Origin of the sequence: Planctomicrobium aquicomposti, from assembly GCF_051466325.1 — a bacterium.
GTDB lineage: Bacteria > Planctomycetota > Planctomycetia > Planctomycetales > Planctomycetaceae > Planctomicrobium.
Map to the genome: position 1 here is coordinate 4,125,391 of NZ_CP195792.1, position 57,671 is coordinate 4,183,061.

Consider the following 57,671-nt stretch of genomic DNA (forward strand, 5'->3'; position numbering starts at 1 on the left):
GCGATCAGCCAGATCGCGGCTGAGCACCAGTTCCATATTGCCGGTCCCCTTGAACTCCTGGAAGATCGCATCGTCCATGCGGCTGCCGGTATCGATCAGTGCGGTGGCACAGACCGTCAACGAGCCACCCTCATCGAAACGACGGGCCGTTCCGAACATCTTGCGGGGAATATCCATCGCCCGCACATCCAGACCGCCGGTCTGGATCTTGGAATCCCGGCCGCCACGGACCCACTTGTTGAAGGCCCGGGCAGTCCGGGTGATGCTGTCCATCAGGATGAAACAGTCTTTTCCGGACTCGGCGAGCCGCTTACCCCGTTCGAAGATCAGCTGACTGATCCGGACGTGGCTCTCCACATCGAGGTCCATGGACGAAGCGATCACTTCGCCTTTGATCGTGCGGCGCATCTCCGTCACTTCTTCCGGACGTTCATCGATCAGCAGCACGATCAGATGGATTTCCGGATGATTTTCACTGACGGAATTGGCGATATCCTGAAGCAGCATCGTCTTCCCGGTCCGGGGAGGAGCGACGATGAGCGCCCGCTGTCCCTTGCCGATCGGCGTCAGCAGGTCCATGACCCGCATCGTGATCGGGCGCGGTCCGGTTTCGAGCTTGATCTGCTCGAACGGATTGATGGCAGTCAGCGTGTCGAAGTGCTTCAGCTTTTCGTAATCTTCGACGCTTCCTCCATCGATCGAGTCGATGGTGAGCAGCCGCGGGCCCTGTCCACGGGTCCCGGGACCGATCTCGCCCCGAATTTTGATCCCTTCGCGGAGCTGATGCTTTTCGACAAAGGAACTGGAGACGAAGGCGTCCGTTTCGCGAGCGCCGTAATCGTTATCAGCCGACCGCAGGAAGCCGTATCCCTTGGGATGCAGTTCCAGCACCCCTTCGATGTGGCCGCTGGTGGCCACAGGAGCAGCCGGAGCGGCATTTTGTTCGAACTTGGACATCCGCCGGCCCCGGTTATTGCCGGAGTTCTGCCCCTGGGCGTTGCCGTGTCCTCCGCGGCGGTTCCCCTGCTGCGGCTGTTCGCGACGACGTCCCTGATTGTTTCCCTGATTGCGATGCTGTCCGTAGCCCTGCTGATTCTGGTTGCGGGAGTTCTGGAACTCGCCCTGTCCCCCCTGCGGATTTCCACCTTCGTTCCGACGGCCGCGACGGCGACGACGACGACGTGGACGCTGTTCGCCCCCTTCGGAGGGACCATCAGCCGAGTCACCCTGTCCTTCTGAGGAGCGATCATCACTCCCTGCAGAACTGGACGCCCCTTCGGCATCATCGAAATCGTCATCGAAATCAACTTCGTCGATATCGATCACCCGTTCCTGAGCGACGGGCGGCTCGACGAACTTTTCGACTTCGACTTCCGGCGCCGGTGCACGTTCAGCGCGGGGAGCCCGTTCACTGCGAGCGCGGCTCGTCCGTGCGGGGCGTTCCCGTGCCGGAGGAGGAGGGCTGGCAGTTTCTTCTTCCACGATACCCGCACCGAAGTCGAGGTCGTCGGCAGCAGCTTCCGTTGCCGGGATGGATTGATCTACTTCGGCCGGGAGTGTTTCTTTCTTGCGAGGCTTGCGGGTCGAGGGACGGCGCGCGCTCGATGAAGAAGAAGAGCCTTTCGGAGCCATACAGAAACCTGATTACTGAAACAGAGGGTTAAGAAAGATCCGGTCCTACGGATTACGGGCTCGGCAGAGGCACCAAATAACACGAGAGAATTCGGTGTGAGCTCCTGTCGCGATTTATTGCTGCAAAAGGCGGACCCAAGTCAGCCGCAACAGCCCGTAAATAGTGTTGGAGAACACGACGCGTCACGCCGCTCGAGTGCTGCGACTCTTCTTCTCGCGCACGCTGCCGGACGCAGCGGGCACCGAAAACCAGTTCACAACATTCCGGGACCATTCAAATGGCCCCGCGTGCTCTCCCTGTCCCTGCTGGAGAATTGCATTCACAACCGAGTCAAGATCCAGCGGTCGAGAAAAATTCATCCAACAGCGGGCTCGCTCACCCTCAGGGTGACCGAACGTCAACCAGTTGATTGCGAACGGACGAAGTTGCAGGAACATCGACAGGTTCGCAAAGCAAACACTGCATCATCAGAATCGCGTCAGTTTCGGACTGAAATGAACGCGATCCTGGTTCATTCGTTCTGCGTCACTCAGATTCCACAGCGGGAACCACCAGCGGTCGTGTCGACCGAAACCGGTGGACACTTCCAGCACCGGCGCAATCGTCGGCTACGGAAATGCCTGGCAACGCGTGATTTGCATCGAAACCCGGAGCGCCAACTCATCAAAGAAGGTTGGCCCGGGCCATCCTCACCGAGGGTGACCTTTGAAAAACCCCCGCAGCTCATCCCTCCTGCAACCACGGCCCCCAGGACCGTCAACACAGGAAAACACTCACCGCAGGAAATCTCTCACCACAGGGACGCTTTTGGCGACAGCCATTCAACCGGATTACCAGCCTCCTGCATGAAACTCCCGACCTGGGAGCCTATCCGCGATTGAGACCAGCGCACCTTGAAGGCGAAGTCAAAAAGTTACTCGCTGGTTAACCAGCTGTGAACCCAGAACCTTTCGCCATGTGAAAGACGCTTCGGTTTCCAAACGTCGCTTTGCCAAAACGCTGTTTTTCGTGAAACCTGAAGCAATGGTCGTCACTGAAGCAATGTCTTCAGGAATGTTAGCTCACGATTCATTGGTGTCAATCGTGACTGAACTCTACTATCGGCGATTCCATGCAATAAAGTCAATACGCTTTTTCATTTGAGCTGACCGAATCGATTCCGTTGCAGCCCTCATTTTCAGGAGTTCCATTCTCTTCGCTCGCAATTCTGCAGCAAGAACGTACAGCCTCAAAAGTTCACACCGGGCGACAATCCTCTGTCGCGAGACATCCCACGCACTGCGACGACATCTCCTCAGCTCAGTCTTTGGTCCACTCATCACCTCCAGGACTGTCGGCTTCACCCGAGGTCTGCTGAATGCCGGCATGCCCCGCCCGCTCAGAATTCCCTTCTCCCTTCTCCTCAGCCACTTGCTGCCGAGGCATCAGCACACCGGGCTGCCGAAAGATCGCCTCCCGCCGGTACGATGCAATCGTGCCATTGATCCCTTCACGTTTTTCCAGCTTCGCCTGAGCATTCAGAGCTTCCCCCGCGAAACGGGTTTGACCCGCGTAGATCGTCCCCCGCTGGATGGGACCGATCCCCAGCACCCAGAGATCTTTCGCTGTCGACCGGGCAACCGAGATTCCCGACTGCCAGACCGGCTCGCGGGACACCCGCTCGTACGCAAAGACGCCAATCTTGGCTGCCGCCGTTTGGTCGTTTCGCCGGGAGAGTGCCAACTCCGGCATCCCCTGAATGGCGGGGGTCCCAGAGACCGCAGACGCTGCCGCAGCCGCAGCACTCAGCGAGGAAGCGGGAATCCCCACCACGACATCATGGTTGTCGGAGCCCAGCGTCCCGACCCGCCCCTCAAGGATATAGTCCGCCATGTCGGCCTTCTCCTGCAGCAGCACCCCGGCCCCCAGCATCTGCTGACGCAACGAGCTGATGACGTAGTCGGGAGTGACGAACCCCGTCCCCTTGTACCCCTGCATGTACTTCGTGTCGAAGTAGACCAATTGCCCTCGCATCGGCGTGAAATCGATCTTCGCGACGGCGGCGTCCACGGCGTCAGATGAGAGCAATTGCTCTGTCGCGGTGTTCTGTCTTGTCGTTCCGCAACCGGTCAACGATCCGACAAGTGCCGACAGGCCCACGCACAGCAGCGGGAACGCCGATTTGCGATACCAGATTCGAGCAGATTGAGAAGTGGGGAATAACATGTTCAATCGGACGGATTGACCAGTAACGGGAGGGGAGACGAGCGGCAATCGGGGAGGGAACGAGGAAGGGGCCGAATCGTACCCCAACCCCGGAAGGAGACCAAGAGCGATTCTGTCCTCTTCCAGATTGGGATCCGCCCCTGCGTCCCCTCCGAGCCACCCCGATCTGCCCTGCAGACACCGCTGCCCCCGGACTCAACGTCTTCAAAACGACCGAGTTTCGCAGACGAGCCTCCTCCCCTTTGTTACATCAGCAGATCTCAATTTGACAACGGTACCAACCGCCGCTTAGCGTGCGAGAATCGAGAAATCTGTGAATTTTGCACGGGATGGAAGCAGGAGAGGCCGCATGATCGCTGGCGACCGATTGAATTCAGACAGGTTCACGCTGATTTTCGGCGCGGTTCTGTCCAGTCTTTTCTTCTCGATGCAAAGCGTTTCTGCCGCCGATAGCCAGACCGCATCGCTGATCCCCCCTGCCCCGGATGCCGGAACGTTACCAGCCGCAGCACCTCAATCTCAGGTGCTCCCAATTCCGGTGATCTCCCCTCCGCAGGCAGTGGAATTCGCCAACTGGACGGTCGTGATTCAGCCGAACCAGCCAGCGGCCGCAGCCCCCCGGTCGTACGAAAGCATCTATCGCTCGATTCCGTATCGGCGGCTGGAATACCTCGCCAACCCGAGCTATCGCCACGATGCCACGATGGAAATCCTGTTCGGACAACTCCGACCGACCGTGATCAACCGGACCGATGAGCCGCATCGGATTACGAATCCCGTCCCGCCGCTGACGCAGCCCTATCCGATCTCGAAGGGGGAACTCTGGAGTCTGCCCTGGGCCTATTACACACCCTGGTTCAGCCAATGGCCCACCCCCTGACGCAGGGGCTTTCGCGGGGGACGCCCCTGCGAATCGGGAAGCCGACTGACCCCGGAACGTGAAAACGAAAAATCCCGCTGCCTGGAGCGGGATTTCACGATCAATACTGTCAGTACAGGCGCGAACGCAAGGGCTTACGGCACACCTGCGTAGTCGGCCGCTTCCGCTTCCTGAGCCGCCCGATAGTCGTCCAGAGCCCGTTGGGTATTCGGCAACAGGAATTCTGGTCCCGCCGGGAAGAACTGCACATCGTCCCGCAGGTAATATCCGGACGGCAAGGTCATTCCGGCCATCTGGGTCTGACACCCGGTCATCCCGGCCATCGCCAAGAAACCTCCGGCCAGCAGGGCGAGCGGGGTTTTGCGGATTAATTTGACGTTCATGTCAATGCTCGTGGGCTGAAGTCAGGCGATGCACAAGACGGGTCTGTTTTCCGCCACCGGAGACATCGCCCCGGCAACGGACACTGTTTTCGCTGCTATCTGGTTATCGGCACGTACTTCCAGTCGCTTCAGCAAAATCAGAAAATCCCGCAGAACCGGCAGCTTTCCACGACTCGTGATTGAATGTCTTGGTATCAGGAAGCACGCACCGGCAGAAAATGCCTCTTGTGGGGGATTTCGGCTCTCGGATATGGTCCCCGCGATCGCCATCCCCTCGGGAAACTCCCATGCGCACTGCCATCTCTCTCGCTGTGAATGCCGGCTGCTTTCTGCTTCTGGTGGCACCGCTCGCCGCACAAACCCAGAAGACGGTTCCACAGCGTCCGCTCTACCCCCTCACATTGGGCTCGGAATGGACCTATCAGGCGGGCGAAGTCGAGCTGATCGAAAAAGTCGGGGGCTTTGATGAGATCAACGGGGAATGGTGTGCCCGGATTGAAGTTCGCATGAACGGCAAGCTGATCGCCTCCGAACACATTGTTGTCCGAAAGGATGGGGTCTACCGCACGGCGATCATGGGAGACGCGGTCGTTCCACCCCTCTGCTTTCTGAAACTCCCTCCCCAACTCGGGGAGACCTGGGAAGTGAAGTCCACACTCAAGGAAGAGCCGATCAGCGGCCGGTTCACGATTGAACGGGAAACCGTCCAGACCCCCAGCGGCAGCGAACAGGTCGCCATCTGCAGCCGCGGAAGCGACTTTCAGGTGCAGGGACAACCATTGAACTTCACCTACTATTTTGTCCCGGGAATCGGAAAGGTCCGGCAGATCGTGTCAGCGGGGGACAAGAAAACGACTCTGGAACTCAAGAGCTATCGCATCGCTCCTGCCGCGACCCCGGCGACCAATCTCCCTCCCAAGTAGTGCAAAACGACACGCCCCAAACTGCGTAATCGTCTCAGCGGCGACCGATTTCTGGTTGCCGAGGCAGCAGGGCTGCGGGTACCATCTTTTTGAGATTTGCCCGATTCCTTTTCGACGAGCAGGTGTTTCAAGACTCGTGAACGGGACCTCTCATGAGTGGCAGATTGACCTCCGTCGACGTGATCATCAATCGGATCCTGGTTGTCGAAAGCAGCCGGGAGGAAGCCGATTTTCTTCGCAGTTATCTGCAACAGCACCGGTTTGACGTTGAAATCGCACGCGATGCGGGGCAGGCCCGCGCCGCGTTTTCCATGCACCAGCCCGACTTTGTCATTCTCGAAGCCATTCTGCCGAATGACGTTTCCGGATTCGAAGTCTGCGAACGCATGAAGCGCGAGAACGACGGCGTTCCAGTCCTGATGCTGACCGTCATCGACATGGACGACGCTCGCTCACTGGCCCGCCGGGTCGGGGCGGACGCCTACATGACAAAGCCCTATGACCCGGACGAACTGCTCGACCAGATTCGTGCCGTCGCGGAAAACGTCTGGGCACGAAAACATCTCGGCGACGAATCCGCCGCCGGGGACAAAGTCCGGTTTCATTGCGTGGGATGCGGCAAGCATCTCAAGGCCAAAGCCTCACATCGCGGGCGAACCCTGAACTGCCCCCGCTGTGGGAAAAACGTAGTGGTTCCTGCACACGACTGATTCGACATCGACCTCTGACCGGGACGCCCCGGAAAGTGTCACGCCCCCACAGGAACCTCAGATGGAAATTGAGGGCCGAGATGACAGCTCCCCTGATTCTCGAAATCACTTCCGGCAAATTCAAAGGCCGGCGAGTGAAACTGACTGACCCGGAAATGATCATCGGTCGTGGCGAAGAAGCCCGAATCCGGATCGCCTCTTCCGAAGTCAGCCGGGAACATTGCGTGCTTCTTCCGCGCACCAATGCCGTACTCGTCCGCGATCTCGAAAGCCGCAACGGCACCTTCATCGATGGACGCCCCTTGCGTCGCGAAACACTGCTCCTCCCCGGAGGGCAACTCACGGTCGGCCCCCTCACCTTCACCCTGCTGGGGGAACGCAGCGAGCCCAAAACCCCGCGCACCGATGTCAACGTACTCGGCAAAGCAGCAGTCACCGAACCGCTTTCCGATGACGCCATTGCCAGCTGGCTGACGGATGAACTCCCCGCCAATCCGACCTCGGACACGGCTGTCCTCTCCGGCTCCCGTTCGACGGGAGATTCCGGAGTCGGAAAACCGGCGGGAGCCGCCCGTGAGGTCCCTCCCCCACCGGCTGCACTCGTGGCGGCACGCCGTCGGGAGTTCCGGACCGTCGAGGAAGAGGCCAAAGACATCATCCGGCGTCACTACGAGATGGTCGCCAGCGAAAACGCCGCACTCGCGACCGAATCCAACGCCCCCTCCTGATTGTCATGCGACTCAAGGAATAAAGCGGTCGCGGGTCTGTGGCGGAAGAGGAAGCCGAGCCGATAGACTCCCGGCATGCGTATCATTGCCGGAAAATATCGTCGTCGACTGCTGCTCACCAATCCGGGGCTCGTCACCCGTCCCATGACAGACCGGGCCAAGGAATCGCTGTTTGAAAACATCGAAAAGCGGATGGTCGGGAAACGGATTGCCGACATCTTTTCCGGCACCGGAACAATGGGGTTCGAAGCACTGTCCCGCGGCGCGGAGTGCATCACCTTCATCGAAAAAGATCGCGTCGCCATCGAACTGCTGCGGAAGAATGTCGAGACCCTGAACGCCAGTGAGACCACACTGGTCTGGCCGGCCGATGTGCTCCGCTGTTCATTTCGTCCCAAGGGGGGACAGGCCGACCGGTTCTCCCCGTTCGGACTGATTTTCTTCGACCCCCCGTATCAGATGGTCTCGTCGATCAAGACGGGGTCTCCCCTGTGGCTGGCACTCCGCAGACTGGCACGGGCAGATGTCTCCTCCGATGATGCGACGCTGGTGTTCCGGGTCCCCGATCGAGCGGAATTCGATCTCCCCGAGGAATGGGGAATTGACTGGACGCTGGAGATCTCCAACATGGAGATTCATGTCTGCACCCGGCGGGCTGCCGCTCCCCAGGCCGAGCTGCCCTCTCTCCCCGAGCAGGATGCCTGAGCGCCCGGAGGTCCTGAGGGAGACCTCACCCCGGGCCCCCGCTGCGCATTAAAAAACCCGTTCCGCAAGGTGACGGGAACGGGCGTGGGAACCTTCCGGGGAGATCGACTCGCCCCCCACCGGGCTGATAGCTGGATTCCATCAGAGGAAAGGCTGCCGGACAGGGATGGCGAAGTGCAATCCGCTCGAGACCAGAACAGGTCGCGAAGTCGTGATCAGGCGGGCCACTCGTGGCCACAGGCATTGCAGCTGAATCCGACCAGAGTCCCGGTGCCGGGAATCATCTTCCCGTTGCGACCGAGCACTCCGTTGCGGAGTTCAATCGGCTCAACAGTCACCCGGTTGCAGATTGCGCAGCTGCGATTCTGATGTTCGATCCGGGCTCGCTCAGCGTGGAACGGAATAATGTCGCGGGAACGAGGAGCAGCGAATTGTGAGAAGGAAAGAATTCGTGGTTCGTCGACTTCGACTTCAGCCAAGAGTGCAAGCTGGCTCATCCTTGAGTCCCTCCCGTTTGCAGATTCAGTATTCAGACAGGCCGCATTCATTGCGACGGCGACGGGGAACTTAACCCCGAAAAAAGGTTCGATCAACAGACCATTCGTACAGTTCTGCCGGTCGCCCCCCATTGCTCCGCTAGATCTTGTGCTTTCCATCCGACGGGCGCACACCATCTGGACATTTCATCGGCAAAATTTGCCGAAAAATTTGGTGAAAATCGCTTCGCAGTCCCCAACGGCCGCCGGAACCCCGGCCCGTGACCCATCCCCTCTCCGACTCCACGTCTCAGCGACGGGACCTCCTCCGGTCGCTTCCCGATTCCGGAGCGGTTCAATATCTTCTGAACAGACCTCCACCAGCACGCAGCTGTCGTGGATTCAGCACGTAACCAGTCTAGACGTCGCTGTGCGGAGACTCCCTTGAGCACCTCGCTCCTGAAGACCTGTCGCATCAGCGCTGCGGCAGTCCCCTCCTCGTGAAATACCATACCATCATCATCGGTGCCGGCATGTCCGGCCTGGCTGCGGGAATCCGGCTCGCCTACTACGACCAGCCAGTCTGCATTCTGGAACGTCATACCACCATTGGTGGCCTGAATTCCTTCTACCGGCTGCGAGGACGCAACTACGACGTCGGGCTGCACGCGGTGACGAATTACGCACCTCCGGGAACCCGCTCCGGCCCACTGGCCAAGCTGCTGAAGCAACTCCGTCTGCGCTGGGACGATTTTGACCTCTCGCCGCAGAACGGATCGTCGGTCGCCTTCCCGGGACGGCAAATCAACTTCACGAACGACTACGCCGCATTTCTCGACGATGTCTGCCGCGAGTTTCCCCATCAGGCCGATTCCTTTCGACGTCTGGTCCGCACGGTGGAAGAGTTTGACGAGCTGAATCTCAACCAGACGCCGGTTTCCGCCCGGAGCGTGCTGGAGTCGATGCTCAGCGATCCGGTGTTGATCGACATGCTCTTCTGCCCGCTGATGTTCTATGGCTCTGCGATTCCGCATGACATGAACTTCAACCAGTTCGTGATCATGTTCAAGAGTATCTTTCAGCAGGGGCTGGGCCGCCCCTATGACGGTGTCCGACAACTGCTGAAGACCTTGACCCGGCACTTCAAAGCGCTGGGAGGCGAACTGAAGCTCCGTCACGGGGTGCAAGAGATTCTGACCCACGGCGACCGGGCCGTCGGTGTGGTCCTCGACAACGGAGAGGTGATCGAGGCGGAGAACGTGCTCTCTTCGGCCGGTGTGGCAGAGACCTATCGGCTCTGCGGACATCCGTTGGTCACCGCCCCGGTTGAGCCGGGGGCAGTCTCGTTCAACGAAGCGATCTTTGTACTCAAAAAGCAACCCCGCGAACTCGGCCACAATCAGACGATCGTCTTCTACAACAATGCGGACCGGTTTCACTACGAGCCGCCGCGCGAGCCGATCGACCTGCGCAGCGGCATCATCTGTTCACCGAATAACTTTCAGTACGCCGATGGTCAGCAGCTGGAAGAGGGGTTCATCCGCATCACGGCCCTTGCCAACCCCGATTACTGGATGAATCTCCCCGACGAGAAATATTATGAGGAGAAACAGCTCTGGGCCGATCGGATGATCGAGTCCGCGTTGACTCATCTGCCTGACTTCCGGTCCGAGATCATCGATACCGACATCTTTACCCCCCGGACCATCAAGAGGTTTACCGGACATGTGAACGGAGCCGTGTATGGGGCTCCGGTGAAAGTGCTGAACGGCTCGACGCCGATCCGGCATCTGTACCTGTGCGGCACCGATCAGGGGTTTCTGGGAATCATCGGCTCGCTGCTCTCAGGGATTACGATGGCCAACAACCATCTCCTGCGGGAGACGGGGCCGGTCGGCTGAGCAGGATGAGACCCGACGTCACAACCGCGATGAATGCCCCCGCTCCTTCCATTTATGGTCGGCTGTTCTGGCTCGCCTTTCTGGCGAACGTGCTGCTGACCACGGGCAACTCGATCACATTTCGCTTTGCCGAGTTCGTGACGTTTCTGGGGGGCAACGAAGCGGCCGCCGGCGAAATTGTCAGCACCGCGCTCATGGTCTCCTTTGCCTGGCGGATGTACCTCGGACAGACCATCGACCGGCTTGGAGTCCGTCGGATCTGGATCTACAGCTACCTCGCCTATCTCACCGGTTGCGTGCTGCTGATGACGACCTGGAAGCTCGGCCTGCAGGTTTATGCCGGCCGCAGCTGCTTCGCCGTCGGCATTGCGGGGATGTTCGCTGCGTCGATGTCGCACATTCTGACGCTGGCTCCCCCGGAACGACGGACAGAGATCATTTCGACCTTCGGCACCAGCGGATACCTCGGCATGACCTGCGGTTCCTATCTGGGGGACCTTGTTTTCCGCTCACTGCCGAACAGCCCGCAATTGTTCGTGGTGCTGTTTGGCGTGACGCTGGCTGTCGGAACCTTGCACACACTGCTGGCGGTCTTCATGACCTGGCATGACATTCCCGTGCCGCAGGAGTCCTCGCCGGGTCTGCATCGGGTGCTGCTGCGATACTGGCCGCCGCTGGTCATCTTTGTGGCGATGATGCTCGGTGTCACATTCGCCGTGACAATGATCTTCCTGACCCGTTTCGCCACGGAACGGGGACTCGGGGGGGTCCGCTCGTTCTTTACCGCCTATGCTGTCGCCGCTTTCACACTCCGGCTGGCAGCCCGCAAATGGAGCCGCACCACCGGTCGCCACAAGCTGATTGTCTGGGGACTCGGATCACAGGCAATCGGCTTCGCCGCGTTGACACTGGTCCACAAGGAATGGCAGCTGGTCTTTCCCGCCCTCTGCTGCGGCATTGGCCATGCACTGATCTTCGCCTCGGCGGTCTCGCTGGGTGCGGGTGCGTTTCCCGAACAGTTTCGCGGTGCCGGAACGACCGCCACGCTGGCGGCGATTGATGGGGGAATGATCCTCTCTGCGCCGTTGCTGGGCTGGATCATTGACGACTATGGATTTACCGCAATGCTCGGCACGGTGGCAGTGCTGGCGGGCAGTGCGGCGGTTTTTTACACGCTCGCCACACTTCGGGTGGTCGATTCCGAGATCATCGACACACACGGCCCGTCCAACCCCGCCTGATCCACGCCTACCAGAGCCAGCCCCGCTTCTTCGGTTCCGGCTTGGCGGCCACCGGAACAAACTCCGGATTGGAATGCAGGATCTTCATTTCCGGGAGCAGGACACAGCTCAGGCTGCCGCCGTCGCCGCCGGTGGTATCGATCAGCAGTCGCCGGTCCCCGAACATCACCTGCGGGACCTTCACATGTCCGGAAACAACCGTTGCCGGGCAATCACTCGGCGGAAGTTCGAACGGCAATGATTTGGAACAAAGCCACTGCGGCCGGTTCAGGGTGTAGTCCCGGGTACGAAGAATCTCCCGCTGCATACTGAACGGGGAATTCGGATCGAGGCCCGCATGCACGAAGAAGTATTCCGGATGCTCGACACTCCAGGGGAGGTCGGCGAGCAAGTCCTGGTGCGATTGCGGCATCTGCTCTCGCAGGGCGTTCAGGTCACCAAATTCATTGATGCCATAAGACCGGAATGTCGACTGGCTGCCGTAGTGGTCCAGCCAGCGCTGATCCCAGTCGGAATAGGCGGGTGTCGGAAGCAGCCCCAGCGCCGCGGCCATCGCCATCTCATGATTGCCGGAGACGACGGTCGTCCGCGGATGATGGACCAGCAGGTCCGTCACAATGTCGAGAGCTCCCTTCGGATCGGGGCCACGGTCGACCAGATCGCCAATGAACACGATCCAGCGCCGCTGATAATCAGGGAGAGCCTGCAGTTGCTCCAGAATCCGTCCGAGGTGTTCGACCTGGCCGTGAACATCACCAATCACAGCCACCGGGCCCGAGATGCTTCTCTCCAATTGCACTGACACGTCTCCTCCTGAAATCAACCTGCGCGATCAGCCTGCCCATCATACGCGGATTTTCCAACCTGCGAAAAGGGCATTTGCGGGATGCCCGACGCCGCCCGGCAACCCGCCCCCCGTCTACCGCCTGATTAGAGAATGAACTTGCTCAGATCGTCCGTCTGAACCGCGCTGGCGAGTCGACGCTGCACGTAGTCACTGTCGATGGCAACTCGCTGTCCCTTCAGATCGGAAGCTTCAAAGCTGATCTCCTCGAGCAGCCGCTCCAGCACCGTGTGCAGCCTGCGGGCACCGATGTTCTGCGTCGACTGATTCAGCTTCCAGGCAATATCGGCGACCGCTTCCAGCCCGCTGGGTTGAAACTCGACATGCACCCCTTCGGTCTCCAGCAGCGCGATATACTGCTGCGTTAACGAACTCGTCGGCTCCGTCAGGATGCGCAGATAATCCTCGCGCGACAGATCATGCAGTTCCACCCGAATCGGAAACCTTCCCTGAAATTCCGGCATCAGGTCGGCCGGCCGGACCCGGTGAAAGGCCCCGGCTGCAATAAACAGAATGTGCTCGGTTTTCACGTTCCCGTACCGGGTCTGCACGGTCGTCCCTTCGACGATCGGCAGCAGGTCCCGCTGGACACCCTGTCGGCTGACGTCTGCACTGCGGCCTTCGGATTCACCGGTGATCTTGTCGATTTCGTCGATGAACACGATCCCACTCTGCTCGGCAAGACGAATCGCTTCCTCGTTGACGGCATCGCGGTCCGTCAGCGCATCGACTTCCTGATCGAGCAGCACGCTGCGGGCTTCTTTGACCGTCAATTTTCTTTGCTGATGCTGCTTGGGGAGGATCTTTTCGAACATGTTCTGCAGGCCGGGATCCATCTGATCGAGCCCCATGTTCGAGAACATCGAGACCGGCTGCTGCTTCAACTCGACCCGCAGTTCCACTTCGCGATCTTCGAGTTCACCAGCGGCCAGCTTCTCGCGGAACTTTTCCCGGGTCCGCTGGTGACGGGCTTCCGCCTCCGTGTCTTCCGGTTTTCCCCAGTTCCGTTCCAGAGGAACCAGCAGATCGATCAGACGGTCATCGACCCCTTTGAGGGCCCGGGGAAGAACCTCGTGCCGTTTCTGCCCCTTCACCAGCTGGATGGCCGCTTCCACCAGATCACGAATGATGCTTTCGACGTCACGGCCGTGGTAACCGACCTCGGTGTACTTGGTCGCCTCCACTTTGACGAACGGAGCGCCGGTCAGATTGGCCAGCCGCCGTGTGATTTCGGTTTTCCCGACACCAGTCGGCCCGATCATGATGATGTTCTTGGGGGTCACTTCGCGACGCAGTTCTTCGGGCAGCTGTTTCCAGCGCCAGCGGTTCCGCAGCGCGATCGCTACAGCCCGCTTGGCATCTTTCTGGCCGACGATATGGGCGTCGAGGCGATCGACAACCTGCTTGGGGGTCAGCTCCTGCACGGCAATTCCTCAATGATGTGATTTTCGTTGGTATAGATGTCGATGTCCGCCGCGATGTGAAGAGCGGCCGATACAATTTCTTTCGACGACATCGACGTGTGCCGGACGAGGGCTTTGGCGGCAGCCATGGCAAACGAGCCCCCCGAGCCGATCCCGATGATTCCATCGGTCGGCTTGATGACATCTCCCTGCCCCGTCAACAGCAAGGTGTGCTCGGCGGAGACGACGATCATCATCGACTCCAGTCGTCGCAGCGCCCGGTCGGTTCGCCAGTCCCGCGCGAGCTCCGTGCAGGCCCGGGGAATATTCCCAGGGAAATCTTTCGCCTTGGTCTCGAACCGCTCCATGAGAGCGAAGGCATCCGCAGTTGAGCCGGCAAACCCGACAAGAACTTCCCCGTTCAGCAGCTTGCGGATCTTCTGCGTGTCCTGCTTGAGGATCGTCTGCCCGTGGGTCACCTGACCATCCCCTCCGATGGCTACCGTGTTCCCCTGCCTGACAGACAGGATTGTGGTGGAATGGGTCTGCACGCGTCGGCTCATCAACGACCATCCTGTCAGTTCTGTTCAGCCGGTCCCCCTGAAGGGGAGGAACGACCTGATTTCAATCCGGTCCAATACGGTGATTCGATTCCGGGGTGGGAAGACATCGCGACCCGCCCGGATCCATTTTAGAGCGTATTCCCAAAACAGGTAGCCGTTGCCTAACACCGAATCGACAGCATCTGGACCGGATCGCTGTCACAAGCCGTACGAAAACCGGGGCTTCTGCCCGCAGAGCACGATTTCATCGTCTCCTCCCCAAACCGGCGCAGGATTTCTATTGCCCCATTTTCCGGTTCAGACGTAAAACCCGCTGTGGTGCAACAATCCGCGCCCTGATTCATCACGGAAATTGAATATCAGGCCCTCCCGGGAGGCCCCTTGCCAGTCAGGCTTCCAGAATCATGCTGACACTTCATTCCCAGTCCGATGCTCTGTTGCCCGTCACCCACGGTCGGATTGCCGACTTCGCGGACGACCCGGTCTCCTGCATGCGGCAACTGTGGCAGACACATGGCGATGTGGCTGCGCTGGAGGAAGAAGGACAACGGCTGCACTTCGTGTTCGGCCCGCAGTACGTCAAACAGGTGCTCAGCGACTCGGCCCGCTTTTATTCGCAGTTCTTCGCCATTCGCGGCCCGCGCAAGTCGGCCCAGCGGCGAGTCACCTGCGGACTGTTGAGCATGAATGCCGACGAGCACAAGCAGCATCGCCGCATTGTGGCGGGGCCCTTCCAGAAGAAAGCGATCGGAGCCTATCACGACACCGTCGTGCAGGTCGCCCGTGAAGCGACCGCGGACTGGGCGGCCGGACAGACCCGCGATCTGGCCGCCGACATGACTCATTACATGCTGCGACTGACCAGCAGCATCCTGTTCGGCATCGATCTGCCGGAACTCGCCTACAAAGTCGGGGAACTGACCGAACGCTGGGTCGCCCTGAACCACCGTGTCGGCCCCGCCGCGTTTTCTTCCGATCCGGCGTTGGCTGCCCTGTACGATGAACTGCTCGACGCTGCGGCCGAACTGGAACTTGCTGTCAAGGAAATGATCGACGTCCGGCGCAGCGGCAAACTGGGGATGGATGTTCTCTCGCTCCTGATCCGCGCCCACGAGAGTGAAGCCGGTGTCACCGATGAACAGCTGATCGGTCACATCGTCCTGCTGTTCGGAGCGGCCCATCTCACCTCGGCCCATACGCTGACCTGGACATTGTTCCTACTCGCGCAGCATCCGGAAATCATGCAGCAGGTCTATGCCGAACTGAACGAAACACTGCAGGGGGCTCCCCCGACTCCGGAAAGCATCGAGCAGATGCCCTATCTGGAAAAGGTGCTCAAGGAGAGCATGCGGGTGATGCCGGCCTCCTGTTACTCGCAGCGGATCACCTCGGAATCCGTCCAGTTGGGACCGTTTCAGCTGAACCGCGGCGCAGCCATTATCTTCAGCCAGTTCATCACGCATCAGCGTCCGGACCTGTATCCCGATCCACTGTCATTCCGCCCGGAACGCTGGGATTCGATTTCCCCCTCCCCTTATGCGTATCTCCCGTTCGGAGCCGGTCCGCGGATGTGCGTCGGCTCAGCGCTCGGAATGATGCAGCTGAAGATTTCGCTCCCCATGCTGCTCAGCCGGTTCAAAATGACTGTCGTGCCTCACGCGGAGGTGAATGGAGGCATCCTGTCGACCATGCTGTTCCCCACATCGCCCGTCCCCGTGCTGCTCACCCCTCATGATGGCCACTTCGCCGCTTCACCAGTCGGCGGAACCGTGCATCGGCTGATCAATCTGCCTCGGGAAGCGGATGTTCGCCGGCGGGCCGCCTGAATTTTGCCTCGACGGGTTGAACGGGGCCGCATCATCGTCATGATGAGCCTCTGACCGCCGGGCTCCCCGTTCTCACGGATGTGCCGGCCCCCGTTGCCGTGCATACTCAGGCGTTCGCTGCCACGCAGAAACATCGCCTGATCCATTGTTTGCCGGGATCGGGTCCCCTTCAGCCCTGCCCTCCAGCTGGAAGAGAGATCCATGAGTGCGGAATCACGTCTTCAAGAACTGGGAATTGAACTTCCCCCTGCCCCGAAGCCGGTGGCGGTGTACAAGCCGATCGTGATCGTCGGCAATCTGGCTTATGTTTCCGGCCACGGCCCGCTCCGCACGGATCGTACGCTGGTCACCGGCCGCGTCGGTGAGACGATCAGCGAAGAGGACGCGAAAGAAGCAGCCCGCATCACCGGGCTCGGCATTCTCGCCACCCTGCGGAACGCACTTGGCAGCCTCGATCGGGTCGTCCGGACCGTCAAACTGCTGGGAATGGTGGCAGCGACTCCCGATTTCCAGAATCACCCCGCAGTGATCAATGGCTGCAGTGAGCTGCTGCGGGATGTCTTCGGTGACGAGGGCGTCGGCGCCCGGAGCGCGGTCGGCATGGGGTCTCTGCCGGGGAATATTCCGGTCGAAATCGAAGGGATCTTCGAGATTCGCCCCTGAGGGTTTCGCGGGTCACCTTCCGCAGTGCGACGACGCTGAGAATTCGGTCCCACGTTCGGGAAACCGCACGCACCAGCCAGTCCACGCTGCCGCTGCGCAGGCACTCTCCGCCCCGCTGAAATGCTGAGAAGCGCACGATTCCTGGCCGGCCGGTCAAAAATCAAAACTGCGGGATTGACGGGCTTCCGTGGCTGGGACCGGTTCCATACACTCCGGATTGAGTTCGGCCCTGAAGTGCGCAGGCCGAGATCGTTCTCCCAAAACTGGATAGTGCGGATCGATGGCGATTCTTGTCGACAAATCCACCCGGATCATTACGCAGGGCATCACCGGTAAAGCGGGGTTGTTCCATTCTCAGAAGTGCCGTGAATATGCAGCCGAAGTGCGGCCCGGCGAAGAAGTGCTGATCGGCGGCGTGACTCCCGGTAAAGGGGGAGAAGTTGTCGACGGATTTCAGGTGTTCGACTCCGTCGCGGAAGCGGTGACCAAAGGGGGAGCCAATACCTCGCTGATTTTCGTTCCGCCGCCGTTCTGCGGCGATGCCATCATGGAAGCGGCCGACGCCGGCATCCGTCTGATTGTGGCGATCACCGAGGGAATTCCTGTTCTCGATATGGTGAAGGTCAAGCGGTTTCTGGAAGGTTACCCGCAAAGTCGGCTCATCGGCCCGAACTGCCCCGGAATCATTACTCCCGGCGTCGCCAAAATCGGCATTATGCCCGGTTACATCCACCAGCCGGGAACCGTCGGCCTCATCAGCAAGAGCGGCACGCTGACCTACGAAGCGGCCTGGCAGCTGGGAAATCAGAAGCTCGGCCAGTCGACCGCCGTCGGCATCGGGGGTGACCCGATCATCGGCACTACTTACATCGATCTGCTTGAGATGTTCCAGAACGACCCCGGAACGGAGTCGATTCTGATGATCGGTGAAATCGGCGGAGACGCGGAAATTCAGGCTGCCGAATACATCAAGAAGCATGTGACCAAACCGGTGGCCGCTTTCATCGCCGGCCAGACCGCCCCTCCGGGCAAGCGGATGGGACACGCGGGCGCCATCATTTCCGGCGGCAGCGGGACGGCTGAAGAGAAGATCGCCGCACTCGAAGCAGCCGGTGTGACCGTGGCACGCAGCCCGGCCGACATGGGAACCGCTGTGAAGCAGGCGATCGAAAAGCGGAAGAAATAGTCTTCTGTCGATCACGACGAGTCAAAAAAAGACTGCCCTCCGCAATGGTGGGCAGTCTTTTTTCTTTTTTGTTTTCCGCCGGGCCCACCGCTCATTGGGCCACGTGCCGCGAGGGCCATCGCTCGGCTCACGCCCCCCCGGATTACCGTGCTCCGAACTTCTTCAGAATCAGCGGTGTGACATCCGTGTCTTTGACTGACGTCTGATCGAGCGGCGTCGACGAGACCAGCACTCCCCAGCGGCTGGCATCTTTCGCCGGGTAACCATGAGAGCCCTTAACCCGCGTGGCATCGAGCGGAATCTTGCGGCTCGGCATCTCGATAAACATTTCCACCGGGTCGTAGCCCGGCTTGCGGTGAATGTCCACGGTCTGTGCGTACTCCGGCGCTTTGGCATCGTCGAGCCACCAGTAATACGCAAACCAGGCGTTGGGCCGGGAGATGAGCACGATTTCCCCCGAACGGGGATGATTCAGGTGATAACGGCTCCGCTCCTCTCCCACGAGGACCTCTTCGATCAGCGGGTCCGCCCGGAACAAGGCCGCCACGGCCTCTACATCGGCCGCATCGCGGACGAAGACGTGGGCGATCTGATGATCGACCAGTCCCCAGGCGCGGCTCTCGCCGACCACCAGCTGCTCGCGACCGTTCTCTTCCTGCAGTGTCAGGAAGCCCCCCTCGCGCAGACGACGATTGGGATACGTCACCGCATCGACGGGAGTGATGACATACTCACTCGCGATCAGCCATTCCACCTCTCCCAGCCCCGCCGCGGCATAGCCGTCGATCAGTCGCCCGAGTGACCGATCGAGGACATCCACCGCCTCCAGCGCCTGTGGACTGTCGGGGCCCTCTTTCTGGGCGGCGTAGTCGAGATGCGGAATGTAGATGTAGCTGAATTTCGGCTGGAACTTCTTCGCCGCCACGACTGCCGAATCGATGATCCAGTCCGACGATTTGATGTTTGCGAGCGGTCCCCAGAAGTGCATCAGGGGAAAATGCCCGAGCGTGTCGCGGAACTCTCCGTAGAGCTCGGTCGGCTTGGTGTAACACCACAGCGACTCCGAACCATCCGGATTGTGAATCGGTGCCGGTGTGCAGATGTAGTCCGCTCCGGCCCCCTTGGAGTGGAGCGGGAACCAGACCGCTGACGTAATACCGGAATCGTGCTGATGCAGCAGATCCCAGACCTGCGGAGCCTCGAAGCAACTGTTCCAGGCGGTCCACATCTCGACTTCGCCCTTGTCGCGATAGTAGAAGCCGTTCGCGATGATCCCGTGCTGCTCCGGGCCGACTCCAGTCGTGAGGTTCGCCTGCACCGGGCAGGTCAGTGCGGGAAATGACGGCTGCAGGCTGGCGACACTTCCCCTGGCGGCCAGACTCTGCAGGTTGGGCATACGTTCCAGATCCTGAGGACGCAGGCCGGGAATGGAGACGAGGACAACAGCAGGCATGGAGGCATTCCTCAAAAGATCAGCGGCCGGGGATTCAGGACTGGATTTCTGCAGTCAGCGGGCGACGTTGCCAACGGCCCCGATAGATCGGTAAACCGAGTTTGCGTTTCTTGCGTTCGTAGCTGGTCTGGTAGTCCATGTCATCGCTGGGGGCCCGTTCGACGAGCGGCGGACCTTTCTCAAACAACGCATGGTGATCCATCAGTCCCGAGATGACTCCGAAATATTCTTCGACATCCGTCCACGAGTGCAGCCAGCCCCCCGGCTTGATCAGCCCGGCACAGAGATCGACAAACGTGTCGTTGAAGACCCGGCGGCGGCGGTGCTTCCGCTTCCACCACGGATCGGGAAAGTAGACATGGATCGCATCCACGGAATGTGGAGCGATCATTTTCGTGAAGGCGACAAAGACATCACCACCGAGCACGCGGGCGTTGTCGAACTGCTTCTTCTGCAGCCGGCGCGCTCCACGTCGTCCCTCTTTGTAATCCAGCTCGATTCCCAGAAAGTTGCGTTCAGGGTGGGCTTCCGCGGCATGATAAAGAAACAATCCCCGACCGCAGCCGACGTCGATTTCGACGGGACGATCACTGCCGAAAAACTTCGGCCAGTCCAATTTGCCTTCGTATTCCTGAACGATGTCGTCCAGAACGAGAAAGTACGGTTTGAGATCAGTTGGAGGCGAAGCACGCATGGGAATCATGAACACGCAATCAGGTCAGCTGCAAAGCCCCGCCGCGCGGACGCTCTGCATTTCGTTTCAGTCGGTCAGGACTGATTTTAGAGCGTCCCGCTGCCCCACGTAACCATCCGGCACCGCCAACCGGCCCGAATTTCGGCGAGAGTGCCGTTCCTGCGTCAGTCACCGCGGAAATCAGAAATCCTGCGGACGGCAACGGGGTCAATTCGACGGTCCGGAGCGAGTTTCGATCGCCGCCGTTCCACTCCCCGGCGCCGCTTGCAGTCCGGGAGGAACAATTTCCGTCAGCACGCGCGACGGGAACCGGCTCTCGACCGGAGGACCATCGGCGTTCCCTTTTGTCCATTCTTTCAGCAGCTGCAGCTTTCGCTGTCCCTCATGAAAATAGACACGGTCGAGGGACTGGAAATGCTGGCGGAAAGCGGCCTGGCTGCGGGCGTACCAGTCCGGTGTCGGTTGAACCCAGCCCGCCTCGGCCATTTTTTGCAGCAGCTGAACCGCAATCAACTGGTGCCCTTCGAACGAGGGATGCACGTGATCGACGAGCCAGTAACCCCCGAGAATTCCGTGGTCGGTCTGGGATTCCAGCAGCTCATGAGCATCGAGATAGGGAATCTCTTCGCTGATCACCACCCGCAGCAGGGCCTCCTCCAGCGGAGTCGTCATCCGCAACGGACAGACGTCCAGATCGCGGGCGCGAAGGTACGCAGCACGGGCCTGCGGGTAGTCGTGCAAAGCTTCCAGACAATGTCCGAATTCGTACCACAGCAGCGGATCGCGCGGCCGCAATTGAAGTGCCGTCCGCAACAGTTCCGCAGCGGCAGACAGGTCGTTCTGATAAACGCTGCGGGCCTGCTCCAGGAGTTCATCTCCGCGAACGGCGTCGGCTGCCGAGATGCTGGCATCAGGCTCTGTTTTGAAGGGAGGACAGGCACTCAGGTTGGACATCGGTCGCATCAGCACGAGCGGGACAGCGGCCTGTCGGGCGAGTTCCACCATCCGTTGCAGGTTCACCTCGTAATGCAGCGCTACTGCCCGTGACCACTCGTCATCCCGGTGAAAGGCCGCCAGTCCGTTGCGGTAGTCGAGCATCGGATCGGTATCGGTGGTCAAGGTCACCCGGCAACGCTGCCAGCCCAGCTGCGCTACAGCCTCGCACAGGACATGGGTTGTCCGGAAACTCGTCAGCCACCGTACCGAACGGGCCGCCCACTCGGGAACCTGCTGCAGATGACCGTAGGTCCGGTCTTCCAGAAACTCATTATGGCCGACGCAGACGATGAACAGGTCGGGCTCGTACTGCAGACATTCCCGCAGGATGGGGACGAGCCGATAACTCGCGTAAGAAATTCCACCGCAATTCACGACCTCGAATGGTCGATCCGGCTCCGCCACCTGCAGTGCCAGCTTTAGCCACATGGGGTAGGCGGTCTCAGGGGAATACGGATTTCCCTGAGTCGTCGACTCTCCGAGACAAAAGACGCGAAACGTCCCGGCCGGTTTCACAGCGGCAAACTGGTCCGGCTCAAAGAATCGCAACCGCCCCGGCGAAATTTGGTAGGCCTCCCCCGTCGGGTTCAGCTCGAACAGCGGCTGTACGCTGGAAAAACCGACGAAAGGATCGATCGTCGGATCGGGGGCTCCGAGTCCCAGCAGCGTCAGTCCCCCTTCAACAATCGCCAGCACCAGCAACGGCAGCGCAGCCGCTCCAATCCGGAACGCCCACAGACGTTTACCGGAGAAGCGGCGCACGGAACGTTGACTGTCACTCGGCATTATTGTCGTCCATCCGGATGCCCTCGACAGGCCCGCGGACGGAGAATCAGCCCGCATTCGGGCATTTTGTTTTTTTGATCTACCCGTTCTTGCCACGCGGTACTGAGCATTTCAGCACACGAAGCGCTTGCTGCAAGGGCACTGAGAAGAGCAACCTGCTCTAGCGAGTCATCGGGAGAAACTTCACACAGCATCCCGCCGGAATCTGGATTTTGTCCCCCACGGGGGTCAGTGCACCGGTCTCCTGATCAATCCGGTTGACCACCAGATTGTCGCTGTCCATGTTGGCCACCAGCAGCCACTTCCCCGTCGGATCAATATTGAAGTTCCGCGGGGTTTTACCGCCACTGGGGTAATGCCCGACAGGCTTCACGGTCCCGTCCGGCTGAATTGCAAAAGCGGCGAGACTGTCATGCCCCCGGTTCGAGACATAGACGAATTTTCCCGAGGGGTGCACCACCACTTCGGCGGTATACGACTTCTGGTGGAAGTCGGCGGGCAACGTCGAGGCGTGCATCAGTGGGGTCAGTATCCCTTTCTCCCCATTCCATGCGTAAGCAATGATGGTGTTGTCCTGCTCGCCGTTGACGTAAGCAAACTTGCCATTGGGGTGGAAGCACAAGTGCCGCGGACCAGCCCCGCTGTGCGTCTTTACCGCCGGCGGATCGTTGGGAGTCATCTTGCCGGACTCAGGATCGAGCCGATAGACAAACACGCTGTCGAGCCCCAGATCGGCCACCAGCACGAACCGGTTGTCCGGTGACATGTTCGCCGAATGTCCATGCGCCTTGGCGTCCGGTTTGTCCGCCGAGGCATGCTTGATGAACGTGGAGATCGGCTTCAGAGAACCATCGTCATTCAGCGGCAGACAGGCACTGCTGCCGTCACCGTAGTTGGCAATGACGACACTCCGACCGGTCCGATCCACACACAGATGGCAGGTTCCCGTCCCCTTGGCCACCTGCGTGTTCAGCAGTTTCAGGGCACCGGTTTCCGGATTGATTTCATAGGCTGCAACGCCGCGCGGTTGCGGCTTCTGCGATTCATTTTCATCGACTCTGGACAGTTCGCAGACCGAGTACAGCAGCGGTCGGGTGGGATGAAACGCCAGGAATGAGGGATTCTCGATCTCGGCCACCAAACGGGGAGCGGACAGCTGGCCGGTCTGGCTGTCGAACTCCATTGCGTAGATTCCTTTGGAATCTCGATTGGTGTAGGTCCCGACATAGACCCGGGTATCAGGTGCGGCCCCCCAGCCCACACGGGATTCGCCTTGAACCGTAACCAGTGCCAGCATCACCAGCATTCCGTAGCGGAACAATGTCATTCGCGGTCCTCCCTCCAACAGCGGCATTCGTGAACAGTCACCAGCATAACAGATTGGCAGTCGCTTCCCGGCTGCAGACGCCCGACGTATCCAGACTTCTGCAGAACGAAGACCGGGAGATTTCAGAACCGGTCCCCGCCAGAAAAGTCACAATGCTCAAAAAAAGGGGCATGGCCTCCTCAACAGGCGCCATGCCCCTCCCTGACTTGTCAGCCCGTGCGTGATCAGCCTTTTGCTTGCGGCTTGAGCACTTGCGTCACACCGGGAACTGCGATCGGGTAACGCCCTTCGGCGTCCGGCTTCGTCGGGGTGGGTGCATCCCAGCCAAATTCAGTCGGCATCAGGTCCACGCCTCTTGCCAAGGCATCGGCCATGGTGATTTCCTTGCCGGAATAGGTCGCCATCCGACCGAGAATCGAGGACATGGTGCTCATCGCCCCATATTCCGCTTCGTTGTAAATGCGGCCGGCCCGCAGTGCCGCCTGGAAGTCATCGTGCTCCACCTGGAACGGATCTTTGGCTTCCCCGTCGTAACGCCGCGTCGCCCCACCCTTCACGGTGATGTTGCAGCTCTTGGCATTGGCAGAGGTGTTGGCCGAACCCTTGGTGCCGACAAACGCTTCGCTGACCGAAGCCCAGCAGTTCGGAATGTGACGGCACTCGCTGAACAGCGTGGTGCCATCTTCATAGGTGAACTGCACGGCATGGTGATCGAAGATCTCGCCGTATCTCGGATCGACGCGCACTTGGCGTCCCCCCATGCCGATCGCCTTCACCGGGTAAGCCTGCTTGACCCAGTTCGCGACGTCAATGTTGTGAATGTGCTGCTCGACGATGTGATCGCCGCAGAGCCAGTTGTAGTAGTACCAGTTCCGCATCTGGTACTCCATTTCCGACTTGCACTGTTCGCGGGTGGCGCGCGGCTCCCATACTCCGTTCGCGTTCCAGTAGACCCGCATCGCACAGATATCGCCAATCTCGCCGTCGTGAATCCGCTTGATGGTGTCGAGATAACAGCCCTGATGACGACGCTGCAGGCCGACACCGACCATCAGGTTCTTCTCTTTCGCGACCCGTGCGGCATCGAGCACACGCTGGACCCCGGCTGCATCGACCGCGACCGGCTTTTCGATGAAGCAATGTTTCCCCTTGGAGACCGCATATTCGAAGTGGATCGGGCGGAACCCGGGAGGCGTCGCCAGAATCACCAGATCCACGTCGCTGTCAATCACCTTCTGATAGGCATCGAAGCCCACGAACTTGTGATCTTCATTCACGTCGACAACGGCATCTTCCGCCTTCGCGACCCGCTTCTCGATTTGCTTCAGCCCCTTCTCAAGCTGATCGGGGAAAACGTCGCCGACAGCCACGAGCCGTGTTTTCCCCACGGTGGACAATGCCTGCCCGGCAGCCCCGGAACCACGCCCGCCGCAACCGACCAGACCGATCCGGATTTCATCACTTCCCCCGGAAAACGCACCATGAGAGATGGAATTGAGCATTCCGGCCCCCACCGCCGCAGCGATGGATGACGTTTTCAGAAAATCGCGGCGGGTCGCATCAGACATCGAATAACCCTCAAACTAGGAGATGGGCAGGAATTGACAGGTGAGTTCTCTTGTTTTACCGAACACATCAACGGTTGTCATCCTATCCGTGTCGTCGTGGCAATCTCCGTCACGGAATGGGGCTGCAGGTCATGGCATGTCGTGCCGGCGCGAAGATAGACTGCCTGCGTCCCGTTCCCAGGACTTCCCCCGCCCAGAAAGCTCTCGACGATGAAACTTGTGATTTCTCCGGCCATCGATGCGGAACGACTGGCGCATGTCATGACCGCGTCTGGCCCGATGCGGGTTGTCAACTGCGAGACCTTCGAGGACACACTGCGGGAAATCCCCGACGCTGATGCCTTCTTCGGCAAGCTGACCCCGCCCCTGCTCGCTGCCGCACAACGCCTGCGCTGGGTGCAGACCCCGACCGTCAGCCTCGAACACTACATGTTCCCGGAACTGGTCGAGCATCCCTGCCAGCTGACCAATATGCGGGGTCTGTTCTCGGATGTCATTGCCGACCATGTCATGGGACTGGTCCTCACCGTGGCCCGGAACCTGCATCGGTACTGGAGGCTGCAGCAGCAGGCGCGCTGGGAACCAGTCGGGATCGATCCGGCCCAACCGACGCTGATGTCGTCGGTCGGTCTGGTCTCGGCCATCGACTTGAATCATCGGCATCTTCCGGACTGCACACTCGGAGTGGTGGGAGTCGGCGAGATCGGCTCGGAAATCTGCCGCCGGGCTGCGGCATTCGGAATGCGGATTTTGGGTGTTGACCCGCAGCGCAGATCGGTCCCCGGAATCGTGGAGGAGGTCTGGCCGGTCGAGCGGCTCAATGAATTGCTGGCAGAGAGTGATTTTGTGGTGATCGCTGCACCGCATACGCCTGAGACCGTCGGACTCTTCCGCCTGCCCCAGTTTGAGCAGATGAAGCGCGAGGGCTGGCTGATCAATATCGGCCGCGGGGCGATTGTCTCGCTGCCAGATCTGGTCACAGCGCTGCAGCGTCAGCTCATCGCCGGAGCAGCACTCGATGTGTTCGAAATCGAGCCGTTACCGGCCGATCATCCCCTCTGGAAAATGGAAAACGTGCTGATCACGCCCCACGTGGCAGCCGCTTCCCCTCGTATTGCCGAGCGGCATCTCGCCACACTGCTGGAAAACATTCGCCGCTTCGTGAAAAAAGAACCGTTCCTCACTCCGGCCGACAAACGGAAGTGGTACTGACCCGGGGAGAGGAACTCTTCTCAGCCAGCGTCTCGCGTCGCGGCAATCGATTCCGTGAATGCTCCATCCACCAGAGCACATTCGGTTTCGACATGCCCGTTCTCGCCACGCGGAATCAGCATCTTAACACACGAGATGCCGGCTATGCGGGCACGGGAATGAGCAACACGCTTCAGCGATTCAGGGTCTTCTCGGGAGACTGAGCGACCTGTGGAGGCAGGTCACCGACTGCATCACGCAGGATCTGCAGCAGTTGCCGTTTGGTATAGAGACCTCGCAGGGGAATGGCCTTGCTGTCTTTCCCTGGCGGAATGATCACGGTCAGCGGGACGCTGTCCTGATCGAACTGATTGAGTCGACGGCGAATCTCGTCGCTCTCCTGCGTGTAGTCCGCCAGGATCGGCGTGACCCCCAGCTCTTTCACGAAGTTGATCGTCTCTTCACGGTTCAACGCCACCCGTTCATTCACCTTGCAGTTGACGCACCAGTCGGCGGTGAAGTCGATCAGCATCGGTCGACCTTCTTTGCGAAGAGAGGTGACGAGTCGTTCCGAGTAGTCCGTCCAGGGCATCCGGCCGGGAGCATCTTCCGGTTCCATCATCCGCAGTCCGAACCAGAACACCGGGGCTGCCGTCAGCAGCGACATCAGGTAGACCCGATAGCGCTGCCAGGTGGGCTCGGCCGGGTTCGTCAGATTCGCGGACATCCAGACCAGCAGCGCCAAAGCCAGCAGCAGCACCAGCACCGGGACCTGCAGCGACTTATCCATGCCGAACAACAGGAAGATGGTGGTTCCCATCATCACGAACCCGGTGAACTGCTTGAACCGCACCATCCACATGCCCGGCTTCGGCAGCCAGTTCACCAGTGAGGGGAACAATCCCGTCAGCAGATAGGGGGTCGCCATCCCGATTCCCATCATCCCGAAGACGAGAAACACAACCGAAGCCGATTGCGACAACGTCCAGGCGAAGAAGGGGGAGACCAGTGGACCGATACACGGGGTTCCCAGAATGGTCGCAATGATCCCGGTATTGAACGCGCCGAAGTACCCTTCATGCTGGTCGTGGGCGGAGGGGAGAATGCCGGGGACGGGGAGCTCGAAAACCCCGAACAGACTCAGGCCCATCGTGAAGACGACACAGGCCATGATTGTCATGAAGACGGAACTCTGAAACGCGGAGGACAGAGATTTCCCCAGTCCCCACGACATCACCGCCAGCGCAAAGAAGACCGCCATCACTCCCATTGTGTAGGCCAGATTCAGGCCGATGACACGGGCTCGGCTTTCCCCGGCCTGCTGCACCAGACTGAGGATCTTGATCGCCAGGACCGGCAGTACGCAGGGGAGCAGATTCATGATCAGCCCCGCTAGAAATGCGGTTCCGAGTGTCCCCAGCAAGGTCTGGGAAGTGCCTCCCTGCACGAACGGGATCTCGATAAATTCCTCATCGACCCCGCCCCCCTTCCCGGTCGGCGCGATCGGAGCAATGACCGAAGTCGCTCCCTGCAGATGCTCGGGCGCCTGCCCTTCTCCGAGTGAGAACTCCACCCGGTTGGGGGGAAGGCATTTTCCTTCTCGGCAGATCTGATAAGCGATCTTGCCCGTCAGCCCGTAAGCTCCCGGTGCCGTCACGACGTACTGCTGCTTCCAGGTCACCCGGTTATCGTGGGCGTAGGACCGAACTGTCTCATTCCCAATCCGGGTGGTGTGGATGGAGGGAGCCGGATCGGAGACGAACTCGTTGACCGTCGACAGGTTGCGGGTGGTGATTTCGATCCTCGTAGGAGTTTCCAGCTGGGCCTCGTCAATTTTCTTCAGCCCATAGGTATTCCACCCGTCGGCCAGCGTCATGGTGATCGCCAGAGTGACGGACTGACCGACCTGCGCATCTTTGGGTGTTAACTCAAACTGGAGTCGAACGGGATCGGACTGGGCATTCTGACCCGCCTTGCGGGAGGGAACAATTTCATACCCGAAAGCCTTATCAGACGCCGCTGACGCACTCGCCACAGCCTTGGGGGGAGCGGTAGCGGCGGCATTTGTCGGCAACGGTGAGACCGGCTTGTCGGCGAACGTCGTTTTGAAAGCAACGCTGTGCGGCTTGCATTGGCTTTGGTCGCAGATCAGGAAGCGGGCCACACCGCTGAGTGCGGCCGTCTTGGGATCAGTCCCGGGGGGAGCCTGAAACAGGCGGGTGAAATAGACCGTGCCGGTGAACTTCTCCAAATCCTGCTGAAAGGTGTCGTCGAACGAGCGTTTCGGAGGGTGGTCGGGGACAAATCCCTCCCCCAGCGGCTTCCAGCCCGCCGCTTCCGCCACGCTGATGTCCGTCGGCCGGGAAAACTCTTTGCTCTGCGAATAGGTATTGGCGCCGGGAGGGACGACCAGTTTCACCTGGACTGCGTACTGGTCCGGCTGCCCCGTGGGGACGAGAGAGGCGGTCAGTTCGGGAGCCGTCGCAGTGGGCAGCAGCGAGTTCTTATTCAGAAAGAGGCCGCTGCCGGTCCCCTGCGCGAACGCAGGAACAACGACCGAAAACACAGACAGCACAACGGCAAGTGCCAATCGCATGTGACTTGATCCCTATTTCAGCAACTCTAAGGGGAGTTCTGGTGACATCCCTGTCCGCAGATTCTACCCGGTTCAGGAATTCAGGGCGATAGCGTCTCTGGTTCCTCATCCATTTGGATTTCGACATTCTGGCGGGCCAAAAGCGAGGCCATTTCCTGTGCAATCCCGCGCGGGTGAGAAGCACCACAGATCACACTGCTGACGGCCACCCGGGAAGCTCCCGCGCGCTGCAGCTCCGGAAGATTCTCAAGGTCAATTCCACCAATTGCAAACCACGGGAGACTCACCTGCCCGGCGAGACTCCGGACGTACTGCAGGCCCGCGAATTCCGTAAACTCTTTCGTCTTAGATGGATAGACCGGACCGACCCCCAAATAGTCAGCTCCGTCAAAGACCGCCTGTCGAGCCTGCTCCGGATGGTGGGTTGAAACTCCGATCAGACAACGACTTCCGACAATCTTGCGCGCCATCTGGACTGGCATGTCGTCCTGTCCCAGATGGACGCCATCCGCCCCCACCGCCGCCGCGAGATCGGGACGATCGTTCATGATCAGCAACGTTCCACTTGCCTGCGTCCATTCCCGCACCTTGTGCCCCCAGTCGATCAGCTGGCGGTCGGTCATCCCCTTTTCTCGCAGCTGCACGACGTCGACACCCGCCGTAATCGTATTACGGATCACAGTTTCCGCTCCATAACGACACTGGGAATCGGTCACCAGCAGATAAAGTCGGGCGTTCTGCAGGCGGCGGCGACTGTTCAAGGTCGTCTCGATCGCCTGCTCCAGCGTGTAAAAACGGTAGCGACAGCCCGAAATCCGCTGACTCAGCTCGCTGTCGATCAGCTTGCTGTACTCTTCCAGGCTCCGCAGCGATTCCTCCACCCGCTTGAGATTCGCCCGGACGACGTCGGTTAAACTCCCCCGGAAGCGCTCGGAGGCCAACGAGCCTTGAGTCCCCACATCGTGAGGCGTGTCACGATAAGCAACCCATTGGCTTTGAACGAGATGCGTCAATACGTGCGTCAGTTGATGCCGAATCTCCTTCAGCTCGGAGGAGAGGAAATGGTCGTTCAACTGAAAGCGGACGCAATCTTCAATGACGCGCAGTCCTTCACGGCAGCGGTTGGCCGCCGCATCAAGGATCCTGGCCAGGGCCGACTCTTCCAGTTCCCCAACTTCTGCGGAACGAATCTGAATCTCAACTCCTGCTGGCTGCTCGATTTCCGGTTCGCGGGTCTCGACAACAGAAAGGAGGCCCGAGAGGGAAATCCCCTTTGTTTCCAGGAACTCCGCCAGCGGCGGGTCACCGTCAATGGCCGCCAACAGCAGGTGTTCGGTTCCGGTCAGATGTTCCGTCGACGCTTGAATCGCGAACTGGTCGGCCCGCCGAATCAGCCCGGTTTTCCATTCCCGGAAGCTGAGCTGATCTGCTGAGGAGGCCGGAGGCTGCGGGACAGTCCCCGAGGTGGTGGAGGCTCCCTGAAGAATCTCGGCAGCCCGTCCCTCCGCCTCGGTGAGGACCGCCAACAGCAGAAAAGAAAAGCGGACATCGGGACGCTGCTCGACCCTCTGCCCGACCTCGAGCAAAACACGTTCAGCGGCAGAGGAGAGGTTTTGATCAGACATGGTAAATGTATGGTAGACGGCTGCAGACTCCGCTGCTAAGTTGGCTGGACGAACTTTGCGGGAGGGAAATTCATTCGGACAAAAAATTTCCTATTTTTCCCAAACTGATCCGGGACACTGCCGTATTTGCGGTGTTTTCAGAAGGGAAAACCGCTCCATTCGGCAACTTCAGGGGCCTGTGGAGTGAGTCAACGAGGGTAAATTCGCGGTATTCACCTTGTCACGGGTGACTCCTGCAAGAGAGTATTGTGGGTCTCCCGGAGTGTTGTCCGGTTTGCCACGGCGACTTGCAAGCAGTCCGGGCGGAATGCGGGCATCAGACCGGTTGCTGCCGGCAGACTTCGGGGATTTTGCAGAATGCTTCGAATTCGAACGAGGTGATGGATCAAGCGGCCTTCCAGGGCTGTCGGGCGAATTGTCCATTGCACATTCGACTTCGCAGAAAGGTGCTTTCAGGACTGCTGAAAGCGTGAAGGGGGACAGGGGAAACGGCATTGATTCAGAAGCGACCCGGCGAAGGTCGCGTCACGGACAACTGCCGGTGCCAACTGGTTCCGTTCATGCCGGACTCAGCAGCAGTCAGCACCTGTTGAGAGACATCAATTTTATCATCGCGCTATTTCGGACACGGATATGCTTCTTGCTCACTGGCTTCAGCAACTTTTTCCCCGTTTCCGTTTCCCAGGTGCTGAAGGCCGACGCCGCTACTCCATGCGACGCAAACGCATCCAGTCGATGCTGAGCCACGTCGGCATCGTCCAGTCGGCAGAGCAGCTTGAAGACAGAACCCTGCTGTCGACATTCTACGTCAACAGCAGCTTTGCGAATCTCAACGTTGGCCAGGATCCGGATGGGGCTGGCCCCGCCCAGAAACTGGGACAGGACTCATTCGCCTCGATTCAGGCAGCCATTGATGCTGCCAGCCACGGCGACACGATTCTGATCAGCAACGGCACCTACTCCGAGTCGTTGACGATCTCGAAGAACCTGAACCTCTACGGGAACGGCGCCGCCGGCGTCTTGCTGACACCGTCGACAGGCGCCGGAATCACCATCACCGGCCAGGCTTCGATGGTGAACATCGCGAACCTGACGGTCGATACCGCGACCGCTGATGCCATCCGGATCGCTGTCGGTTCCGGAGCCAACACCACGGTCTCCCTGACCAACATCGACGCCCGCAATTCCGGAGGGGACGGCCTGAACATCTCGGCTTCGGCATCCGGCCGACTGGGATTGAGCCTTAGCAACGTCCTCTTCGACTCCGCTGCCGGCGATGCGATCGATATCTCCTCAACCGGAGGTGCACGCGTCAACGTGACCGGGAGCGGTCTGAGCGGCGGATTCGCCGGTGCCGATGGTCTGCATCTGTACGCCGACGGTGGAACGTTGACCTTCGACGTCGACAACGTCGGCTCCTTCGCCAACGCCGGAGATGACGGAATTGATGCCGTCATCAAGAACAGTTCTTCCGCCAGCTTCTCGCTGCGCCTGAGTGCCGCCACCGGCAAATTCGCCGACTTCACCGGTGCTACCGACAATGGAGCCGTGCTGAGCTTCAGCAATTACAAGGGCTACAGTAGCACGCTGACCACGTTTGATTTCAACAACGTCGACTTCAGCCGCTCGGGCCGGGCGGGCTTTGTGATCACCTCCAGCGGAGTTTCTCCCGGAGCGGAGAGCACCTTCAACGGTGTCGTGACCAATGGCCGCATCAATCAGGCGGGTGGCCATGCGTTCCAGGCGACACTCTCCGGGAACAATCCGAAGAGCGCGATCCGCTTTGTCGACACGACATTCACCAATGCCGCGGGCGACGCGGTCAATATCGTCACCAGCAATGCCACTCTGTTTGACGTCGACATTATCGACTGCAACCTGACCGGGTCCGCCGGGCAGAACGTCAGCATCAAGCAGGACCAGGGCTCCAAGGTCGACATCTTCATCGACCCGACTCAGCTGGATAAGGGCTTCCGCTTTTCCGGCGAGAACGGCACGCACCTCACTGCCGAAGTGCTCGACACTCCGCTGTCGCGTGGCGATCTGAAATCGAATTACGGCGTCTTCGGCGTGCTGACGACCGGCGCCACTATGGACCTCATTGTCCGCAACAGCTACACCGACCAGGCAATCTACGACGGGATCAATGTCACCGCTTCCGGCGGTTCGCGCTTCAACGCCACGTTCATCAACAGTGCCATCACCAATTCCGGGCGATACGGCATGTTCCTGAACCTCGACAACTCCAACGCCACGGTCAGCTTCGTCAATTCCAAGATCACGAACTCCGTGCTGGGTCACAACGTTTACGTCGTCGCCAAGAACGCCTCGGTAGCGCAGCTGACCTTCGACAGCGCCAGCAGCGACCTGACCGGTGCGGCAGTAAATGCCCTGCACCTCGAAGCACACGGGGCCAACTCTTCCGTGACTGTCGGTCTCGGAGCCAACGCCAACCTGAGCAACGCAGGACGTGACGGGATATCGCTGGTCGCGACGGCAGGTGGCCGTACCACGGTCAATGCAGCCAACGGCCTGACTATCAACAACGCAGGCCGCTTCGGAATCTACGAAGAACTGACGGGCGGCAGCGCAACCGTTACCGCCAGCAACGTCATCATTTCGTCGGCCAGCAACGGCGTCTTCCTGAAAGGCTCCGCCAGTGCCCAGGCTGCCGTCACACTGACCAACGTGACCTCGATTACCAGCACCACAGCCAACTCTGTGAGTGTCAACATCGACAACTCCAATGCCCTTGTCGGCTTGTCCGGCAAGAGCGGCACGCCCATGGCGCTCAACGCGACGAAGTCGAGCGGCGTCGACGTCAAAGCGACCTCCAATTCCTCGCTGACGCTGGGGATCGATAATTTCGTCATCGCCAACGCCTGGGCGAACGGGATCCGCTTCAACCTCGACAACTCCCGCATCATCAGTTCGACGATCAGCAACGGAGCCATTCGCAACAGCGGTCAGAGCGGCTCGCTCGCTGCCGGCATCCTGATTCACGCTGTCAACAACGCCGTTGTGGGAACACCGGGTCTCAACGACATCGGCCTGACACTGACGAACGTCACGCTCGAAAATTCTGTCGGCTCGAACGTGCAGGACCACGGGCTGCAGGTCACCGCCGACAGCGGCGCCAAAGTCCGGGCGAAGATGACAGGGGGCGCTATTCTCCGGAATGCCAACCACGGTCTGATCGCCTCAGCCAATCCCGACAATTCCAACAACGATGCCGCGCAGATTTCGCTGGACCTCAATGGTGTGAACATCACCAGCAACAAGGGTGATGGTGTCAACCTGACAGCCCTCCGCGGCAACAACGTTGTCAACCAGCCCCTGACCTCGGGAATCACCTTCAGCTACGCCAACGGGACAATCTCGCAGAATGGAAACGGTGTCATTAACGACGGCTTCGGCGACGGCATCGACGCCACCGCCAACGGAAATGGCCTCACCGCTGCCAACACCACCGTCGCGCTGGTACTCGTCAACGCCAACATCACCAACAATGAAGAGCAACAGATCCGGGCGACCGCGCTGAACGGCGGACTGGTCAGCCAGTCCTTCACCGGCGGAAGTGTGATCAGCCCGGGGACAGCCGGAATCCTGATCTCGGCAGATGGACCGATCTCTTCGGCCGAAGCGAGCTACAACAACGTTAAGATCAATGGCCTGGCTGGCGGCGCCGGCATCATTCTGAGTGCCACGAACGGCGGCTTTGCCAGCGGCACGTTCCAGAATCTGACCGGGGCGAATGCCATCTCCGGCTTCGGTGCCCAAGGCCTGCTGTTCCAGGCCCTCACCGGCGGAACGGTCCGGGGAACACTGAATAATGTGCAGTTCCTGAACAACATGTCGAACTCCGCGCTGGTCGTGGAGCCGATCACCGGCCAGCCGGTTCAGGCGGCAATTCAGGGAGTCGTCACCGGCGTCGGTTCCAGTGCCAAGGTCGACTTCACCAATGTTCTCGTCCAGAACAATAACTCCTCACCGGCAAAAGCCAGCCAGCTGGGAGCGTTTGATGTCAACGTCATTGGGGGGGGCAAGTTTGAATCGGTCATCAAAGGCCTGACACTCACCAATAATGCGGTTGTCGCAGGACAAGGAGCCTTCGACGTCCGAGTGGCGGGTGCGAACTCAGTTGTCAACCTGGATATCGACAAACTCTATGCGAATAGCAGCAGCGGGCGGGGCGTGCATATCGCAGGCTCCGACAACGCCGTGTTGAACATCACCCGGTTCGACAACGTCTATGCCCAGGATGCCAACGAAATCGGCTTCAATCTCGTCCTGGGCGCCGGGGCTCGACTGGGAGCACCATTGAACATGGTGAATAACTCCTTCATCGGCGCGAAGACCGGCGATGGCATCAACATCGACATCACCGATGCGACAACCGATGTCACGCTTAACATGAACACGGTGCTGGCGAACAACGCCAAAGGCATCGGGATTGATATCAACATCGCCGGCTCCGGAAACCGCAACCTCGACCTGAAGACCATCTACGGAACAGGCGCCCAGACCGGCAACGGCCTCGACCTGACGATCTCCGGACTGATCAGTGGCAATACAGCCAACGTGGCAATCGGTGGAACCTCCTCATTCCTCGGTGCCAATCAGACCGGGGTGAACATCACCCTGGCAGGTGCTGTCGGCTCGACCGGCGTCGTCGCGATCTCCAACACTACCGCCAGTAACGCCGCCAACGGAGCCGGAGTAAACCTCGGCTTCTCCGGTGGCATCGATATGACGAGTGTCATTCTCGTCGGCGTGACCGCCAACAACGCGAAGACCCACGGCCTGAACATCAGCAAGAGCGGAGCGAACACCACCAAACTCCGGCTGGTCAGTGTCTCCAACAGCAGCTTCTCCGGTGCCCAGACGGGTCACGGCGTCGCCATCACGATGGACGCCCAGAACGTGCTGACGAACCTGACCCTGCGGGATGTGACCGCGAACAACGCCCATCTTAAGGGGGTCGCCATCAGCGCCGCCGGTTTGACCGGTGCCGGTGGCAACACCATCGCCCTCTGGCACGTGGTAGCCAACAATGCTCTCGATGACGGTGTCGAAGTGGACGCCAGCGGGATCGGCGCCTCCAGCCGGCTCGATGTGATCCTGTACAACTCCGCCAATGGCAATTCCAGCTTCAATTCCGCTGGAAAGGATGCCATCGACCTGCGAATCGACGGTGTCGCCGGATCGACCGCCCGCGTAATCGCCAACGGTATCTCCGCGACGAACGCCGCACAGCGGGCGTTCAACGTCACGATGACCGGTTCAATTTCCACGGCAGTGACCAACCTCAACAGCATCACTGCCAACAATGCAGGGTATGCGGGTCTCGTGCTGAATGCCGCGGGCGGGGCCATTCTGACGGAAGTCAATTCCTCCAATGCGAACTTCTCCTCCGCCGGAGCCGCACTGCAGAACGCGAATGCCCGGGCTGTCTACATCAACGTCGATTCCCAGACGGTACCGATCAACGTCACCTTCGCAGGGCTCAACGTCAGCAACTCCTACGCCGACGCCCTGAGCATTCTGCTCGACGGGGTCCGCAAGGCCAGCAACATCACCCTGTCGAACGTCAACGGTCAGAACTCCCAGACCGGACGGGGACTGAATGTGCAGGCGACCGGGATGAACGTCAGCAGCGACAAGGCTGTCGTGACCGTCACGAACTCCAACTTCAGCGGCGCAGCGCTCGACGCGGCTGCCATCCGCTTCGGCGGAACCGCTGTGGCGACAGGGGCTGTGAACCTGAGCGGCCTGACTCTGAACAATGCCGGCAATGACGGTCTCGATCTGTCGATGGACGGCGGCCTGAATGTATGGGTGCTCGGCTTCAGCGGCATTACCGCCCAGTCCAACAAGCAGAACGGCCTGAAGTTCTCCGTGACGGGGGGGGCCAACCTGACCAACCTCACTGCGAGCAACATGAACCTGTCAAACAACGGAATTTCCGGAGACGGGTTTGACGGCATCGATGTCCGCGTCAGCGGGGCCAGCTCGCGAGCCACGTTCAATCTCAGCAATCTGACCATCAACAACAGCGGTGGGCGGGCCATTGACCTGGATGTCTATAGCGACGGGGCACTCACCTTCAATCTGACCATAGCCACGATCGACCGCAGCGTCTTCCAGGGAATCGACGTGAACGTCGGTTCGTTCGACGAAGTCGGCACTTCCCCAACTCTCATGGGAAGTGGATCGTTCACCGGCAACTTCAAAGACGTCACCCTGACCAACAATGGTCAAGCCGCCACCATCACATCGGACGGCTTCAACATGCACGTCACCGGTGTCGGCAGCTTCGTCAACCTGACGCTCGATGACGTCATCTCGAACTTCAACTCTGAAGACGGCTTCGACATCGACATTCTGAACGGCACCGCCAACGTCTCCGTCCTGAATGGCTCCGTCGGCTCAAACAACGGCAAGGTCGGCGTTTCCTCGGCAGGTCTCGGTTTCGATTTCTTTGTGAGCGGACTGACCACCGTCGCCTCGCTGTCCATGGGTGGAACCAGCACCAACCTGTTCAATAACAATCTGGGTGGTCCCGGTCTGCGGGTCTCTGTCCTGAATCAGGCCATGATGACCCAGCTGGGAGTCAATGCCAGTGCCAGCGGCAACGCCGGCGATGGAATTCAGATCCTTGCCAACGATGCCAGCGGTGTCGTCATCAACAACTTCCTGCTGACCAGCAGCAGCGTGGTCGTGAACGGAAACCAGGGGAATGGGCTGCAGGTCGACCTCGACTCCGTGATCGGCATCACCTCGTTCAACCTCAGCGGGATGACGGTCTCCAACAACGTCGGCGACCAGATCAACATCCGCTTTGCGAACATGTCGGCGCTCACCTCGGTGAACTTCAACAATGTCACCGTGACCGGGCCCGGAATCGGCTCCGGACTGGGAGATGGCCTGGAGTTCACGCTCGACAACACCACGATCACCGATTCACTCGGCCTGTCCTCGATCACCGCCTCACAGAACGGCGGCCACGGGTTGTACCTGAAGCTGCTGAACGGGGCCGTGATCCCCAGCAGCCAGATCGATCTGGGCAAGTTCGACAACAATGGTGGACATGGGGTGAACCTCACGCTCAGCGGTGCCACCGCAGCCATCAGCATCGTGAATTCGCAGGCCCAGTTCGGCTATGTGTCGTCGATGTCGGGGAACCGGGAATACGGCATCAACATCGATCTCGAGAACGGTTCACGGCTGACCGGCGACATCACCCGCCAGCTGATCAACAACAATGGCGGCGGTATTCGCGTCAACTCCTCCGGCAATTCGAAGTACAACGTGAATGCCGCAGGAACCGCTGCCAGCGGAAACGGAATCACGTTCAACACCATCACGAACAATCAGGGGTTCGGGTTCCGCGGAATCTTCCTCGGCGGCGTCTTCGATCTGGCTCTCGGCAGCCAGACGATTGTCGGCCAGGGAAACACCATCAGCGGAAACCGGGATGCCGGCATTGGCATCGACATGATCCAGGATGCCGTGGGACGCATTGGCCTGTTCGACAACGTCATCACCAGCACAGGGCTCGGTACGGCGACTGGCTTTGCGGGTGAAGCGATCAAAGTGCGGATGCTGGGCACCAACAACGTCACCCCCGCTTCCAACCTGCTCGATTATCACTTCGGCGCAGCGGTCGGTGACGGCATCTACAATGTCACTCCGGGCCTGTGGATTGCCCGCAACAAGATCGGTGTCACTTCGGCGAACGCGGCGGCTGGCAACGCGGGTTCAGGCATCGGCTTCGATGTGCAGGAGCGGTCGGTCATCGACGGTCTGCATATCCTGAACAACACGATCGCCCACTCCCGGAACGATGCCGGCATCGCCGGCGAGGGGGACGGCATCCGCTTCACCCGTCGCGACGAAGTGCTGGTCAACGACTTCTTCATCGATGAAAACGTGATCGAGTTCAACACCGATGACGGCATCGAAATCGTGGCACAGAACACGAGTGCCAGCGGCACCGTCCCCATGATCATGACCATGATCATCGGGATGGACGGCCAGCGGAACGGTACCACGGTCGTCGGCACCGACACCGTGAGCAAGTCTTCCATCGCCAACTGGCTCAACGCTCTGGACGGAAACATCATCCGCAACAACGGCGATGACGGCATCGCCCTGCAGGTCAACGCCGATGCCGGTCTCGTCGTCAACATGACCGAGAACCGCATTCAGTCCAACGGCGGCGACGGTGTGCAGCTGACGGAAATCACCCAGTCGGGCGGCGATCTGCGTCGGATCAGCGGCTACTGGACCCAGAACATCATGGCCAATAACTCCGGCTTCGGAGTGAACAGCCGTGCGTTGTTGAACAACGGCTTCAATTCCCCGACATCGCTCCATGTGACCGATGGCTTTATCGGTGCGGTGCTGGACCAGTTCGGCAACGTGCAGATCAACGGCAACGGCCTGAGCGGCGCGCTGGTGATGGGCTACGGCAACTCGACCTGGGATAACGTTGACGTGCTCATGAACGGCCGGCTGGCCGCTTCCGCAATCGACGGCCACGGCTTCGATATTGAAGGCGTCGCCAGTTACGTCGCGATCCGGAACTCCACCATCCGCCAGAACGCTCACGACGGCATTGAAATTCAGGCGGGCGGTGATGGGACACACGGCCTGACGACCAACGGATTTACCTTGCGGGTCGACCTGGCAGATAACCGCGTGGTCCAGAATACGGGACGCGGCCTGGATATCCTGAACACGATGAGCTCCTCGCTGACGGTGAATGTCACCGGATCCATTGACCCGCGGAATGGAACCATCAGCCCGCCCAGTCAGTACAGTTCGAACGGTGAAGAGGGGATTTATGTCGTCCAGTCCTCTGACGGCAAACAGGGGCAGTCAGAGCTCAGTTCGGTGCTGCTGCTGAGCGGCGGGGCAGTGAATCGCATTCCTCACCTGATTCTCAATATCGATCAGACCGATGTTTCCAACAACGGCAATACCGTTCTGGCCCAGACCCCGGACAATCTCGGCAGCTCGGGGGTCGTGGTGCGTGTCGGCACAAGCGGCGGAAACTATGACCTCCAGGGATCCGGACTGACATCCCAGGCGGGCGGCTTCGCCTCAGACGTCTCCGTCGGCATTGTGATGGCCTTCACCTCCAACCGGCTGCACGGAAACTTCGGGGATGACGTCTTCTTCCATAGCTTTGTTTCCACCGGCAACGCGGCAGGAATTGGCGGATCCTGGAGCGGAACGGAGTACAACCCCTCGAACACTGGTCGTGGCGACCCGCTCGCCCGACTGGACCTCACATGGGGTGTGAAGGGTCAGGTCAACGAGTTCGACACCCTGCGGTTGTGGAACAACGTCAGCGGACAATTCGGTACGAACACCGGTGACGACCTCCAGCCGGGGGCGTTCTATGACAATGCCGACAGCACCTACAAATCGCGGACTCGTCAGACCGGAGCCGATGCCCCGAACGGCGGACCGTTCCAGAATGACAACCGTCGGCGCAACGCCACCCGACTGGCACTGCGAAACTATGCCGACTACATGACCTCCGCGCCCTCGTTGAATTACAACACTCTGGGCCCCACGGCCACCCCCAATCCGAATTCCTCACCGAATCCGTTCCTGTTCCAGGGGATGGGCGAAAGCACGTTCCGCGTGCAGGCCAGCAACGGCAACAATTACAACCTGGTTGGCCTGGAATCGGCCGGTGTCCCAGTGGCTCCCGGGACGCCGTTCAACGGCTTCGAGTCCTTCTATCTGGATGACGATCCGCGGAGCGGGGGAGATTTCCTCATCGACAACCTTGGTGACTTGTGGGGAGTCGGAATCGTGGCCCCCAGCAATGGCTTCGGCGAAACGCCGTGGGGCTGGAACGGCGGTTACAACTGGCCCTTGTAACCTCACCCTGCACGAGACACGAGCGCAGTGGAGTAACTCCCCTGCTCTCGTGTTGAGCAGTGAGAAGCAGGCAAACGCCCGTGGCGGGGTCTTCCCCATCGCGGGCGTTTCCATTGTGGGTCAGTCCCCACGTCCGTCAGAGCGACAGGACCGCGCAAATGACCGGCGATCGCTTGTGCCGCCGTCGTGTCAGGCAGTCTTCAGCGGGTCAGCTCGTACAGCAAAATCCCGGTCGCGATGCTGACATTCAGGGAATCCACTCCCGCTGCCATGGGAATGACCACCTGCTGATCCGCCAGCTGCAGCAGCGTCTCTTCCAACCCATTCGCTTCGTTGCCGAGCAGCAGCACCATTCGGGACGACGGGACGAATTCACGCAACGGAATTGCTTGGGGCGAAAGACAGCTGGCCACAATCTGATAGCCTTGTGACTGCAGCTGTCGCAGGTCCGCAGCAAAGTCATCGGACAGCCGCATCGGCAACTGGAACGCATTTCCCATCGAGACCCGCAGCGTACGTCGCGAATACAGATCCGCCGTCTCCTGCCCGGCGAGCAGTCCGCTGATCCCAAAGGCCGCCCCAATCCGGATGATGTTTCCCAGGTTGTCCGGATCAGTCGTTTGCGGACAGCCAATCAGCAGGCTGCGATCTGAGGTTCGGGCCACCAGCGATCTCAGCTCCGGATTGTCCGGTCGCCGTGCACAGGCCAGCACCCCTGCGTGAAACCGATAGCCGACAATCAACTCGGCCAGCGACTGCGGGACGACCAGCACGGTCGTCCGTTGTCCCATCTCCGCCGGCAGGCGGTGTCGCTGCTCCTGCGTGATGAGGACTGATTCGATCTGCAACCCGCTGGCAAGCAGACGCTCGACCACGCGAATCCCCTCCGCGATGAACTGTCCCGACCAGCGGGTCAGATTGGTCTTTTTCAGATCCCTGTAGGGGAGCAGTCGCGGATCATCGAGTTGATCAAGCTGAATTTCAGGCATCTTCGATCCACGGTCGAGCAGAGCGGCAGTCTTCGCAGAGGTCTCCGAGCATCCTGACCTTCAATTGGTTGTTCTGGTGGGGCGAAGTTGAGTCATTCACCACACGAAGAGGACAAGCCGAAACTCAATACGTCTACTCCGCCGGGAGTTTCATTTGCAGGCTCTTCACCAGGAAGGACCATTGATCCGTGACTTCCTCAATCATCTTCGATGTCGGGGTTCCCGCACCATGCCCGGCGCGCGTTTCGATCCGGATCAGCACAGGATGATCGCAGTCCTGCGCCAGCTGCAGAGCGGCTGCAAACTTGAAACTGTGGCCGGGGACAACCCGATCATCGGTATCAGCGGTCAGGACCATTGTCGCCGGATAACAGACATTCGGCCGGATCTTGTGATAGGGCGAATAAGCGTAGAGCGCCCGAAACTGCTCCGGATCGTCTGATGACCCGTAGTCGTCGACCCAGTATCGGCCGGCGGTGAAGTTGTGGAACCGCAGCATGTCCATCACTCCCACCGAGGGGAGGCAGGCCCCAAAGAGATCGGGGCGCTGTGTGAGGCAGGCCCCCACCAGCAACCCTCCGTTGCTTCCTCCCTGAATGGCCAGTCGGGCGGGACTCGTGTACTTGTTGGCGATCAGCCATGCGGCCGCGGCAATGAAATCATCGAAGACATTCTGCTTGTTCAGCTTGGTCCCCGCTCGATGCCACTCTTCCCCATACTCTCCCCCACCCCGCAGATTGGCCATCGCGAAGACCCCGCCCATTTCCATCCAGGCCAGTCGACTAATCGAGAACCCAGGGGTCAATGAAATGTTGAAGCCCCCATAGCCATAGAGCAGGGTCGGATTGCTGCCGTCGAGCTTCAGGCCCCGCTTGTGCGCGAGGAACATCGGCACCCGGGTTCCATCCTTGCTCTGGTAGAAGACCTGAGTCACTTCGAACTGGCTGCAGTCGCAATTGACTTTTGCCTGCCGCAGCAACTGGCTCTCGCCGGTGAACAGGTCATAGCGATAGATACTCGGCGGGGTATCGAAACTCGAGAACGAATAGAACGTTTCGACCGATTGCCGATTTCCGGAAAACCCGCTCGCAGTGCCGATTCCCGGAAGTTGCAGTTGTCTCAGGAAAGCGCCGTTCGGCTGCCAAAGTGAGATTTCCGTGCGGGCATCCTTGAGTGTTTCCACCACCAGCAGATTTCCGACAAACGAAACATCCGTGATGGTCTCTGCCTGCTGCGGAATGATCTCCTGATAGTCCACGTTTCGGCGAGGAGCGTTCTCCTCCGCTTCCGTCGTCGTCGGAACTTTTCGCAGATCAATTGTGATGACGCGCTTGCGCGGGGCATCGAGATCGGTCAGAAAAAACAGGACCGGACCGTTGTTCCCGATGAAGGAGTATTCGTTGTCGAAATGCTCGATCAGCGCGATGGGCATGGCATAGGGATCGCGCAGATCACGACAAAAGACGCGGTAGCGGTTATCGGTTCCGACGTGCACGGTGAGAATCAGATAACTGCCGTCTTCGGTCACCGTCGCCTGATAGCCCCAGTCCCGATGATCCGGTCGGTGGAAGACCAGCACATCATCCGACTGGGGCGTGCCGACACGGTGATAATAAACTGCCTGATCCAGATTGAGGTTCTGAAACGCCGCACCGGCTGCCGGCTCCGGGAAGCGGGCATAGAAGAATCCTGCTCCGTCGGGCGTCCAGGAGGGTGAGTTGAATTTGATCCACTTCAGCTCGTCATCGAGCACTTTGCCCGATTCGATCTCCATGATCTTCCAATTGCGCCAGTCGCTCCCTCCATCCTGAATGGAGTAGGCGACATAGCGACCATCATCGCTGAATGAGGTGCTGCCCAGCGCCACCGTTCCATCTTTGGACCAGGTATTCGGATCGATCAGTACGCGCGGTTCCGAGTCGAGATTCTCCTGCACATACAGCACGTACTGGTTCTGCAGACCATCGTTCTTGTAGAAGTAAATTCTCCCCCCCGCCTGAAACGGAGTCCCGAACTTCTCGAAGTTCCAGAGTTCCGTCAGCCGCTGGCGGATCTGTTCCCGCTGCGGAATCGCTTCGAGGTAGGCGTTTGTCTTTTCGTTCTGCAGCCGGACCCATTCGGCCACTTCCTGATCTTCACGGACATCATTTTCGAGCCACCGGTAGGGATCCGGGACAGCGACTCCGTGATAGTGATCGACGTGGTCCACGCGCTTTGTCATGACGGGCTCCGCAGCAGCCGCAGACTGGAGCAACGTCGCGCCGAGCCAGCAGCTGAAGACTCTGAGGTAGAAATTCATGGTGACTCCAAGGCCCGAATCGGGAAACCGGCCCGCAGCACCGGCCATCGAATCCGGATGGTGACATTCCCGCGCAGCTTTTACGAGACAGCAGCGCAATCCACAAGCAGCGGGAACGGTGAACGCTCCCGTCGGTTTACGGAACTCCGGGGGGACGGCTTGATCCCGATGAGATGTGCGGTGTCTGCTGTTGCGGGATCGGCTCGGGGAGTGAGCGTAAATGCTCCAGATATTGTTGATCGAGCGTTTCGAACGGGACCCCGGTCAGTTTCTCCAGCGTCTCTGCCCGGAGGCGTGTCCGTTCGACCGGGCTGTAGACTTGCGACAGGTAGGAAATGAACGCATCGCGGTAAATCCCCTCCTGGAAATGGAGAAAAAAGTGCACCATCCCGGCTGCCTGATTGTAGCGCCGACGGAGGGTTTCCGAATCGGGCGCCTGCTGGAACTGATTCTTGGAGAGTTCCGTGAATCTTCGCATCGGGTCGACGGCGTTTTCCACGAGAGCATGTTGCCGGGCCCAGTTGATTCTCAGATGCTGCGGATCACCAATCCGATGGACTGTGCTGTCGGGGCGGAACGATTCGATATAGCAGGCGAAGCCCTCGATCACCCAGAAGTCCTTGGTCACTCCGACATCGAACATCTTCAGAGCGCTTTCACTCAACAGCTGGTGAGCCGCCTCGTGGAACATGGTCTCCAGTGACTGCTCGAGCGCCAGGTCATCATTGTAGAAATAGGCGGTGCGATCATTCGGGACATAGAGCCCGGTGCTGCCGGCAATATTCGGATTCCGGGCTTCGAGCGCGGCGATGTAATCTTCCTTATTGCGAAAGTAATAAACCCGATGCCGCCGGGTTCCATCGCCGGGAGTGGCTGCTCCCGCATCGAAGAGCCGCTGGATCTGCTGGGGCGAGCGAAAAAACGCGGCGTACTCCCGCAGGAAAAAATCATGAAACCCTTCGAGCGCCCGCGCGATCTGGACGCCCCGTTCCAGACTGTGATTGGTGCGGACTTCGAAGTGCTCGGTCTCGATCTCCCAGGCATTACGAAAGTCGGCCCGAAGCGCTTCTTCTTTCGCCACACTGACCCAGGCACCGTCGAAATAGCGTTCTCCTTTTTCGTAGCGCGGGAGGGAGGCCTTCGAAATCCAGCCAAACTGCGGATGATCCACAAACCCCTTCCGCTGCATCGAGCGTGCAAAGGGGGTGGTCCACGTGTTCCCATCGCGGACAAAACCGAGCAGCTTGCGGGCGCTGGGGTTGTCGGGATCGCGGAAGGCGACTTCGCGGATCAGCTGCATTGCCAGACTGGGATGACCCTGCGTGATGGCGTCGCGAGCAATTTTGTACAGATCGACTGCGTAGTCCTTCTCGACCTTGCGGAGTTCAACCCGCCACTGAAGTTCCTCGGGCGGAAGATTCATCGGAATCGCCGGGAGCAGTTCCACCGGCAGCACGTCCAGATCGTAGGCCCCGCTGTCGATGGGAGTTCCCAGCTTCCGAATGCGATCGGCGTCCGTCAGAAAGCTCTGTGATTCCGCTTTCTGGGCGATCTGATTCATCTGCTGCTGAAACTGCTGCTGCCGTGACCGGTAACGCTGCTGCAGCGTCTGCAAGGCCCTTTCCTGCCGCGTCAGCTCGACGCCGGGGGCGGCCGTCACCGTGAAAACCGCCATCACGAAACAGCAGCTCGCTCGCAGAATCAGTCGACACCCAGAGTGGCGTATAATCGGTGGAATCGTCATGACCGAATTCTAAAAGGCTCTGTTCTTCACGGAAAGACAAGTCTTTTCGCCGCACCGGCTGATTCATCGCATGTTTCAACGGAGCAACACAATCCGGGATGGCGGGCCAAAATGGAACGAAACTGCGGGGATTTCCCGCAACGTTTCCCGTCTCCGGAAGTGGCGATTCCCGCCGCGAATCGGGCCCGCCCCGCTCCCCCCCTCGACTGCCGCCGGGAGACAGTTCGGGACCTGTCAGTCACCTGTTGATCGGGCACGTACGGATGCAGAAGAAACAGATCCTTGCCAACACACTGGAATTCACGGGACTCGGCTCACTGCTGTCGTTGACCGTCGGCAGCTGGAACGGTCTGGTGGTCTTTAACTATCACCGGGTCGGGGACTCGTCCCAGTCCCCATTCGATCGGGCGTTGTGGAGCGCGACGGCCGACGAGTTCGACAGGCAGATTGGATTTCTCAAGAAGCACTTCGACTTGCTGAACGTCGAGGACCTCGATGACCACTTCCATCAGGCCAACAGCCGAGGGGTGATGGTCACTTTCGACGACGGTTACCGGGACAACTACGAGATCGCCCTCCCGGTGCTGAAGCGACATGGTGCCCCCGCCACGTTTTTTATCACCAGCGGATTTCTGGATCAGCGGCTGATCGCCTGGTGGGATGAAATCGCCTGGATGCTGCATACCAGCTCCGCCTCACAGCTCCCTGCGTTTTCGGACAGTGCAACGCCCCTGTCACTGGAATCGTCGCAGGACCGCGAGGCGTCGATCGTGCGGATCCTCAGAATATACAAGTCGCTTCCGGCGGAAAGAACCCCCGCCTTCCTGGAGAATCTCGGACAGGCCGCCGGCACAGGACGTTGCCCGCAATCGGTCGCCGACTCGATGTGGATGACCTGGGACATGGTCCGGGAGCTGCATGAGGCGGGAATGGACATCGGGGGTCACACCGTTTCCCACCCGGTGCTGGCCAATACCGATCCTGCCTCGCAACAGCGCGAGATCCTGCAGTCGAAGCAACGGATCGAACAGGAAATCGGTGCTCCCATTACCGCCTTCAGTTATCCGGTTGGACAGCCCGATTCGTTTACGCTGCAGACAAAGCAGCTGTTGCACGAAGCGGGCTATCAATGGGCCTTCAGCTTCTTTGGCGGCTTTTGCCAGTCGGCGCATCGGGATCGCTTTGCACTCCCGCGGGTCGCCGTCTCACCGCATGTCAGCCCGGCACTCTTCCGAGCGATGGCGAAACTCCCCTGGCTGTTCGCGTAGGCGGAGCGGCCGAGAGCATTTCGACGTGTGATTGGCCCGTCCGCGCGACGCGAATGGCAGCATTTGCCCCGACGAAGCGTTGGCTGCGCGGGGACTGGAAGAAGGCCCCTGTTCTAGGAGAACAGGACCGACGCATGCTCGGGAGGAACTTCACGGATGAGCAGACCCGGCCGGTCGAAGGTTTCATTCTTCACCCGCACGGACAGGACGGGCCAGTTCTGCGTGGGAGTCAGCACTTCCATGCCGTTGTCGCGCACCAGAATCGTGTCGCCGACCAGTGAGGAGCGGACACTCGGATGCCAGAAGACCGCGGTCTGACTTTCGAAGACCCGGGTCGAATTCGGAAGCACCGGGACCTCGCAGGGACGGAAGCCGATGATGTCCGCCTGATCCGCACACCGCCACTCATCCGGGACGCCGAACTTCTCGTAAATGCGCAGGACCCGCTTCCAGGTTTCTTCCATCGTCCAGCCGGGCTGGGTGAAGTACATGCCGGTGGTCTGAATCAGTGTCGCCAGACGGTGGACCTGTTGCAGCTCCTCGGAAGGGGAACCCAGACAGACCGTGCGGGTGGCAGCGACATACAGCCCATGACGACGACCAACCGCCGACAGCACGCAGTGACGCTCAATGGCATCGTTCCCGAATGTCCAGTGACGATAGCGCCATCCCTGCGCGTCCGCCATCACCTGAATCCGGCAAGGGATGATCCGATGCTTGATCAGTCGATGTGCCAGATGCCCGGCGACTTCTGATTCCATCGCTCCCGGTTCAAAATTGCGGGCGGTCGCTTCGACCGCATGGGCGAGGTCCCGTCCCAGTTCCCGCAGCTGTTCAATTTCCTTGGCGGACCGTCGACTGCGAAATGGATGCAGGTCTTCCGCCACGTTTTCTGTCCCCGGAAACCAGACGTCCCCCGCGACGCGCCGACCCCGGCAGACATCCTGCCGCAAAATGCTCAGGTCTTCCGTCCACGGGCGTTCCTTCAGCAGAAAGCCGAGCCCGGCGAGTTCTCGATCGAATAGACGCCCGGAATCAACGTTGTTACAGAGCACCACCCGGGCATCGGAGGTCACCAGAATTGCGGCCGTCGGCTGAATGCCAAACTGCGGGGTGTTGTCCCCTCCACACGTCAGCCAGGCAAAGTTCGCAGGATCCTGCAGCAGCAGTGCGTCATAGCCCTTCAGCTGCAGATACTCTGTGAGCAAGGCATGACGCCGCCGGACTTCCTCCATCCGCTCAAAATCGAGTGTCTGCATCTCACCGGAAGAAATCGGTGAATTGGGCGACAGTGCTGTTGTCGACATTCAGATGGCTCCGACCGAACGGTCACTTCAATCCATCGCACAGCAACAACCCATGCTCCTCAAATGGGTTGTCGACACTCGTCTTAGCCTGACAACACGATAACATTCCTCAGGAAAAACGACCAGAAGTTCCTGATGGTCCTCAGGAAACTCCCCGAATTTTTCACAACCACACGATGGCTCGCAACGAATCTGACCGTGAAGACCTGTACGCCGAATTGCAGTCCGCTGCGGTCCGCTGGGAGTTGGAGCGCACCGGACACGCCAGTCCGGTCGTCGCCGGTCTTCGATCTGGTGAACGCTTTTCCATCTATTTTACACCGGACTGCTGCTTTCACTTCGATTCCGAGTACCGTCTGCAACGAGCGTTTGTGGACAACTCGTTGTATCGCACTCAGGGAAGCACCTTGGCGCGACTCGTGCGGGTCCGCACTCCGGAAGAGACACAGTTGCTGAGAACCGATCTCGATCCCCCTGCCCTGTCGGGGTTTCTGTCGATGATGCGGACGCAGTTCGAGGAACTGCAAGCCGAGTCTGCTGCGGGAAACGTGCGTCCCCTCCGATCCCAGGGAACCGGGGAGACCGACCCGCTCGATTTCTTTTGCCAGGCGCTCTGCCGCTGCCTGCAGGCCGATGGACAGTTGGCACCGGCCTATCCCACCCGAAAGCAGTGAGGCCGGAGACGTCGCTGCGGAAGAGGGGGGCCCCTCCGAATGGCAACCGGCCGGGGAGTTCCGCTGGGCCGACTCCCCGGGTTACCGAACTGCATGGTGTCTGCCGGCGCCTTGCAACACTGACCATCACGTTTCAAAATGCGGGCTTCAAGCAACTCGACTCATCTTTCATCCGGACAACTGAATTTCATGGCTGACAAACCGAAAATCATTCTCAGCGCCTTCGCTGATGAAGCGGCCAACCGCAAAACCGCACTCGAGCAGCTTTCAGCGCTGGCTGCCCTGGGACTGAAATATTACAGTCCCCGCTTTATCGATGTGACCGGTGCCGGCAAGGTGAAGCACGTCGTCGAACTCGATGACAGCGAACTGTCGCAGCTCAAGGACATGCACAAAGAATACGGCATGTCGGTGACCAGCATCGGCTCACGGGTGGGCAAGATCAAGCTGATCGACAAAGAGGACGGTTCCCACAACAAGTACGTGCCGTTCGAGCAATACATGGCGGGCGAAGTGGCCAACACAGTCCGCGCTGCCCGGGCGCTCGGAGCCAAGCTGATCCGCGGATTCTCCTTCTATCAGCCGAAGGGAGACGACCCGTTCAAGTACACCGATCAGGCCGCCGAACTGGTGACCCGTATTGCTGATGAGTTCGGCAAATACGACATCGTGTACGGTCTGGAAGTGGAAGCCAACCTCGTCGGCCAGAATGGCCGTCTGCTCGCGGAACTCGCACAGAAGATCAACCGGAAAAATCTGGTGGTGATCTATGACGGGGGGAACCTCTCTTCCCAGAACCTGACACCGATTCAGGTTTACGATGAATACGAGGCGATGCGCCCCTACATCGGCTGGGCGCACATCAAGGACTATGCTGTCGACCGTTCACTGCCGTGGACCGGCGTCGTGGATGAAGAGCGGCTGAAGAACTTCGTGCCGGCAAACCTCGGTGACTCGGCCCACGAAATCATTCTGCGTGACTTCCGCTCTCACCTGCCGGAACTGACCAAGCGGATGCAGTCGCTCGGCGCGGCCGGAGTCTTCCTCGAGCTCGAACCGCACCTCAAGGGTGGGGGACAGTTCGGCGGCTTCAGCGGTCCCGATGGGATGGGAGTCGCTGTGCGGGCCCTCTGTCGCCTGCTCGACTACGTCGGTATCGACTATGACCTGCGGACGATGGACGACATTAAGGAACTCCGCGGTTTCTAGAGCAGGTTGCCTTTCCAGTCCCCGCGCAGCAAGCGTTTCGACTGATGAGACGTTCACTGCCGGGTGACAGCGGGAATTGGCTGGATCAGGAACACAGGCCGTCGGCTGAAATCAGTCGGCGGCCTGCTCTGTTTTCTGCAGCTCATCCCGTCAAGGAGCAATCTCGGGAGGCTTGAGTCCCTGCGCTTGACCACCTTGACGAGTTCGAGCGGGAACCGGGCGGGACTGCATCAGCTGATCAAAGACCGACATCATCACACCGCGGTACAGCTTCTCCAGCAGTGGATATCGCCGCATCATCTCAAAGACCCGAAAGAGTTCTTCCCCTTCCGCCGCTGAAAACTCGATCTCCTGCCGTCGCCCCTGTGCATCAATCAGAATTCCACGATAAACCTCGACGCCACTGTCGCTGGTGACCCGTTGCACGTCATAAATCTGCAATGTCTGTGGGTCAAATTCCCCCCCAGGCTGTTCAGGGGTCGGCTCTGTCGCCCGTTCGGGTAACTTCATCACATTGCGAAGCGTCGAACCGATTGAATCAACCGTCGACTCGCCGATCTGTCGCTGCAATCTCTCTGCGAGCACGTCGAGCTGATGTTCCGACTCCGAACGCGGAACCTTTCGCTGCTCTTCGATCACCTGCTGCAGTTTGGTCTGCACAAACTGTCCCAGATTTGCAGCCGCGACCGGTAATCCGGGGATGGGAACAGGCTCTGCCGTGATCAACTCCGCCGGCTCCACGGGCTTCAGGCCCATGTTTGCGGCGACCAACTCAACCTGCGGAATGTGCGTCGACTGCGGCAGGGAGATCTGCGCAGAGCCAGTAACCGCCTGTATCTCAAGCCAGATCAGCCCCCCGATCAACAGCCCGTGCAGTCCCACGGACACAGCAACTCCCCACCGCCAGCAGGACGCCGGTCCGGAGCGTTTCGGCAGCATCAGCTCGGGAAAGGACATGGGATCTCGCGTTGCGACAGAGTTGCCACCCTCTCATTCTGCAGCCAGCGCCCCGGACGCTGCAAGATCTGCCTGGCTTCTGCGGCCAAGAAATCCAGACATCGGCGAACGGCCTCCCCTCCCCGGTTGCGTGGCTCCCGCACTGCGACACATTTCCCCACAGCTGTCCGCTGCGGCGCGCTGGCTCGCTTCAGGCAGAACGGGCGAATATCATCCCCTCCTCAACGATTTTTCATGAGTTTCGCGCAGGACCGACCATTGCAACTCGACGATCTCGCACATTCCGTCTGGCAGGCCCTTCAGCAACAGGGAGAGTCGGGAGTCAGTGACCTGTCTGCCCAGCTGAAAATCGACCAGTCCCGCATCATGGCGATCGCGACCGAAGGTGCCGGACAAGGTTTTATTGCCATCGCTGAACAGACCAGCGACGAACTGGTGCCGAATGAAGAGGCGGCCCGGCTGGTTCAGGAGGGGCTGCCAGAGCGCCGCGCTCTCCGCTTGCTGGTGGACGCCGGGGGACAAGTCCCCATGGGGGACTTCGCCAAGCTCGCCCAGCAGAATGGTATTGCAGTTAACGAAGTCTTCAAATGGGGCGTCGCCCGCGGCTGGGTGGAACGGGGCAAGCAAGGAGTGTCCATCACCGATGCGGGTCGTGCCGCCGAAGCGGGCAAAGGGTTCGACGCGGACGAATCGGCGCTCATCGAAGCGCAGGGGAAACCGGTCGACGTCGACTCCCTGAAAGATCCGGATCGTGTTCGACAGCTCCTCGGCAAGCGGACCGAACTGGCCAAGATCAAACCCCGCACACGCAGGACACTTTCGTTGACAGAGGCCGGGCGGGCCCTGCTCACCTCAGGCAATCTGCAACTTAAGACGGAGAAGAATCTGCTGACGCCGGAAGACCTCCGCAGCGGCGTCTGGAGCGGTGTCACCTATCGCCCCTATGACGTGACACTCAAGGCGGAAACGGTTCATCCGGCCAAGGTGCATCCGCTCCGCAAGATCATCGAGCAGACCCGCCGCGCCTATCTGGAGATGGGATTCACCGAGGTCGTGTCGCCGATGGTGGAATCCTCGTTCTGGAACTTCGATGCCCTGTTTCAGCCGCAGGACCACCCGGCCCGCGACATGCAGGACACATTCTACATGGACGAACCAAGCGGCACCGAGCTTCCGAGCGATGCAGCCCTTGTCGAGCGGGTCAAGCGAGCGCATGAAGACGGAGGGGACACCGGCTCGGAAGGATGGGGTTACAAATGGTCACCCGAACGGGCCCGGCAGGTCGTGCTCCGCACGCATACCACCGCGTCGACGATTCGTGCACTGGCCCGGCATCCGGAGCCGCCGTTCAAGGCATTTTGCGTCGGCTGGGTCTGCCGCAACGAAACGATCAGCTACAAGCACCTGCCAGTATTCCATCAGGTGGACGGCATCGTCATTGATGAGCAGGCGTCGCTGGCGTCACTGCTGGGCACGCTGGAAACCTTCTATAAGAAGATGGGTTTCAAGCATGTGAAGTTCAAGCCGGCGTTCTATCCCTATACGGAGCCGAGCGTCGACGTGGTGGTCTATCTCGAAAGCCGCAAGAAGTGGATCGAGATGGGAGGATCGGGGATCTTCCGTCCGGAAGTGACCGAACCTCTGGGCTGCAAACATCCTGTGTTGGCCTGGGGGCTGGGGATGGAGCGACTCGCCATGATCCGCTACGGGCTGTCCGACATTCGCGAACTCTATCAGGGTCGCGTGGAAGCCCAGCAGCAAATGGCCCTGTACCAATAGCGCACGCAGATCGTGCGCTGGGATCCTGCGAAAGTCACACGGAACAGCACAGATCAACGACCGAGGCCTGCGCTGCACGAGCAGAGCCGCCTGCTCTATTTCCAGAGGATCGCTGCGGCTGTGACACACAGAATCAGCGTGGCGGTGAGGATGTGCTGTGTCGACTTGCGCACGCCGGACTCCTCATCCAGCGCGGTGGCTTCGTCCGCAATCGCTCGCACAATGCCGCGCGGCAGCTTGGTGGTGATCCGTTCGATCACAATCCATTCTGAAAACCGGGAGAGCTGCGCCAGCATGCGGAGCGGTAGCACCAGGAGATTGATGATCGGCAAGGTATAGAAGTCCTCACGGGCCAGGCGCTGCAGGCCGGCAAACCGCCCCGCAGGTCGCGGGCTGTCCGTCGGATGCAGGGGGAGGCTGTAAGCTCCGATGACTCCCGCGAGTGCAGCCTGTCCCATGAACAGCGGGATCCATCCCGCCGACAACAAGCCCAGTCGCCGGAGCTGCACGGTCACTCCAATCACGCAGAGCCAGGTCACCAGAGCAAACCCCAGCTGCAACGGGGTGCGACGCTGTTCGGCGGAATCGAGCACCAGCACTCCGGATACCGACTCCACTTCCCGGATACTGCGAAACAGGGGGTACGTCAGAACACATTGCAACACGGGCAACAGGAGCGGTCCTAGTCCAGCCAGCGGCGGAATCCCATCCGTGCGCGCCGTCAGTGCCTGATACAGCCCCTCCTGTCCCAGCCAGCCGCAGCAGAGCAGTCCTCCACTTGCAAACAGAGCCACGGTTCGGGCCCGGCCGATCGGCATTTCAAACAATTGCGGAATGAGCATCAGCAGGAGCCCGCTGCCGAGCAGCAGCGTCAGACCTTCGCTCCCAATCCCCGCACCGAACGCTGCGAAAATCAAACCTCCCTGTGCTCCGGCCAACCGCATCAGTCGCCGGGGTGGCGAGGTCTCTGACAGGGCACTCAACGCCAGCAGGCCGCTTCCGAGGACGCCGAGATTGACCACAATCAACTGAATTTCAGGCAGGAGAAACCAGAGTTCGCCCCACCGCCACATCAGCACCCAGGCCGGGAAGAAGGCCCCCATCACCAGCAGTGCAACATCGCGTCCTTCGAAAGTCACACTGCGGGTCCATCCCATGAGGGGGAACAGGGCGGCCCGAATGGCGATCGAGGCGAGAAACAGCAAACTTCCCAATGTCACCCGGCCCAGTTGAGCAGGAGCAAGCGAGGAAAGAAATTCCCCACCCGCCAGTTCGCTGACAGCCAACATCGGGCTGCCGGCAACATCCCCCAGATTCAAGAGCCCCAGCAACCAAAGCAGGTCAGCTGCCGTCAGCCAAAGGAGCGGAATCTGCGGTCGCCGATCCCGGTCGGAAGAAGCCCCATCGCCTGACAGACTGAGTCCACAGGCCCATCCCCCCAGCGAGACCGCTCCCCATTGCAACCAGGGATTTTTTGAGAGGATGGCCAGCTGCAGACATCCCAACGCGACCAGAATCGCCGGCGCCTGCCACCGACTCCCCTGTTTGCCCGGCCAGGCAAGTAAGAGAATCGCCCCCCACGCTGCCGTGAGCAGTCCCCAGGGAGTGGCCGCGGAAGATTCCGCCAATAAATTCGCGGTGGCAGCCAAATCCGACGAGAAGGGCCCCCAGCCGGAATTACCGAAGTGAAGGAGCCCCACCCCCAGGAAGTAGGCCCCGGCCACGGCCGTCATCGCCTCAGCCGACCGCGACTGAGGACGCAGAATTCGCCAGACGGCAGCCAGCAGCCCCAACGTCAGTGTCACCACCGCCAGCAGCATCCATTCAGCGTTCAAACCTGTCATCCTGTTGGAATGGGAGCATTTTGATTCTGAATTTCGCCACGATTTAGTGCGCGGAACCCAGTCTTTCGCCTAACGAAATGCATCTTCCGGGCCCGGTCAGGGCCGGTTCCCTACTGCTGCCGGTGTGAGTCCGGCACGGCTGCCAGATCGAACTTCCGCCACCGCAAACATCAACAATTGCCGATCAGCCGATTCGTCTGTGAACTTTTGAAGGATTTTTCAGGCGCTACTGCATTCCGCCTGAAAGATTTCTATCATATTCCACCCAGCCTGTGCCTGTGAGCTCCTCATTAAGAGCCAGTCCGCGCGAGGGAATCGCGCTGTGACTCTCGAAGTCAGACACAGAGTTCTTCTCATTTTTCCACGGATGCTCGCTCAAATGCGTCGCCAGAATATTCGAAATATCGCCATTATTGCCCACGTTGACCATGGCAAAACAACCCTGGTCGACGCCCTGCTGCGTCAGAGCGGCCAGTTTCGGGATTCGCAGCTGCAGGGTGACTGCATCCTCGATTCCAACGACCTGGAGCGGGAGCGGGGCATCACGATTCTCGCCAAGAACATCGCCGTGCTTTACAAGGGGGTGAAGATCAACATCATCGACACCCCGGGGCACAGCGACTTCGGCGGTGAGGTGGAGCGGGTCCTCAAGATGGCCGACGGGGCATTGATCCTTGTCGACGCTTTTGAAGGCCCGCGTCCCCAGACCCGATTCGTGCTGACCAAGGCGATGGACGTCGGCCTGAAGCCGATCATCGTCGTCAACAAGATCGACCGGCCCGACTGCCGCCCCGAGGACGTGATCCTCGAAACCGTGCACCTGATGGAAGAACTCGGCTGCAAGGATTCGCTGGATATTCCGTACATCTTTGCCAGCGGTCGTTCCGGCTATGCGTCTCACGATCCGACAGCCCGGTCGGGTGATATCCTGCCGCTGCTGGATCTGGTCCTCGAACAGATTCCCGGACCGCAGGCCAACGTTGAAGAACCGTTCCAGATGACGGTGACGTCGCTGCAATGGTCTGAGTACGTCGGCCGAATCGTCGTTGGTCGGATCGCCAACGGCCGCGTCCGCCCCGGTATGAAGGTGGTCATCCTTAAAGAAGGGGATGTGAAGGTCAACGGCACCGTCGAGAACGTGGAGCTGTTTGAAAAGCTGGGCCGTCTCTCATCCGAAGTGGCCGAAGCGGGCGACATTGTCGCGCTCACCGGACTGGGCGATGCAGAAATCGGCGACACGATTGCCGATCCAGCTCATCCGGTTCCCCTCCCCCGCATTACCGTCGATGAACCGACGCTGTCGATGATCTTCACGATCAATTCCTCTCCCCTCTCGGGCAAGAGCGGAAAGTTTCTGACCAGCCGCCACCTGCGGGAACGTCTGCAGCGCGAACTGGAATCGAACGTCGCTCTCCGCGTGGAAGATGCCGATACCAAAGACTCGTTCCGGGTCTCCGGTCGCGGGCTGCTGCACCTCTCGATTCTGATCGAAACCATGCGTCGCGAGGGCTTCGAAATTTCCGTCGGCAAGCCGGAAGTCATCCGCAAGCAGATCGACGGCAAATGGCATGAACCGTTCGAAATTCTGGACATCGATGTCCCGACCACCAACGTCGGGACGGTGATTGAAATCGTCTCCGGGCGGAAAGGTCAGATGACCGAAATGACCGCCCCCAACGCAACACATTCCCATCTGGTTTTCACCATCCCCGCTCGCGGCCTGATCGGCCTGCGGACGCGGCTGCTCAACGCGACCAAGGGCGAAGCGGTCATGCATCACCGCTTCGAATCTTACCAGCCACTGGAAGGGGAAATCCCCCGTCGCAAGAATGGGGTGCTGGTCTCGCAGGATTCCGGCAAGGCCACGGCCTATGCCCTGTGGAAACTGCAGGAACGGGCTGAGCTGTTCGTCGCTCCCGGCACCGAAGTCTACGAGGGGATGGTCGTGGGTGAGAACTCACGCGACAACGATCTGGTGGTCAACCCGATCCGCGAAAAGAAGCTTACCAACATGCGGGCTTCCGGTTCCGATGAAAACATGATTCTGGAACCGCCGCGCGAAATGTCGCTCGAGGTGGCACTGGAATATCTCGAAGCCGATGAATACGTCGAAGTGACCCCCGCCGCCATCCGCCTGCGGAAGATCTGGCTGAAAGAGACCGACCGCAAAAAGGCCCTGCGGGTCTGATATCCAGCCGTTCTGAATCAGAAACCTGAAACGCCCGGTCCCGGTGATCGGGCGTTTTTCTTTCTGCCGGGCCCGGTTTACTCACCTCGATACGCAGCCTGCAGCGTTGCCAGATCGAGCTTGGTCATCTGCATCACCGCCTGCATCACCCGGTGTGAACAGGCAGGGTCAGGGTCCATCATCATTTCCGGTAACTGACGCGGAATGATCTGCCATGACAGTCCGAAACGATCCTTCAGCCAACCACACTGGCTCGGCTGGCCACCGTCGCACAGTTTCTCCCAGAGGTCATCGATCTCGTTCTGATCTTCGCAGCTGACCGCGAAGGAGACCGCTTCGCTGAACTGGAAGAGCGGGCCCCCATTGATCCCGACGAACCGCAGCCCTTCCAGTTCGAATGCGATCGTCAGTACCGAACCCGGTTCTCCTGGAGCCGCCCCCGTGTTCTTCAGCACCTCCAGAATCCGTGAATTTTTAAAGATGGAGACGTAATAATTCGCTGCCTCTTCCGCATTCCGATCGAACCAGAGAAACGGGGCAATCTTCTGAATTCTGGACATGGACTGACTCCTGCTGGATTCTCAATACGAGTGAACTGAAGACCGACGGGAACACTTTGGAACCTGTCTCCTGTGAAGTAGTCGAAACGAGACGGGTGAGATCGACTTCGTTTTCTTCATTTGGGGGGAGGCAGCCGGAGTCCGGCTTCTTCCGCGGAACGGATCTGCTGACGAGCCAAAACGTTCCCGCCAATTCCGCTCCTCCGAAATCTTTTCTTCCCCAACCTCCTGACGTTGAGATTCAGGGCGGATTGTCGCATGATGCGACTCCGATCCGTGTATTCAATTCGAGCTTTGGAGATTGTCCAGGGGCAACCGGGGTCTCATGGCGCAGAGGGGGGAGCCGCGAACGTGTCTGACGCTGCCACAGCTGTGGAATTCGACCCCTATGCCCTCCCCCCCGAAGCCATTGAAGATCCCCCCGCGTCCCTCTGGCTGGCCCTGCGG

The 57,671-nt window shown here is 59.8% G+C and carries 39 protein-coding genes (2 of these 39 only partly in view); 18 read left to right on the top strand and 21 right to left on the bottom strand.

Annotation, left to right across the window (positions count from 1 at the left end; all coding sequences use genetic code 11):
• Window positions 1-1,632 carry the 5' portion of a transcription termination factor Rho gene (gene rho, locus SH664x_RS15960; protein ID WP_437202563.1) on the bottom strand. Its footprint begins 207 nt before the window's first position, so the window shows 1,632 of its 1,839 coding nt (coding positions 1-1,632); the start codon lies at window positions 1,630-1,632; its stop codon lies beyond the left edge, outside the window.
• A gap of 1,300 nt (window positions 1,633-2,932) precedes the next feature.
• Window positions 2,933-3,838 (bottom strand): DUF6655 family protein, encoded by a 906-nt coding sequence (locus tag SH664x_RS15965; protein WP_437202565.1) that lies wholly within the window; start codon window positions 3,836-3,838, stop codon window positions 2,933-2,935.
• Window positions 3,839-4,187: 349 nt separating this feature from the next.
• Here SH664x_RS15965 and SH664x_RS15970 point away from each other — a divergent pair, with 349 nt between their 5' ends.
• A complete protein-coding gene (locus tag SH664x_RS15970) occupies window positions 4,188-4,718 on the top strand; it encodes a hypothetical protein (RefSeq protein ID WP_437202567.1) in 531 nt (176 codons plus the stop codon).
• Between the two features lie 134 nt (window positions 4,719-4,852).
• Here the strand turns inward: SH664x_RS15970 and SH664x_RS15975 are convergent, their stop codons facing one another.
• The gene (locus tag SH664x_RS15975) at window positions 4,853-5,101 is read right to left on the bottom strand and encodes a hypothetical protein (protein WP_437202568.1); all 249 of its coding nucleotides are present in this window, start codon (window positions 5,099-5,101) and stop codon (window positions 4,853-4,855) included.
• 287 nt (window positions 5,102-5,388) lie between these two features.
• On the opposite strand from SH664x_RS15975, the gene SH664x_RS15980 reads away from it, so the two are divergent.
• The 4 genes from SH664x_RS15980 to SH664x_RS15995 all read left to right on the top strand — a co-directional run bounded on the left by SH664x_RS15980 (window position 5,389) and on the right by SH664x_RS15995 (window position 8,167).
• Window positions 5,389-6,024 (top strand): hypothetical protein, encoded by a 636-nt coding sequence (locus SH664x_RS15980; protein WP_437202569.1) that lies wholly within the window; start codon window positions 5,389-5,391, stop codon window positions 6,022-6,024.
• Window positions 6,025-6,176: 152 nt separating this feature from the next.
• Window positions 6,177-6,734 (top strand): response regulator transcription factor, encoded by a 558-nt coding sequence (locus SH664x_RS15985; RefSeq protein WP_437202571.1) that lies wholly within the window; start codon window positions 6,177-6,179, stop codon window positions 6,732-6,734.
• A gap of 80 nt (window positions 6,735-6,814) precedes the next feature.
• The gene (locus tag SH664x_RS15990) at window positions 6,815-7,462 is read left to right on the top strand and encodes an FHA domain-containing protein (RefSeq protein ID WP_437202573.1); all 648 of its coding nucleotides are present in this window, start codon (window positions 6,815-6,817) and stop codon (window positions 7,460-7,462) included.
• Window positions 7,463-7,537: 75 nt separating this feature from the next.
• The gene (locus tag SH664x_RS15995; RefSeq protein WP_437202575.1) at window positions 7,538-8,167 is read left to right on the top strand and encodes an RsmD family RNA methyltransferase; all 630 of its coding nucleotides are present in this window, start codon (window positions 7,538-7,540) and stop codon (window positions 8,165-8,167) included.
• Between the two features lie 215 nt (window positions 8,168-8,382).
• Here SH664x_RS15995 and SH664x_RS16000 read toward each other — a convergent pair whose 3' ends face one another.
• Window positions 8,383-8,664: a hypothetical protein gene (locus SH664x_RS16000; protein WP_437202576.1), complete on the bottom strand. Its 282-nt coding sequence runs from the start codon at window positions 8,662-8,664 to the stop codon at window positions 8,383-8,385.
• A gap of 479 nt (window positions 8,665-9,143) precedes the next feature.
• Between SH664x_RS16000 and SH664x_RS16005 the strand changes: the two genes are divergently transcribed.
• Window positions 9,144-10,544, top strand: coding sequence for a phytoene desaturase family protein (locus SH664x_RS16005; protein WP_437202577.1), 1,401 nt, complete (start codon window positions 9,144-9,146; stop codon window positions 10,542-10,544).
• 5 nt (window positions 10,545-10,549) lie between these two features.
• Window positions 10,550-11,785 carry an MFS transporter gene (locus SH664x_RS16010; RefSeq protein ID WP_437202579.1) on the top strand — a complete coding sequence of 412 codons (1,236 nt, stop codon included), beginning with the start codon at window positions 10,550-10,552 and terminating at the stop codon, window positions 11,783-11,785.
• 7 nt (window positions 11,786-11,792) lie between these two features.
• Here SH664x_RS16010 and SH664x_RS16015 read toward each other — a convergent pair whose 3' ends face one another.
• From SH664x_RS16015 to hslV, 3 genes are all read right to left on the bottom strand, one after another.
• The gene (locus SH664x_RS16015; protein ID WP_437202581.1) at window positions 11,793-12,590 is read right to left on the bottom strand and encodes a metallophosphoesterase; all 798 of its coding nucleotides are present in this window, start codon (window positions 12,588-12,590) and stop codon (window positions 11,793-11,795) included.
• A 125-nt stretch (window positions 12,591-12,715) separates the two neighbouring features.
• Entirely contained in the window at window positions 12,716-14,053 is a 1,338-nt protein-coding gene (gene hslU / locus SH664x_RS16020; protein ID WP_437202583.1) for an ATP-dependent protease ATPase subunit HslU, read from the bottom strand.
• Window positions 14,041-14,595 (bottom strand): ATP-dependent protease subunit HslV, encoded by a 555-nt coding sequence (gene hslV / locus SH664x_RS16025; protein ID WP_437202585.1) that lies wholly within the window; start codon window positions 14,593-14,595, stop codon window positions 14,041-14,043. The genes hslU and hslV overlap by 13 nt, the downstream gene beginning before the upstream one ends.
• 404 nt (window positions 14,596-14,999) lie before the next feature.
• Here hslV and SH664x_RS16030 point away from each other — a divergent pair, with 404 nt between their 5' ends.
• The 3 genes from SH664x_RS16030 (at window position 15,000) to sucD (ending at window position 18,270) form a co-directional block, all read left to right on the top strand.
• The gene (locus tag SH664x_RS16030; RefSeq protein ID WP_437202587.1) at window positions 15,000-16,421 is read left to right on the top strand and encodes a cytochrome P450; all 1,422 of its coding nucleotides are present in this window, start codon (window positions 15,000-15,002) and stop codon (window positions 16,419-16,421) included.
• A gap of 201 nt (window positions 16,422-16,622) precedes the next feature.
• Window positions 16,623-17,084, top strand: a complete 462-nt coding sequence (locus tag SH664x_RS16035; RefSeq protein ID WP_437202589.1) for a RidA family protein — start codon at window positions 16,623-16,625, stop codon at window positions 17,082-17,084.
• A 280-nt stretch (window positions 17,085-17,364) separates the two neighbouring features.
• A complete protein-coding gene (gene sucD / locus SH664x_RS16040) occupies window positions 17,365-18,270 on the top strand; it encodes a succinate--CoA ligase subunit alpha (RefSeq protein WP_437202590.1) in 906 nt (301 codons plus the stop codon).
• A 142-nt stretch (window positions 18,271-18,412) separates the two neighbouring features.
• On the opposite strand, the gene SH664x_RS16045 is transcribed toward sucD, so the two are convergent.
• The 5 genes from SH664x_RS16045 to SH664x_RS16065 all read right to left on the bottom strand — a co-directional run bounded on the left by SH664x_RS16045 (window position 18,413) and on the right by SH664x_RS16065 (window position 25,094).
• Entirely contained in the window at window positions 18,413-19,723 is a 1,311-nt protein-coding gene (locus SH664x_RS16045) for an alkaline phosphatase family protein (protein ID WP_437202592.1), read from the bottom strand.
• A gap of 34 nt (window positions 19,724-19,757) precedes the next feature.
• Window positions 19,758-20,417, bottom strand: a complete 660-nt coding sequence (gene trmB, locus SH664x_RS16050) for a tRNA (guanosine(46)-N7)-methyltransferase TrmB (RefSeq protein WP_437202593.1) — start codon at window positions 20,415-20,417, stop codon at window positions 19,758-19,760.
• A 207-nt stretch (window positions 20,418-20,624) separates the two neighbouring features.
• Complete coding sequence (locus SH664x_RS16055) at window positions 20,625-22,199, bottom strand: GDSL-type esterase/lipase family protein (RefSeq protein WP_437202595.1); 1,575 nt, start codon at window positions 22,197-22,199, stop codon at window positions 20,625-20,627.
• 160 nt (window positions 22,200-22,359) lie between these two features.
• A complete protein-coding gene (locus SH664x_RS16060) occupies window positions 22,360-23,526 on the bottom strand; it encodes a lactonase family protein (protein ID WP_437202597.1) in 1,167 nt (388 codons plus the stop codon).
• A gap of 224 nt (window positions 23,527-23,750) precedes the next feature.
• On the bottom strand, window positions 23,751-25,094 hold the full coding sequence (locus tag SH664x_RS16065) for a Gfo/Idh/MocA family oxidoreductase (protein ID WP_437202599.1): 1,344 nt from the start codon (window positions 25,092-25,094) through the stop codon (window positions 23,751-23,753).
• 210 nt (window positions 25,095-25,304) lie between these two features.
• Here SH664x_RS16065 and SH664x_RS16070 point away from each other — a divergent pair, with 210 nt between their 5' ends.
• Window positions 25,305-26,306, top strand: a complete 1,002-nt coding sequence (locus tag SH664x_RS16070) for a D-2-hydroxyacid dehydrogenase (RefSeq protein ID WP_437202601.1) — start codon at window positions 25,305-25,307, stop codon at window positions 26,304-26,306.
• Between the two features lie 172 nt (window positions 26,307-26,478).
• On the opposite strand, the gene SH664x_RS16075 is transcribed toward SH664x_RS16070, so the two are convergent.
• Both SH664x_RS16075 and SH664x_RS16080 read right to left on the bottom strand, forming a co-directional pair.
• Window positions 26,479-28,881, bottom strand: coding sequence for a cytochrome c biogenesis protein CcdA (locus tag SH664x_RS16075; protein ID WP_437202603.1), 2,403 nt, complete (start codon window positions 28,879-28,881; stop codon window positions 26,479-26,481).
• Between the two features lie 80 nt (window positions 28,882-28,961).
• Window positions 28,962-30,506: a thiamine phosphate synthase gene (locus SH664x_RS16080; protein WP_437202605.1), complete on the bottom strand. Its 1,545-nt coding sequence runs from the start codon at window positions 30,504-30,506 to the stop codon at window positions 28,962-28,964.
• A 711-nt stretch (window positions 30,507-31,217) separates the two neighbouring features.
• Between SH664x_RS16080 and SH664x_RS16085 the strand changes: the two genes are divergently transcribed.
• Window positions 31,218-40,406, top strand: a complete 9,189-nt coding sequence (locus SH664x_RS16085; protein WP_437202606.1) for a beta strand repeat-containing protein — start codon at window positions 31,218-31,220, stop codon at window positions 40,404-40,406.
• Between the two features lie 200 nt (window positions 40,407-40,606).
• Here SH664x_RS16085 and SH664x_RS16090 read toward each other — a convergent pair whose 3' ends face one another.
• The 3 genes from SH664x_RS16090 to SH664x_RS16100 form a co-directional block, all read right to left on the bottom strand.
• Window positions 40,607-41,395 (bottom strand): TrmH family RNA methyltransferase, encoded by a 789-nt coding sequence (locus SH664x_RS16090; RefSeq protein ID WP_437202608.1) that lies wholly within the window; start codon window positions 41,393-41,395, stop codon window positions 40,607-40,609.
• A 133-nt stretch (window positions 41,396-41,528) separates the two neighbouring features.
• Window positions 41,529-43,616: a prolyl oligopeptidase family serine peptidase gene (locus SH664x_RS16095; protein ID WP_437202610.1), complete on the bottom strand. Its 2,088-nt coding sequence runs from the start codon at window positions 43,614-43,616 to the stop codon at window positions 41,529-41,531.
• A gap of 214 nt (window positions 43,617-43,830) precedes the next feature.
• Window positions 43,831-45,369, bottom strand: a complete 1,539-nt coding sequence (locus SH664x_RS16100) for a DUF1570 domain-containing protein (protein WP_437202612.1) — start codon at window positions 45,367-45,369, stop codon at window positions 43,831-43,833.
• A gap of 332 nt (window positions 45,370-45,701) precedes the next feature.
• Between SH664x_RS16100 and SH664x_RS16105 the strand changes: the two genes are divergently transcribed.
• Window positions 45,702-46,706 carry a polysaccharide deacetylase family protein gene (locus SH664x_RS16105; protein ID WP_437202614.1) on the top strand — a complete coding sequence of 335 codons (1,005 nt, stop codon included), beginning with the start codon at window positions 45,702-45,704 and terminating at the stop codon, window positions 46,704-46,706.
• 113 nt (window positions 46,707-46,819) lie between these two features.
• Here SH664x_RS16105 and SH664x_RS16110 read toward each other — a convergent pair whose 3' ends face one another.
• The gene (locus SH664x_RS16110) at window positions 46,820-48,013 is read right to left on the bottom strand and encodes a M24 family metallopeptidase (protein WP_437202616.1); all 1,194 of its coding nucleotides are present in this window, start codon (window positions 48,011-48,013) and stop codon (window positions 46,820-46,822) included.
• Window positions 48,014-48,189: 176 nt separating this feature from the next.
• Between SH664x_RS16110 and SH664x_RS16115 the strand changes: the two genes are divergently transcribed.
• Together SH664x_RS16115 and SH664x_RS16120 are read left to right on the top strand one after the other, a co-directional pair.
• On the top strand, window positions 48,190-48,687 hold the full coding sequence (locus SH664x_RS16115) for a hypothetical protein (protein ID WP_437202618.1): 498 nt from the start codon (window positions 48,190-48,192) through the stop codon (window positions 48,685-48,687).
• Window positions 48,688-48,876: 189 nt separating this feature from the next.
• Complete coding sequence (locus tag SH664x_RS16120; RefSeq protein ID WP_437202619.1) at window positions 48,877-49,896, top strand: sugar phosphate isomerase/epimerase family protein; 1,020 nt, start codon at window positions 48,877-48,879, stop codon at window positions 49,894-49,896.
• Window positions 49,897-50,046: 150 nt separating this feature from the next.
• Here the strand turns inward: SH664x_RS16120 and SH664x_RS16125 are convergent, their stop codons facing one another.
• On the bottom strand, window positions 50,047-50,853 hold the full coding sequence (locus SH664x_RS16125; protein WP_437202621.1) for a hypothetical protein: 807 nt from the start codon (window positions 50,851-50,853) through the stop codon (window positions 50,047-50,049).
• Between the two features lie 234 nt (window positions 50,854-51,087).
• Between SH664x_RS16125 and pheS the strand changes: the two genes are divergently transcribed.
• The gene (pheS, locus tag SH664x_RS16130; RefSeq protein WP_437202622.1) at window positions 51,088-52,632 is read left to right on the top strand and encodes a phenylalanine--tRNA ligase subunit alpha; all 1,545 of its coding nucleotides are present in this window, start codon (window positions 51,088-51,090) and stop codon (window positions 52,630-52,632) included.
• 95 nt (window positions 52,633-52,727) lie between these two features.
• Here pheS and SH664x_RS16135 read toward each other — a convergent pair whose 3' ends face one another.
• The gene (locus tag SH664x_RS16135) at window positions 52,728-54,467 is read right to left on the bottom strand and encodes a hypothetical protein (protein ID WP_437202624.1); all 1,740 of its coding nucleotides are present in this window, start codon (window positions 54,465-54,467) and stop codon (window positions 52,728-52,730) included.
• Window positions 54,468-54,855: 388 nt separating this feature from the next.
• On the opposite strand from SH664x_RS16135, the gene typA reads away from it, so the two are divergent.
• On the top strand, window positions 54,856-56,664 hold the full coding sequence (typA, locus tag SH664x_RS16140; RefSeq protein WP_437202626.1) for a translational GTPase TypA: 1,809 nt from the start codon (window positions 54,856-54,858) through the stop codon (window positions 56,662-56,664).
• A 77-nt stretch (window positions 56,665-56,741) separates the two neighbouring features.
• Here the strand turns inward: typA and SH664x_RS16145 are convergent, their stop codons facing one another.
• A complete protein-coding gene (locus tag SH664x_RS16145) occupies window positions 56,742-57,224 on the bottom strand; it encodes a VOC family protein (protein ID WP_437202628.1) in 483 nt (160 codons plus the stop codon).
• A gap of 351 nt (window positions 57,225-57,575) precedes the next feature.
• Here SH664x_RS16145 and SH664x_RS16150 point away from each other — a divergent pair, with 351 nt between their 5' ends.
• Window positions 57,576-57,671: the 5' end (the start) of an Nramp family divalent metal transporter gene (locus SH664x_RS16150; protein ID WP_437202629.1), read on the top strand. 1,383 nt of this gene lie beyond the right edge of the window; the window shows 96 of its 1,479 coding nt (coding positions 1-96); it begins with the start codon at window positions 57,576-57,578; its stop codon lies off the right edge, out of view.

Excerpts from the sequence above, each read along its gene's own strand:
- SH664x_RS16090 (WP_437202608.1), bottom strand. The coding sequence starts at position 41,395 with ATGCCTGAAATTCAGCTTGATCAACTCGATGATCCGCGACTGCTCCCC.
- SH664x_RS16010 (WP_437202579.1), top strand. The coding sequence starts at position 10,550 with ATGAGACCCGACGTCACAACCGCGATGAATGCCCCCGCTCCTTCCATT.
- pheS (WP_437202622.1), top strand. The coding sequence starts at position 51,088 with ATGAGTTTCGCGCAGGACCGACCATTGCAACTCGACGATCTCGCACAT.
- SH664x_RS16070 (WP_437202601.1), top strand. The coding sequence starts at position 25,305 with ATGAAACTTGTGATTTCTCCGGCCATCGATGCGGAACGACTGGCGCAT.
- SH664x_RS16035 (WP_437202589.1), top strand. The coding sequence starts at position 16,623 with ATGAGTGCGGAATCACGTCTTCAAGAACTGGGAATTGAACTTCCCCCT.
- SH664x_RS16095 (WP_437202610.1), bottom strand. The coding sequence starts at position 43,616 with ATGACAAAGCGCGTGGACCACGTCGATCACTATCACGGAGTCGCTGTC.
- SH664x_RS15990 (WP_437202573.1), top strand. The coding sequence starts at position 6,815 with ATGACAGCTCCCCTGATTCTCGAAATCACTTCCGGCAAATTCAAAGGC.
- typA (WP_437202626.1), top strand. The coding sequence starts at position 54,856 with ATGCGTCGCCAGAATATTCGAAATATCGCCATTATTGCCCACGTTGAC.
- SH664x_RS16055 (WP_437202595.1), bottom strand. The coding sequence starts at position 22,199 with ATGCCGAGTGACAGTCAACGTTCCGTGCGCCGCTTCTCCGGTAAACGT.
- hslV (WP_437202585.1), bottom strand. The coding sequence starts at position 14,595 with ATGAGCCGACGCGTGCAGACCCATTCCACCACAATCCTGTCTGTCAGG.
- SH664x_RS16145 (WP_437202628.1), bottom strand. The coding sequence starts at position 57,224 with ATGTCCAGAATTCAGAAGATTGCCCCGTTTCTCTGGTTCGATCGGAAT.
- SH664x_RS16075 (WP_437202603.1), bottom strand. The coding sequence starts at position 28,881 with ATGCGATTGGCACTTGCCGTTGTGCTGTCTGTGTTTTCGGTCGTTGTT.
- SH664x_RS16000 (WP_437202576.1), bottom strand. The coding sequence starts at position 8,664 with ATGAGCCAGCTTGCACTCTTGGCTGAAGTCGAAGTCGACGAACCACGA.
- SH664x_RS15975 (WP_437202568.1), bottom strand. The coding sequence starts at position 5,101 with ATGAACGTCAAATTAATCCGCAAAACCCCGCTCGCCCTGCTGGCCGGA.
- SH664x_RS16105 (WP_437202614.1), top strand. The coding sequence starts at position 45,702 with ATGCAGAAGAAACAGATCCTTGCCAACACACTGGAATTCACGGGACTC.
- SH664x_RS16115 (WP_437202618.1), top strand. The coding sequence starts at position 48,190 with ATGGCTCGCAACGAATCTGACCGTGAAGACCTGTACGCCGAATTGCAG.
- sucD (WP_437202590.1), top strand. The coding sequence starts at position 17,365 with ATGGCGATTCTTGTCGACAAATCCACCCGGATCATTACGCAGGGCATC.
- SH664x_RS15995 (WP_437202575.1), top strand. The coding sequence starts at position 7,538 with ATGCGTATCATTGCCGGAAAATATCGTCGTCGACTGCTGCTCACCAAT.
- SH664x_RS15965 (WP_437202565.1), bottom strand. The coding sequence starts at position 3,838 with ATGTTATTCCCCACTTCTCAATCTGCTCGAATCTGGTATCGCAAATCG.
- SH664x_RS16060 (WP_437202597.1), bottom strand. The coding sequence starts at position 23,526 with ATGACATTGTTCCGCTACGGAATGCTGGTGATGCTGGCACTGGTTACG.
- SH664x_RS16110 (WP_437202616.1), bottom strand. The coding sequence starts at position 48,013 with ATGTCGACAACAGCACTGTCGCCCAATTCACCGATTTCTTCCGGTGAG.
- SH664x_RS16065 (WP_437202599.1), bottom strand. The coding sequence starts at position 25,094 with ATGTCTGATGCGACCCGCCGCGATTTTCTGAAAACGTCATCCATCGCT.
- trmB (WP_437202593.1), bottom strand. The coding sequence starts at position 20,417 with ATGCGTGCTTCGCCTCCAACTGATCTCAAACCGTACTTTCTCGTTCTG.
- SH664x_RS15985 (WP_437202571.1), top strand. The coding sequence starts at position 6,177 with ATGAGTGGCAGATTGACCTCCGTCGACGTGATCATCAATCGGATCCTG.
- SH664x_RS16045 (WP_437202592.1), bottom strand. The coding sequence starts at position 19,723 with ATGCCTGCTGTTGTCCTCGTCTCCATTCCCGGCCTGCGTCCTCAGGAT.
- SH664x_RS16080 (WP_437202605.1), bottom strand. The coding sequence starts at position 30,506 with ATGTCTGATCAAAACCTCTCCTCTGCCGCTGAACGTGTTTTGCTCGAG.
- SH664x_RS16030 (WP_437202587.1), top strand. The coding sequence starts at position 15,000 with ATGCTGACACTTCATTCCCAGTCCGATGCTCTGTTGCCCGTCACCCAC.
- SH664x_RS15980 (WP_437202569.1), top strand. The coding sequence starts at position 5,389 with ATGCGCACTGCCATCTCTCTCGCTGTGAATGCCGGCTGCTTTCTGCTT.
- SH664x_RS16100 (WP_437202612.1), bottom strand. The coding sequence starts at position 45,369 with ATGGCGGTTTTCACGGTGACGGCCGCCCCCGGCGTCGAGCTGACGCGG.
- SH664x_RS15970 (WP_437202567.1), top strand. The coding sequence starts at position 4,188 with ATGATCGCTGGCGACCGATTGAATTCAGACAGGTTCACGCTGATTTTC.
- SH664x_RS16120 (WP_437202619.1), top strand. The coding sequence starts at position 48,877 with ATGGCTGACAAACCGAAAATCATTCTCAGCGCCTTCGCTGATGAAGCG.
- SH664x_RS16125 (WP_437202621.1), bottom strand. The coding sequence starts at position 50,853 with ATGTCCTTTCCCGAGCTGATGCTGCCGAAACGCTCCGGACCGGCGTCC.
- SH664x_RS16085 (WP_437202606.1), top strand. The coding sequence starts at position 31,218 with ATGCGACGCAAACGCATCCAGTCGATGCTGAGCCACGTCGGCATCGTC.